Annotated in this window: 53 protein-coding genes and 1 riboswitch (1 of these 54 running past the window's edge); of the genes, 34 read left to right on the forward strand and 19 right to left on the reverse strand. The window is 68.1% G+C overall.

Annotated elements, in window-relative coordinates; translation table 11 throughout:
* Positions 1–306: 306 nt before the first annotated feature.
* The 4 genes from ehuB to ehuA are packed head-to-tail and all read left to right on the forward strand — an operon-like array spanning position 307 to position 3,364.
* Positions 307–1,191 (forward strand): ectoine/hydroxyectoine ABC transporter substrate-binding protein EhuB, encoded by an 885-nt coding sequence (ehuB, locus tag ACFTWF_RS18465; protein WP_378462643.1) that lies wholly within the window; start codon positions 307–309, stop codon positions 1,189–1,191.
* 19 nt (positions 1,192–1,210) lie between these two features.
* Positions 1,211–1,942, forward strand: a complete 732-nt coding sequence (gene ehuC / locus ACFTWF_RS18470) for an ectoine/hydroxyectoine ABC transporter permease subunit EhuC (RefSeq protein ID WP_378462644.1) — start codon at positions 1,211–1,213, stop codon at positions 1,940–1,942.
* The gene (gene ehuD, locus ACFTWF_RS18475; RefSeq protein WP_378462645.1) at positions 1,939–2,583 is read left to right on the forward strand and encodes an ectoine/hydroxyectoine ABC transporter permease subunit EhuD; all 645 of its coding nucleotides are present in this window, start codon (positions 1,939–1,941) and stop codon (positions 2,581–2,583) included. Before ehuC ends, ehuD begins: the two co-directional genes overlap by 4 nt.
* A gap of 19 nt (positions 2,584–2,602) precedes the next feature.
* Positions 2,603–3,364 carry an ectoine/hydroxyectoine ABC transporter ATP-binding protein EhuA gene (ehuA, locus tag ACFTWF_RS18480; protein WP_378462893.1) on the forward strand — a complete coding sequence of 254 codons (762 nt, stop codon included), beginning with the start codon at positions 2,603–2,605 and terminating at the stop codon, positions 3,362–3,364.
* Between the two features lie 7 nt (positions 3,365–3,371).
* On the opposite strand, the gene ACFTWF_RS18485 is transcribed toward ehuA, so the two are convergent.
* Positions 3,372–4,376 (reverse strand): bile acid:sodium symporter family protein, encoded by a 1,005-nt coding sequence (locus ACFTWF_RS18485; protein WP_378462646.1) that lies wholly within the window; start codon positions 4,374–4,376, stop codon positions 3,372–3,374.
* An 84-nt stretch (positions 4,377–4,460) separates the two neighbouring features.
* Between ACFTWF_RS18485 and ACFTWF_RS18490 the strand changes: the two genes are divergently transcribed.
* Entirely contained in the window at positions 4,461–5,321 is an 861-nt protein-coding gene (locus ACFTWF_RS18490; RefSeq protein WP_378462647.1) for a LysR family transcriptional regulator, read from the forward strand.
* Positions 5,322–5,360: 39 nt separating this feature from the next.
* Here ACFTWF_RS18490 and ACFTWF_RS18495 read toward each other — a convergent pair whose 3' ends face one another.
* Positions 5,361–6,932, reverse strand: a complete 1,572-nt coding sequence (locus tag ACFTWF_RS18495; protein WP_378462648.1) for a hypothetical protein — start codon at positions 6,930–6,932, stop codon at positions 5,361–5,363.
* Positions 6,933–7,245: 313 nt separating this feature from the next.
* Here ACFTWF_RS18495 and ACFTWF_RS18500 point away from each other — a divergent pair, with 313 nt between their 5' ends.
* Positions 7,246–8,628, forward strand: coding sequence for an MFS transporter (locus ACFTWF_RS18500; protein ID WP_378462649.1), 1,383 nt, complete (start codon positions 7,246–7,248; stop codon positions 8,626–8,628).
* Here the strand turns inward: ACFTWF_RS18500 and ACFTWF_RS18505 are convergent.
* A complete protein-coding gene (locus ACFTWF_RS18505; protein ID WP_378462650.1) occupies positions 8,625–10,316 on the reverse strand; it encodes a PucR family transcriptional regulator in 1,692 nt (563 codons plus the stop codon). The genes ACFTWF_RS18500 and ACFTWF_RS18505 overlap by 4 nt on opposite strands.
* Positions 10,317–10,493: 177 nt before the next feature.
* On the opposite strand from ACFTWF_RS18505, the gene ACFTWF_RS18510 reads away from it, so the two are divergent.
* The 10 genes from ACFTWF_RS18510 (at position 10,494) to ACFTWF_RS18555 (ending at position 19,363) form a co-directional block, all read left to right on the forward strand.
* Positions 10,494–10,940 carry a heme-binding protein gene (locus ACFTWF_RS18510; RefSeq protein ID WP_378462651.1) on the forward strand — a complete coding sequence of 149 codons (447 nt, stop codon included), beginning with the start codon at positions 10,494–10,496 and terminating at the stop codon, positions 10,938–10,940.
* Between the two features lie 154 nt (positions 10,941–11,094).
* Positions 11,095–11,814, forward strand: coding sequence for a TenA family transcriptional regulator (locus ACFTWF_RS18515; RefSeq protein ID WP_378462652.1), 720 nt, complete (start codon positions 11,095–11,097; stop codon positions 11,812–11,814).
* 68 nt (positions 11,815–11,882) lie between these two features.
* Positions 11,883–12,239 (forward strand): Rieske (2Fe-2S) protein, encoded by a 357-nt coding sequence (locus ACFTWF_RS18520; RefSeq protein WP_378462653.1) that lies wholly within the window; start codon positions 11,883–11,885, stop codon positions 12,237–12,239.
* Positions 12,240–12,255: 16 nt separating this feature from the next.
* Entirely contained in the window at positions 12,256–13,494 is a 1,239-nt protein-coding gene (locus ACFTWF_RS18525) for an NAD(P)/FAD-dependent oxidoreductase (RefSeq protein ID WP_378462654.1), read from the forward strand.
* Positions 13,491–14,933 (forward strand): aldehyde dehydrogenase family protein, encoded by a 1,443-nt coding sequence (locus tag ACFTWF_RS18530; RefSeq protein ID WP_378462655.1) that lies wholly within the window; start codon positions 13,491–13,493, stop codon positions 14,931–14,933. Before ACFTWF_RS18525 ends, ACFTWF_RS18530 begins: the two co-directional genes overlap by 4 nt.
* 29 nt (positions 14,934–14,962) lie before the next feature.
* Positions 14,963–15,325, forward strand: coding sequence for a Rieske (2Fe-2S) protein (locus ACFTWF_RS18535; protein ID WP_378462656.1), 363 nt, complete (start codon positions 14,963–14,965; stop codon positions 15,323–15,325).
* Positions 15,322–16,914 (forward strand): gamma-glutamyltransferase family protein, encoded by a 1,593-nt coding sequence (locus ACFTWF_RS18540; protein WP_378462657.1) that lies wholly within the window; start codon positions 15,322–15,324, stop codon positions 16,912–16,914. The genes ACFTWF_RS18535 and ACFTWF_RS18540 overlap by 4 nt, the downstream gene beginning before the upstream one ends.
* Positions 16,907–17,347: a RidA family protein gene (locus ACFTWF_RS18545; RefSeq protein ID WP_378462658.1), complete on the forward strand. Its 441-nt coding sequence runs from the start codon at positions 16,907–16,909 to the stop codon at positions 17,345–17,347. The genes ACFTWF_RS18540 and ACFTWF_RS18545 overlap by 8 nt, the downstream gene beginning before the upstream one ends.
* A gap of 40 nt (positions 17,348–17,387) precedes the next feature.
* Entirely contained in the window at positions 17,388–18,035 is a 648-nt protein-coding gene (locus tag ACFTWF_RS18550) for a GntR family transcriptional regulator (protein WP_378462659.1), read from the forward strand.
* Positions 18,032–19,363 carry an MFS transporter gene (locus ACFTWF_RS18555; RefSeq protein ID WP_378462660.1) on the forward strand — a complete coding sequence of 444 codons (1,332 nt, stop codon included), beginning with the start codon at positions 18,032–18,034 and terminating at the stop codon, positions 19,361–19,363. The genes ACFTWF_RS18550 and ACFTWF_RS18555 overlap by 4 nt, the downstream gene beginning before the upstream one ends.
* Here ACFTWF_RS18555 and ACFTWF_RS18560 read toward each other — a convergent pair.
* Both ACFTWF_RS18560 and ACFTWF_RS18565 read right to left on the reverse strand, forming a co-directional pair.
* Positions 19,294–20,649: a M1 family metallopeptidase gene (locus ACFTWF_RS18560; RefSeq protein ID WP_378462661.1), complete on the reverse strand. Its 1,356-nt coding sequence runs from the start codon at positions 20,647–20,649 to the stop codon at positions 19,294–19,296. The two genes, ACFTWF_RS18555 and ACFTWF_RS18560, sit on opposite strands and share 70 nt — an antisense overlap.
* Positions 20,607–24,500, reverse strand: a complete 3,894-nt coding sequence (locus ACFTWF_RS18565; protein WP_378462662.1) for a Pls/PosA family non-ribosomal peptide synthetase — start codon at positions 24,498–24,500, stop codon at positions 20,607–20,609. The genes ACFTWF_RS18560 and ACFTWF_RS18565 overlap by 43 nt, the downstream gene beginning before the upstream one ends.
* Positions 24,501–24,719: 219 nt before the next feature.
* On the opposite strand from ACFTWF_RS18565, the gene ACFTWF_RS18570 reads away from it, so the two are divergent.
* The gene (locus ACFTWF_RS18570; RefSeq protein ID WP_378462663.1) at positions 24,720–25,430 is read left to right on the forward strand and encodes a YciI family protein; all 711 of its coding nucleotides are present in this window, start codon (positions 24,720–24,722) and stop codon (positions 25,428–25,430) included.
* Positions 25,430–26,656 carry an RNA polymerase sigma factor gene (locus ACFTWF_RS18575; protein WP_378462664.1) on the forward strand — a complete coding sequence of 409 codons (1,227 nt, stop codon included), beginning with the start codon at positions 25,430–25,432 and terminating at the stop codon, positions 26,654–26,656. The genes ACFTWF_RS18570 and ACFTWF_RS18575 overlap by 1 nt, the downstream gene beginning before the upstream one ends.
* Here ACFTWF_RS18575 and ACFTWF_RS18580 read toward each other — a convergent pair.
* From ACFTWF_RS18580 to ACFTWF_RS18595, 4 genes are read right to left on the reverse strand one after another with little or no spacing between them, the layout of a single operon-like run.
* Positions 26,653–27,678, reverse strand: coding sequence for an agmatine/peptidylarginine deiminase (locus ACFTWF_RS18580; protein ID WP_378462665.1), 1,026 nt, complete (start codon positions 27,676–27,678; stop codon positions 26,653–26,655). The two genes, ACFTWF_RS18575 and ACFTWF_RS18580, sit on opposite strands and share 4 nt — an antisense overlap.
* Positions 27,675–28,673, reverse strand: coding sequence for a nitrilase-related carbon-nitrogen hydrolase (locus ACFTWF_RS18585; RefSeq protein WP_378462666.1), 999 nt, complete (start codon positions 28,671–28,673; stop codon positions 27,675–27,677). Before ACFTWF_RS18585 ends, ACFTWF_RS18580 begins: the two co-directional genes overlap by 4 nt.
* Positions 28,670–29,293, reverse strand: coding sequence for a TetR/AcrR family transcriptional regulator (locus ACFTWF_RS18590; RefSeq protein WP_378462667.1), 624 nt, complete (start codon positions 29,291–29,293; stop codon positions 28,670–28,672). Before ACFTWF_RS18590 ends, ACFTWF_RS18585 begins: the two co-directional genes overlap by 4 nt.
* Before the next feature lie 28 nt (positions 29,294–29,321).
* Positions 29,322–30,803: a purine-cytosine permease family protein gene (locus ACFTWF_RS18595; protein ID WP_378462668.1), complete on the reverse strand. Its 1,482-nt coding sequence runs from the start codon at positions 30,801–30,803 to the stop codon at positions 29,322–29,324.
* Between the two features lie 729 nt (positions 30,804–31,532).
* Positions 31,533–31,647, forward strand: a riboswitch (SAM riboswitch).
* A gap of 51 nt (positions 31,648–31,698) precedes the next feature.
* Between ACFTWF_RS18595 and ACFTWF_RS18600 the strand changes: the two genes are divergently transcribed.
* The 3 genes from ACFTWF_RS18600 to ACFTWF_RS18610 are packed head-to-tail and all read left to right on the forward strand — an operon-like array spanning position 31,699 to position 33,767.
* Positions 31,699–32,994, forward strand: a complete 1,296-nt coding sequence (locus ACFTWF_RS18600; RefSeq protein WP_378462669.1) for an aminotransferase class V-fold PLP-dependent enzyme — start codon at positions 31,699–31,701, stop codon at positions 32,992–32,994.
* 28 nt (positions 32,995–33,022) lie between these two features.
* On the forward strand, positions 33,023–33,091 hold the full coding sequence (locus tag ACFTWF_RS18605; RefSeq protein WP_369325290.1) for a putative leader peptide: 69 nt from the start codon (positions 33,023–33,025) through the stop codon (positions 33,089–33,091).
* Between the two features lie 49 nt (positions 33,092–33,140).
* Positions 33,141–33,767 (forward strand): hypothetical protein, encoded by a 627-nt coding sequence (locus ACFTWF_RS18610; RefSeq protein WP_378462670.1) that lies wholly within the window; start codon positions 33,141–33,143, stop codon positions 33,765–33,767.
* A 5-nt stretch (positions 33,768–33,772) separates the two neighbouring features.
* Here the strand turns inward: ACFTWF_RS18610 and ACFTWF_RS18615 are convergent, their stop codons facing one another.
* From ACFTWF_RS18615 to ACFTWF_RS18625, 3 genes are all read right to left on the reverse strand, one after another.
* Positions 33,773–34,282, reverse strand: a complete 510-nt coding sequence (locus ACFTWF_RS18615) for a flavin reductase family protein (RefSeq protein WP_378462894.1) — start codon at positions 34,280–34,282, stop codon at positions 33,773–33,775.
* 164 nt (positions 34,283–34,446) lie between these two features.
* On the reverse strand, positions 34,447–34,920 hold the full coding sequence (locus ACFTWF_RS18620; protein WP_378462671.1) for a YbaK/EbsC family protein: 474 nt from the start codon (positions 34,918–34,920) through the stop codon (positions 34,447–34,449).
* A gap of 34 nt (positions 34,921–34,954) precedes the next feature.
* Positions 34,955–36,046 (reverse strand): hypothetical protein, encoded by a 1,092-nt coding sequence (locus tag ACFTWF_RS18625; RefSeq protein WP_378462672.1) that lies wholly within the window; start codon positions 36,044–36,046, stop codon positions 34,955–34,957.
* Positions 36,047–36,098: 52 nt separating this feature from the next.
* On the opposite strand from ACFTWF_RS18625, the gene ACFTWF_RS18630 reads away from it, so the two are divergent.
* Entirely contained in the window at positions 36,099–36,749 is a 651-nt protein-coding gene (locus tag ACFTWF_RS18630) for a TetR/AcrR family transcriptional regulator (protein WP_378462673.1), read from the forward strand.
* Here ACFTWF_RS18630 and ACFTWF_RS18635 read toward each other — a convergent pair.
* Both ACFTWF_RS18635 and ACFTWF_RS18640 read right to left on the reverse strand, forming a co-directional pair.
* Positions 36,680–37,819: an alpha/beta fold hydrolase gene (locus ACFTWF_RS18635; RefSeq protein WP_378462674.1), complete on the reverse strand. Its 1,140-nt coding sequence runs from the start codon at positions 37,817–37,819 to the stop codon at positions 36,680–36,682. The two genes, ACFTWF_RS18630 and ACFTWF_RS18635, sit on opposite strands and share 70 nt — an antisense overlap.
* Before the next feature lie 75 nt (positions 37,820–37,894).
* The gene (locus tag ACFTWF_RS18640) at positions 37,895–39,211 is read right to left on the reverse strand and encodes a monooxygenase (protein WP_378462675.1); all 1,317 of its coding nucleotides are present in this window, start codon (positions 39,209–39,211) and stop codon (positions 37,895–37,897) included.
* Positions 39,212–39,293: 82 nt separating this feature from the next.
* On the opposite strand from ACFTWF_RS18640, the gene ACFTWF_RS18645 reads away from it, so the two are divergent.
* Complete coding sequence (locus ACFTWF_RS18645; protein ID WP_378462676.1) at positions 39,294–40,124, forward strand: crotonase/enoyl-CoA hydratase family protein; 831 nt, start codon at positions 39,294–39,296, stop codon at positions 40,122–40,124.
* Positions 40,125–40,249: 125 nt separating this feature from the next.
* On the forward strand, positions 40,250–41,908 hold the full coding sequence (locus ACFTWF_RS18650; RefSeq protein ID WP_378462677.1) for an MDR family MFS transporter: 1,659 nt from the start codon (positions 40,250–40,252) through the stop codon (positions 41,906–41,908).
* 8 nt (positions 41,909–41,916) lie between these two features.
* Here the strand turns inward: ACFTWF_RS18650 and ACFTWF_RS18655 are convergent, their stop codons facing one another.
* From ACFTWF_RS18655 to ACFTWF_RS18675, 5 genes are all read right to left on the reverse strand, one after another.
* On the reverse strand, positions 41,917–42,912 hold the full coding sequence (locus ACFTWF_RS18655) for a LysR family transcriptional regulator (protein WP_378462678.1): 996 nt from the start codon (positions 42,910–42,912) through the stop codon (positions 41,917–41,919).
* Between the two features lie 23 nt (positions 42,913–42,935).
* Complete coding sequence (locus ACFTWF_RS18660; protein WP_378462679.1) at positions 42,936–44,129, reverse strand: acyl-CoA dehydrogenase family protein; 1,194 nt, start codon at positions 44,127–44,129, stop codon at positions 42,936–42,938.
* Positions 44,130–44,147: 18 nt separating this feature from the next.
* Positions 44,148–45,350 carry a CaiB/BaiF CoA transferase family protein gene (locus ACFTWF_RS18665; RefSeq protein ID WP_378462680.1) on the reverse strand — a complete coding sequence of 401 codons (1,203 nt, stop codon included), beginning with the start codon at positions 45,348–45,350 and terminating at the stop codon, positions 44,148–44,150.
* Complete coding sequence (locus ACFTWF_RS18670) at positions 45,347–46,696, reverse strand: MFS transporter (RefSeq protein WP_378462681.1); 1,350 nt, start codon at positions 46,694–46,696, stop codon at positions 45,347–45,349. The genes ACFTWF_RS18665 and ACFTWF_RS18670 overlap by 4 nt, the downstream gene beginning before the upstream one ends.
* A gap of 194 nt (positions 46,697–46,890) precedes the next feature.
* On the reverse strand, positions 46,891–47,370 hold the full coding sequence (locus ACFTWF_RS18675; RefSeq protein ID WP_378462682.1) for a MarR family winged helix-turn-helix transcriptional regulator: 480 nt from the start codon (positions 47,368–47,370) through the stop codon (positions 46,891–46,893).
* 83 nt (positions 47,371–47,453) lie between these two features.
* Here ACFTWF_RS18675 and ACFTWF_RS18680 point away from each other — a divergent pair, with 83 nt between their 5' ends.
* The 10 genes from ACFTWF_RS18680 to ACFTWF_RS18725 form a co-directional block, all read left to right on the forward strand.
* Positions 47,454–47,846 carry a YidH family protein gene (locus ACFTWF_RS18680; RefSeq protein WP_378462683.1) on the forward strand — a complete coding sequence of 131 codons (393 nt, stop codon included), beginning with the start codon at positions 47,454–47,456 and terminating at the stop codon, positions 47,844–47,846.
* Positions 47,847–47,848: 2 nt separating this feature from the next.
* The gene (locus ACFTWF_RS18685; protein WP_378462895.1) at positions 47,849–48,157 is read left to right on the forward strand and encodes a DUF202 domain-containing protein; all 309 of its coding nucleotides are present in this window, start codon (positions 47,849–47,851) and stop codon (positions 48,155–48,157) included.
* A gap of 68 nt (positions 48,158–48,225) precedes the next feature.
* The gene (locus tag ACFTWF_RS18690) at positions 48,226–49,239 is read left to right on the forward strand and encodes a LysR family transcriptional regulator (protein ID WP_378462684.1); all 1,014 of its coding nucleotides are present in this window, start codon (positions 48,226–48,228) and stop codon (positions 49,237–49,239) included.
* Between the two features lie 109 nt (positions 49,240–49,348).
* Complete coding sequence (locus ACFTWF_RS18695; protein ID WP_378462685.1) at positions 49,349–50,143, forward strand: enoyl-CoA hydratase/isomerase family protein; 795 nt, start codon at positions 49,349–49,351, stop codon at positions 50,141–50,143.
* 47 nt (positions 50,144–50,190) lie between these two features.
* A complete protein-coding gene (locus ACFTWF_RS18700; protein WP_378462686.1) occupies positions 50,191–51,498 on the forward strand; it encodes an MFS transporter in 1,308 nt (435 codons plus the stop codon).
* Positions 51,495–52,682 (forward strand): CaiB/BaiF CoA transferase family protein, encoded by a 1,188-nt coding sequence (locus tag ACFTWF_RS18705; protein ID WP_378462687.1) that lies wholly within the window; start codon positions 51,495–51,497, stop codon positions 52,680–52,682. The genes ACFTWF_RS18700 and ACFTWF_RS18705 overlap by 4 nt, the downstream gene beginning before the upstream one ends.
* Before the next feature lie 62 nt (positions 52,683–52,744).
* A complete protein-coding gene (locus ACFTWF_RS18710) occupies positions 52,745–53,893 on the forward strand; it encodes an acyl-CoA dehydrogenase family protein (RefSeq protein ID WP_378462688.1) in 1,149 nt (382 codons plus the stop codon).
* 12 nt (positions 53,894–53,905) lie between these two features.
* Positions 53,906–54,670 carry an SDR family NAD(P)-dependent oxidoreductase gene (locus ACFTWF_RS18715; protein ID WP_378462689.1) on the forward strand — a complete coding sequence of 255 codons (765 nt, stop codon included), beginning with the start codon at positions 53,906–53,908 and terminating at the stop codon, positions 54,668–54,670.
* Positions 54,671–54,724: 54 nt separating this feature from the next.
* Positions 54,725–55,882, forward strand: a complete 1,158-nt coding sequence (locus ACFTWF_RS18720; protein ID WP_378462690.1) for a thiolase family protein — start codon at positions 54,725–54,727, stop codon at positions 55,880–55,882.
* Between the two features lie 78 nt (positions 55,883–55,960).
* Positions 55,961–56,462 carry the 5' portion of an NAD(P)H-dependent flavin oxidoreductase gene (locus ACFTWF_RS18725; RefSeq protein ID WP_378462691.1) on the forward strand. Its footprint extends 482 nt past the window's final position, so only the first 502 of its 984 coding nucleotides appear in the window; its start codon is at positions 55,961–55,963; its stop codon lies beyond the right edge, outside the window.

Genomic DNA, 56,462 nt, shown 5'->3' on the forward strand with positions numbered 1-56,462 from the left:
TTCCGAACCCGGAAGCTAAGCCCTCCAGCGCCGATGGTACTGCACCCGACAGGGTGTGGGAGAGTAGGACACCGCCGAACATCCGTTACCGAAAGCCCCCCAACACCGTTGGGGGGCTTTCGGCATTTCTATAGACCCTAATCGGACCTCTGCTTGATAACGCTGAGGTAACGTCCCCACGGTTCGCCTATGGCGAGTCGTTCGCCTGCGTAACGTGACCCGGGCAGATCCGGTGGGATCGTGCCGTGCATGCGCACCCTCCCGGATCACCCGAGGTGACGAAGGGAATCTGTGGTGACGAGCGCGATGTCGAAACAAGGTCCGACGGTTAGAGCCGCTGTCGCCCTCGCCGGCCTGGTGATGGCGGCCGGTTCCCTGGCGGGGTGCACGAAGACCGACACGTCCAGCGGCGGATCTCTCCTTCAGCAGCTGCAGGACAGCGGAACGGTGACCGTGGGTTTCGCCGGCGAAGCGCCGTACAGCTTCGAGCAGGACGGACAGCTGACCGGCGCCACCGTGGCGCTGCACCGGGAAATCTTCAAGAACCTGGGCATCGACAATGTCGAAGGCGTCAGCACCGACTTCGGCGCGCTCATCCCCGGACTGCAGGCTCGGCGCTTCGACGTCGTCAGTGCCGGCATGTCGATCCTCCCTCAACGATGCGAACAGGCAGCGTTCAGTGAGCCGGAGTTCAACTACACGACCGCGCTGATGGTCCCCAAGGGCAATCCCGCGAACCTCACGGACATGCAGTCGGTGCAGCAGAGCGGAGTGCGCATGGCCGCGATGACCGGGGCGATCGAATCGGACTACGCGCAGGAACTCGGGATCGACGCGATGCAGGTGGCGTCACCGCAGGACGGAATGGACGCCGTCGCAAACGGACGAGCGGATGTCTTCGCGCTCACCGGAATCTCGCTGAACTGGCTGGCGCAGAACAACCCGCAGGTCCCGGTGGAGGTCACCAACTCGTTCGTCGCCGTGATCGACGGGGTGCCCCAGGTGGGTGCGGGAGGCACCGTCTTCCGTAAGGAGGACACGGAGTTGAGGGACGCCTACAACGCCGAACTCGCGAAGATCACCTCCGACAAGGACAAGTACCTGTCCATCGTCGGACCGTTCGGATTCACCGCGGAGGAACTGCCCGACCCGAATCTGACGACGGCCAAACTCTGCGGCGGGGCCGGCTGAGCACTTTGGTCCGCTGCCTGTGAGGGAGAACATCGACGCTCTGCTGGATGCGTGGCCGAGCATCCAGGGGGGCATCGTCGTCACGCTCGAACTGACGGCGGGCGGTGCCCTCCTGGCCTTCGTCCTTGCGCTGGCCCTCGGGCTGGCGGCACGTGCGCACAACATCGTGATCCGGGGCTCGGCGCGCGCATTCATCGAATTCTTCCGAGGCACTTCGCTGTTGGTGCAGCTGTTCTGGTTGTTCTACGTGGTCCCTCTCTTCGGCTATCTCCTCGATCCGGTGCTGTGCGGGATCCTCGCGCTCGGATTGAACTACGGCGCCTACGGAGCCGAGGTGGTGCGCGGCGCCATCAACTCTGTGCCGCAGTCGCAGTGGGAGGCAGCGACGGCGCTGGACTTCAGCCACTGGCAGCGGCTGCGCCGGGTGGTCCTCCCGCAAGCGTGGGCGGAGATGATTCCCCCACTGACGAACCTCCTGATCCAGCTCCTCAAGGGAACCGCGCTCGCGAGCTACATTCTTCTGCAGGACTTGACCTTCGAGATCGACCAGCTCCGGCAGACGACCGGGAACACCCTCTTCGCGTTCGGCGTCGGGCTCGTCATCTACTTCGTCATCGGCTACGTCCTGACATTGCTGATGAACGCGTTGGAAGTGCGCGCCAAGAATCGCCTCGGCACCGGACCGTCGCTGCGTGAGATCTTCAGCCTCGCCCCCTCCGATCCCCGGGGACTGGAGGTCGCGAAGCGATGAGCGTGCAATGGAGTTGGGATCGTGCGTTCGAGGCTCTGCCCGTGCTGCTCGACGGTTTCAAGATCACCTTGATCGCCACCGTTCTCGGGTTTCTGATCTCCGTCGTCCTCGGACTGGTGATCGCGCTGATCCGGCAGGCCGCACCGCGGTGGGTCGGCATGCCGGTCCGTGCGATCAGTGAGTTCATCCGGCTCACCCCGCTCGTCGTGCAATTGCTGTTCGTGTACTACACGTTCACCGGACTGTCGCCGCTGCAGATCGGTGTCGTGGTACTCGGAATCCACTACTCGACGTACATGGCGGAGGTGTACCGGGCAGGGATCGAAGCGGTGCCCGTCGGGCAGTGGGAGGCGGCGCGGGCGTTGTCGATTGCGCCCACCCGGACGTGGCGGGCGATCATCCTGCCGCAGGCCATCCGACGCGTCGTCCCGGCGCTGGGCAACTACGCGGTGTCGATGTTCAAGGACACGCCGTTCCTGTTCGCGATCACGGTGGTGGAGATGGTGACGGCAGCGCAGCAGTTCGGCGCCCGGCATTTCCAGTACCTCGAACCACTGACCCTGGCAGGTGTGATCTTCCTGCTGGCCAGCTACCCGACGTCCCTGCTCATACGGCGATTGGAGAGACGTCTTGCCCGATGATGCGAGCGCAGCAACCCCGATGATCCGATTCGACGACGTCGTCAAGCAATTCGGCGACCACGTCGTGCTCGACCATTTGGACTTCCAGGTCGCACGCGGCGACCGGGTGACCCTGATCGGTCCGAGCGGATCGGGCAAGACGACCATCCTGCGACTGGTGATGACGCTCGAGAAGGTGAACGACGGAGTCATCTGGGTCGACGGAGACCGCCTGACGCACGAGGAGAAGGGACACAAACTCGTCCCGGCGTCGGAGAAGTACACCCGTCGGATACGTCGCCGGATCGGCATGGTCTTCCAGCAGTTCAACCTGTTTCCCAACATGAACGTGATCGAGAACATCACCGAAGCGCCGATCCACGTCCTCGGACTCGACAAGGCCGCTGCGGTGAAGCGCGCACGTGAGTTGCTCGAAATGGTCGGGCTCTCGGACAAGGAGACCGCGCATCCGACGCAACTGTCCGGTGGTCAGCAACAGCGGGTCGCGATCGCGCGAGCCTTGGCGATGGACCCCGACATCCTGCTGCTCGACGAGGTCACGTCGGCGTTGGATCCGGAACTGGTGGCCGACGTCCTCGACGTACTGCGGAATGTCGCCCGCACCACCGACATCACGATGCTGATCGTCACGCACGAGATGCAATTCGCTCGGGACGTCTCGAACCGGGTGATGATGTTCGACGCCGGCCGGATCGTCGAGGAAGGCGACCCGGCGACGATCTTCACCGCACCAAAACACGAGCGCACCAAGACCTTCCTGAAGGCGGTGCTGGCCAACTGAGTCCCGGCTAGCGCGACGTCGTCGCGAGTTCCGATTCTTCGGACGCGGCGCGCCGTGCCAGCCTGCCCGCCATCCATGCACACACCAGCAACTGCAATTGGTGGAACAGCATGAGTGGCAACACGATCAGACCGATCGGCTGACCGGCGAACAGGACGGTGGCCATCGGAAGCCCGGTGGCGAGGCTCTTCTTCGATCCGCAGAACGTGATCGTGATCTGGTCGGCCCGGTCGAAACCGAGCCGCTTCGACCCGAACCAGGTGAGGGACAGGACGAGCGCGAGCAACACCGCGCACACCGCCAGCAGTGCGAGCAACCGGCCGACGGAGAGCGTGCCCCAAATGCCCTCGTTCATGCCTTCGCTGAACGCGACGTAGACGACCAGCAGAATGGACCCTCGGTCGACGAGTTTGAGCGGCGCGCCGTGCGCCTTCACCCAGGGCCCGATCCACCGTCGCAGGGCCTGGCCGGCGATGAACGGGAGCAGGAGCATGACGAGAATGCCGATCGCGGAGGACGCGTCGAAACCCGCCCCCTCGCTCGTCATCAGCAACGCGACGAGCAGCGGGGTGACGACGATGCCGAGGATGTTGGAGAACGAGGCGCTGACGATGGCGCCGGGCACGTTGCCGCGGGCGATGGACACGAACGCGATGGACGACTGGACCGTCGACGGCAACAGGCAGACGTACAGGAGGCCGAGGTACAGGGGTTGCGTCAGGACCGTCGGCACCAGGACGCGCGCGGCGATTCCGAGCAGGGGAAAGATCACGAACGTCGCCGCGAGGATGGTGACGTGCAGACGCCAGTGCCGCAGGCCGTGCAGCGCCTCTCGAGTCGACAGTCTGGCGCCGTAGAGGAAGAACAGAATTCCGACGGCCACCTTCGTGGCCCAGGTGAACCCCGTCAGGGCAGCGCCGTCCGCGGGGACCAGGCTGGCGATCCCGACAGAGATCAGGATGCCGATGATGAAGGGATCGAGTCGTCCGAGGAGCGGGATCTTCGTCAGCATGTGATAAACCCTAGGCACGCTGCCGATATTCCGAAAGACGATAGTCGCGTTTACTGTAATGCCAAATCGTGATAGCAATGGGTAATGTTCGATCCGGTGCACCTTCGGAGCTTTCTGGCGGTGGCGCGCACCCGCAGTTTCACCGCCGCGGCCCGGCGTCTGAATTTGCGGCAATCGACGGTCAGCCAGCACGTGGCAAAGCTGGAGATCGCTGCCGGTCGGCGCCTGTTTCTGCGCGACACACACTCGGTCGAATTGACCGCGGACGGCTCCGTGATGGTGGGTTTCGCGACCTCGATACTCGAACGGCATTCGGACGCCGAGCGCTACTTCACGCAATCCGGTGTGCGCGGACGCGTCCGGTTCGGGGCGTCCGAGGATCTGGTCCTGCACGAACTCCCTCGGATCCTGGGGGAGTTCCGCCGCAGCCACCCGCTCGTCGATCTCGAGCTCACCGTCGCATTGAGCGAAGTGCTGTTCCGGCAACTGCACGAGGGCAGCCTGGATCTGGTCTTCGGGAAGCGTCGCCGCGGAGATCGGCACGGAGAGCTCGTGTGGACCGACCGGCTGGCCTTCTTCGCCGCACCCGATTTCGTTCTGGACACCGAGGGGCCGGTGCCTCTGGTGGCGTATCCGCCGCCGTCGATCACGAGGCAAGCGGCGCTCGACGTTCTGGAGAAGTCCGGGCGCGGTGCGCGCATGGCCTGTGTGACCGACAGTTTGAACGGGCTCCGCGCCGCGTGCCTCGCCGGTCTCGGCGTCGTATTCCACGCCGAGACCCTGCCCCCTGCCGGGTTGGTCCCGGTGCGGATGCGTTTGCGCGAGGACTGGGGGCCCGCGGTCGACGTCGAATTCGTGCTGCAGGCCCGACGCAGTGTTCTCAGCGAACCGGAGCAGGCTCTCCGCGCCGCGATCCTCGAGAATGCGGATCGCCTGCGCGCATGACCCCGGCGGGACACACCACCCGCCGAGGCCGGCGTGGGATCAGAAGATCAGCACGGACAGCGCGGTGGACAGGACGAGGCCGGACACCACGGGAACGAAGCATTTCCGGGCCAGTTCGAGTACGGGAACCCGGGCGAAACCGGCCACCGCGATCAACGACGACCAGGCGACGAGCGTTCCACCGCCGGACCAGATGTTCCCCATCTGGCCGATCGCAGCCAGGGTTGCGGGGTCCATCCCGACTGCAGGGCCGAGCGCTCCCGACAGCGAACCGGTGAGTGGGAGCCCGGTGAATCCGGAGCCCTCGAGGCCCGCGATCATCCCGATGCCGAGGATTCCGAACGACGTGACGAGCGAGTTCTGCGGCAGGTGGGACTGTGCGGCGTTCACCAGGTCGAAGAGCAACGTCGGACCGGTCGCGTCCGCGGGAAGTCCCAGAATGGCCGCTGAGAAGTCACCGTTGCCGATGAAGAAGAATCCGGCGATCGGGATCACGATGCCCATTGCCTTGAACGCGAAGACGAGGCCGTCGATCAGATGCTCGGACGTCGTTTCGAGGAAGCCCTTTTTGTCGTTGGTCGCGGCAGCGGCGAACAGGATGAGCGCGGCGATGCCGCCCACCATGGCCGCCGCGTCGCCGCCCTTGAGGTCGGGAACCAGGTCGGTGAACTTGCCGACCAGGAGATAGACGATGAACGCCAGATACGCGGTGGGAACGAGCACGGCGAAAGTCTTGGCCGCACGAATGCTCTTGAACGTCTCGTCGATGACCTGCCGCGCCGACGCCGTGACGGGTGCGGCCAGAACGGTCGTGGGGGACGCGGGGGACGTCGGGGATCCGGTCGCGACTGCGCCGGAACCGACGGTTGTCGTGGTGTCGGCCGGTCGTGGGTCGCTCGCGCCGCCGCCGGGCTTGCCGAAGTCGCTCTCTGCGCGGGATTCCCAATCGGTGAGCAGTTCCGGGGCGGGGCGGCGCATGTGCCTGCGCTGCGTGAAGTAGGCGATGAGGAGGGCCGTGACGCCGACGATCAGGGACATCACGAGGGCACGGTCCGCGACGACGTCCGGATCGACTCCCGCGGACTTCGCCGACAGTCCCGGCGCCACCTTGATGATGTAGTCCGAGGACAGCGCCATGCCCTGCCCGCAGATGGCGATCGCCATGCCGACGGCCATCGGCGGAAGGCCGGCGCGAATGGCGACGGGGATGAGGACGGCACCGATCAACGGAACCGCGGGGGTGGGCCAGAAGAACAGCGAGATCGTGTAGGTGACGACAGCCAGGACGATGAAGCTGCTGGTGCCGCCGCGCATGACGCGCCGGAACGGGGCGACCATCAACCGGTCGGCACCCATCTGCCGAAGGGCGCCGAGCATCGCGGTCACCAACGAGATGATGAGGAAGATGTTGAACAGCTCGCGGGCGGCGACGAGGCTCGCGTTGAAGATCGACGCGAGACCGGTGACGAGGCTGTCTGAGAACACGAAGGCGGTCAGGAACGTGCCGATGACGGCGGGGACGACGATGTTCTTCCGCATGAGCATCGTCCCGAGGATGACGATGATTCCTCCGAGATACACCCAATGTGCGGCGGTGAGACTTACATCCACAGTGCGCCCCTTCGAAATAGGTACAGACTAGTGGCACTAGTCACAGTGCAGTGATACTGCGCGGGGCGTTTTCCAGGGTCAACGTCCAGAGTGCACATCGACAACCAGCGTATTTGGGCATTGTGCCCGGCATTTTTCGCTGGGATTGCTTGTTGTCACGCGCAAGTAAAGGAATGCTCGTCACAAGCCGTCTCACGGAATCCTGTGTTCATAATTAGGCTTGCCTAACCATATTTCGCGAGCGAGGTGCGGCAAGGTTTCCGGCGAGAATCGGCATCGCCGGAACGCGAATTCTCGGATGAAAGCGGGCTCTATGAACACGGCGGTCGGTCAGGCTCGGAGTGCAACCGCGGGTGACGAACGCGGACCCGGCACGTCGCCCGCGCTGGCGGCACTGCTCGCCGGAACGTTCGTCGGCACGGTCAGCAACAACATCGTCAACGTCCCCTTGAATGCGATCCTCACGGACTTCGACGCCGGCCTCGGCAGCGGCATCTTCGTCGTCGTCGGATTTCTCCTGACCTTCGCGGCGACGATGCCGCTGGCCGGGTGGGTCGGCGACCGGTTCGGCCGCCGACGCGTGTACTGCGCCGCCCTGCTGGGAACGGCGGTCTGTTCACTCGGCGCGGCGCTCGCGCCTGCTCTGCCCGTGCTCGTGATCTGGCGGTCGCTCGGCGGGATCGCCGCCGCCGCGTTCGCGCCCGCGGTCATGGGCCTGATCGCGTGGCTGTTCGGCCCCGCGCGGCGAGCGCGCGCCGTCGGCGCCTGGGCGGCGGTGAACGGAATCGGTCAGGCTGTCGGGCCGTCCATGGGTGGAATCGTCAGCGACTGGTGGGGCTGGCGGTGGGCATTCGTGCCGCTGGTGCCGGTCGCCCTGCTCGGGTTCGCCGCGACCCTCCGCTACATCCCGCGATACCCCGGCAAGAAGATGCGCCTCGACGTGATCGGAGCGTTCAGCGTCACACTCGGCGCGATACTGCTGATCCTCGGCCTCACAACCGTCTCACAGGAGCAGGTTCCCGTCTGGGTCAGTATCGCGACCATCGGCGGCGGAGTCGTCGTGACCGCTGGGTTCGTGGTCCATTGTCGACGGGCGGTGAACCCATTCGTGCCCATCGACCTGGTGATCGAATCACGTTTCCTGCGTAGCGCTCTCGCTGCGTTCACCCAGATGTTCGCGCTGGGGGCTCTGCTACTGGCGCTTCCGCTCTATCTGACGGGCTCGGGCAGTTCGACCACGCAGGCCGGGCTGATGCTCTTCGTGCTGCCGGTCGTCATGACGTGCGTGGCACCCGTCGTCGGTCGTCTCGTCGACAGGATTGGGGCACGGGTGGTGATGCGATCCGGTCTGGCGGTGTTGATCGGTAGCCAAGTGGCACTGGCGATCACGTTGTCTGCCGACGTCCGGAACCCGATCGCGGTCGGCGCCGTGCTCGTCGTCGCGGGACTGGGGATCGGTATGGTCCAGACGCCCGCCGCGGCCGGCTCGACCCGATCGCCCGCGGGGGCCGTGGGTACGGGTCTGGGATTGTTCAACCTCATCCGTTTCGGCGGCTCCGCCGTGGGCGCCGCCTGGGTGGGCGTGGCCGCGCACCTGGCGGCCGATCCGTACGGGCTGCTGTTCGGGGTGGCGGCCCTCGTCGTGCTCGCCGGATTGGCCGCGACCTTCATCGGTGAGGACCCGGTGACCGTCTAGCGGGGCACGATCTCGTGGTTGACGGTGTCCTGAACCTGGGAGAGCAGATCGAGACGGAGCGCCAGCCACAGCGTGAACTGATTCTCCGGTTCCCGGATGTCCATGCCGACGAGCCGCGATGTGCGATCGAGCTTGGCGATCATCGTGTTCCGGTGGATCCGGAGGCGGCGCGCGGCGGCGTTGATGTTGCCGCCTTCTTCGAGGTAGGCGAACAGCAACTCCTCGGTGTCGGCGTGTGCACTCGACGCCCGGAGGGGGCCGAGAACGTCGCGGATGAGCCGCCGGCTCTCGTCGGTGTCGGTCGCGCGGGCGAGCACACTGAACCCACGCAGGTCGTTGTAGGCCACCGAACCGGACAGCCCGAGCCGCTGGGCGATGCCCAGCGTGATGCGGGCCTCGCGGTAGCTCTCCCCGATGTCGCGGGCGCCCGCCGCAGGGCGTCCGTGGGCCACGGGAATCCGCTGGCCCAAACGGGTTTCGAGATCGAGCGCCATGGCGTGCGCATACTCGCCGATCTCCGATTCGACGCCGGGGGTGTCGGCGGAACTGAGGGATCGGATCACCACGAGCACGTCGCCGATGACGGTGACGTGGGAACGTATGCCCGGACGCGGGAGTACGCCGGCGGCGTACCGGGCCAGCCGGACCATGCTCGCGCCGGGCCGTCCCGCCGCCCGGTCGACGAGACCGGGCGCGACGAACACGATGTAGTGCAGGTCCAGATCGATCTCGTGCAGTGCTGCCCGGGTGCGCAGGTCGTGGTCGTTGGCGAAGTTGCCGTGCACCAAGGCTTGCACGAAGTCGCCCCGGGCCCGCTCCTCGGCCTCGTCGACGCTGCGCTGCCGGAGCATCTCGGTGCCGATGATCGTCCCGGCCTGCTCGACGACCACCCGGTGCTGAGCGAGGTCGTGCCTGCGCGGGTTCGCCCCGGGCACGATCACCACGACCCAGCCCTCGTAGCGGCCGGCCAGTTGCATCGCACCGGCGACCGCCGTGGTGGGGGCGAACAGTCCGTCCGGATGCTCCAGGCGGATCACGTGAACGTTGTGCATCCGTGCCGGCGGTGATTCCTCCAACCGCGGCAGGGCGTGGGCGAGCGCTTCGAGCAGGGCGACGGTGCCCGCGTCCTCGGTGTCCGGAAGTCCGGCGTGCGCGAGGAGGCGCCCCCGGACGTCCAGCGCGACCGCGACGTCCGAGGTCAGCGCCGCGACCTCGCGAATCAGCATCGGCAGGCCCGCCCCACGGTGCAGCAACCCCGCGAGCGACTGATGCACGGTGAGCGCATAACGCATCACGTGCGCTTCCTGGGTGAGTGCGCGCTCGGCGAGCAGCCGGTTGAGGGCGGTGAACCCGACGGGAAATCCCAGTTCCACGACCGTCAGTCCCGCCGGCCAGATGGTGCCGGCGGGCGCCGACCCGTCGACGAGGAGGACGCCGGCACCCCGCGCCACCAGCGACTCCAGCTCACGACCGGGTGCGGACAGGGTTTCGGGCCGGGTGTACACGGCGACCTCGGCGAGGGAGTCGGGTCGGCTCATCACCTCGTCCCACGGCAGGCACCACGTCACCGGACCACGCCGGGCATCCGTGCCGGACAGCAGCCGGGCCGACGCGAGCAGGGGTTCTTCCAGCAGGCCGCGCAGCGACAGCCGCTCGTCGTCCGCGTCCGGTGTCGTGGTGTCGTCCACTACCGACCCTCCTCGGGTGTGTCGGATGTGCAGTATGGCGGTCCGCCTTCCCGCACTGCCTATGCACTATGCCCCGATTTCCTCCAAATTGCCGGATAGTTTGACCATGTTCTGCCGGTGATGCCGGTGATAGAAATCGGTGCATCACTTCCTCCCGAATACGCAACGGAGAAGACCATGCATCAGGTTCACCGCATCACCCTCGACGACGCACTCCCACTGCTCGCCGCGGGACGCGCGAAGGCCGAGGAAATCGGCGTCAAACAGACCCTGTGCGTCTGCGACGACGGCGGCAACGTGCTGGCCCTGCACCGGTTGCCCGGTGCACGCCTCACCGGCGTCGACATCGCGATCGCCAAGGCATTCACAGCGGCCGGCCACGAGCGGGCCACGCACCTGTTCAACGAGGCCCCCGACGGTCCCGCGCTGCCCGGGAACGAGGCATTCGGTATCAGCCACATGCTGCCGGGCAAGTTCGCGGTGTTCGTCGGCGGATTTCCGCTGGTCTTCGACGGCCAGATCGTCGGCGGCATCGGCATCAGTGGTGGAAACGGCAAGCAGGACAAAGCAGTCGGGGCGGCGATGCTGGCCGAGTTCGACGCGCTCGCGGTAGTGCCCAGCTGAGATCTCCACGATGTGCCGACAATGTGCACATCGAAACCCCACCGGCGCAGTCACTTCGACCGTGGTCGCGCCGATCACGAGTCGATACCGTCGAATTCACTCCAGTCGGAGCATCCCCCAATCATTCTCAACTCAGAGGAAGACGAGGCACATCATGACCGAACTACTGGGCAGGGACGAATTCCGCACAGCTCTGGAGAACGCCATCAAGGGCCGCGAGGCGAAGAACGCGTCGTTCAGTAAGGCGTGGGCCGAGGGCAAGCTCGAGAAGCACCATTTCGCGCGGTGGGCCGAGAACCACTACCACTACGTCGGACCCTTCGCCGACTACCTCGCGAACATCTACTCGAACACGCCCGACAACTTCACCAATGCAAAGGACTTCACCCTTCAGAACATGTACGAGGAGGAACTCGCCGACATCCGGCACACCGACCTCCTCATCAAGTTCGCCGAGGCGTGCGGCACCACGAAGGAGCGCGTCGAGGATCCCTCGAACATGAACGCGATCACCCGCGGACTGCAGTCGTGGTGCTATGCAGTGTCTCAGCGCGAGCACTTCGTCGTGGCCACCGCAGCACTCGTCGTCGGACTCGAGTCGCAGGTTCCGAGCATCTACAAGAAGCAGATCATCCCGCTGCGTGAGGTGTACGGATTCACCGAGGACGAGATCGAGTTCTTCGACCTGCACATCACATCGGACGTCGTGCACGGTGAGCGCGGATACCAGATCGTGCTCGACCACGCGGACACCCCGCAGTTGCAGCAGCGTTGCCTGCAACTCGTGCAGTGGGGAGCCGAGATGCGCTTCTCGTACACGAAGGGTCTCTACGACACGTACGTCGCACCGGACCTCACGCTCGCGACCGCCTGACCGTGCGAAGGGAGGGGCCCGGACCGGGCCCCTCCGGACGCAGGCATCTCGCCCGACAGGAGAGAACGATGGAGACGAACTGGACCCGGCTGGTCACCGTGCGCGAACTCGGCCGCCGCCGGAAGCTTCGAGTCGAGGCCGGGGACACCGCGATTGCCCTGTTCCAGACCGACGACCGGATCTACGCCTTCCGTGATCTGTGCGTCCATCAGGATCGGTCGCTGGCGAAAGGCACACTGCTGCACGGGCGCGTCATCTGCCCGGGCCACCAGTGGGCGTTCGACCTCGACACCGGCTACGAGGAAGACCAGGACCTGTGCCAGCCGATCTACGCGGTGAAGGTCGAGGACGACGTCGTCTACGTGGATCTCACCCGCAGCCCCGATTACGCCGAGACCGCGACTTCGCAGGCCGAAGTCGACTGAGAGAGCGAGTGACACCATGACGCTGAACACCATCGTCACCATCGGTGCCGGCCAGACCGCTGCCGTCGCGGCGCGCACCCTGCGGCGCCGAGGGTTCGACGGCAGGATCCTCCTCGTCGGCGACGAACCGCACGCGCCGTATCAGCGCCCACCGTTGTCCAAGGAATTCCTCGCCGGGCGAGGGGATCGCGAATCGTTGATGCTCCTGCCCGAACTGTGGCGAGACCAGCAGAACGTCGAACTCCTCACCGGGACGGCGGTGACGCGGATCGATGCGAGTGGCGGGTCGGTCGAGTTGTCCGACGGGCGGAGCATCGCGGCCGACGCCGTGCTCGTCGCGACCGGCGGCAGGCCGCGCACGATGCCGGTGACCGGCCCCGCGCCGGAACGGGTGCATTACCTGAGGACGATCGACGACGCCGAACGGCTCGCCGCCCAGCTTCACCCCGGCGTCGGGCTGGTGCTGATCGGCGGCGGGTTCGTCGGACTCGAAATTGCCGCCACCGCACGCACTCTCGGTGTGGAAGTGACCGTCCTCGAAGCGGACGCGGTGCCTCTCGCCCGGATTCTCGGACCCGAGATGGGTGACGTCTGCACCCGGTTGCAGCGGGAGAACGGCGTCACCGTCCGCGGCGGCGTCCGCGTCGACGCCGTGACCACCCGGCCGGACGGCGTGCTCATCGCCCTCGCCGACGGGGAGGTGCTGCAGGCCGACGTGGTGGTGGTCGGGATCGGGATCGTCCCCAACGTCGAGGTCGCGCAGGCCTCCGGGCTGGCCGTCGACAGCGGGATTCTCGTGGATGCGCAGGGGCGGACGTCGATTCCGCACGTGTACGCCGCCGGCGACGTGGCGGCCCGATTCTCCGACGCAGCAGGCAGGCACGTTCGCGTCGAACACTTCGACAACGCGAGCAAGCAGGGGGCCGCGACCGCGAACCTGATGCTCGGACGCGCCGGGGTCGTGGACCCCGCGCACTGGTTCTGGTCCGATCAGTTCGGCAAGAACATCCAGTTCGCCGGTGCCGCCACCTACACGGACCTGGTATTCCGCGGCAGCGCCGAGAACGGCGAGTTCACTGCCTTCTATCTGGACCGCGGCGTGGTGCGCGGCGCCTTCACACTCGACCGCGGCGAAGAGATCGGCGCAGCGAGGGAACTGATCGGCCGGGCGATCGCACCGGCCCGGTTGGCGGACGAGAGCGTCGACCTGTTCGACCTGATGGACGACGACGAGGAATTGGTGACGGTGTCATGATCGAGGGACTGAATTTCATCGACGGGCAATGGGTTCCGTCGTCCTCGGGCGAGGTGTTCGAGCGGCGTAATCCCGCCGACCACGACGACGTGATTGGCGTGTTCCCGGATTCCACCGAGGCGGACGTCGATGCCGCCGTCAGCGCGCTGGCCAAGGCGGCGCCGCAGTGGGCCGCGACGCCCCCGGAGCGCCGCGCCGCGATTCTGGAAGGCGCGGCCGCGCACCTCGAGGAGCGGGCAGCCGAACTCGTCGCCGAACTCGTCCGGGAGGAGGGCAAGACCCGGGCGGAGGCGACCATGGAAGTCGGTCGCACGCCGATGAACCTGCGCTTCTACGCGGGTGAGGCCCTCCGGACCACCGGCAGCACCTATCCCACCCCGGGCGAGGGACTGGTCATCACCCTGCGTGAACCCGTCGGAATCGTCGGGGCCATCACCCCGTGGAACTTCCCGCTCAACATTCCGTCACGCAAGCTCGGACCGGCCCTCGCCGCGGGAAATGTCGTGGTGTTCAAACCGTCCGAGCTGACGCCGCTGATGGGACAGCGACTGGTCGAGGCACTGCTGGCCGGGGGACTTCCGGCCGGGGCCCTCGCGCTGGTCCAGGGATCCGGTCGCGCCGGCGCCGCGGTCGCGGCGGACGAGCGCATCGGCGCCGTGACGTTCACGGGCTCCACCGGGGTGGGGCGCGCGATCCACGCGGCGGTCGGTCCGTCTCGCCGGAGCCAACTCGAGATGGGCGGCAAGAACCCCGTCGTGGTCCTCGACGACGCCGACGTGGACAAGGCGGCCGCGCTGATCGTCAAGGGCGCCTTCGGATTGTCCGGGCAGGCGTGCACGGGCACAAGCCGGGTGATCGCGGTGGACGCGATCCACGACCGGTTGCTGGACCGCGTGGTGGAACTCGCCGGAGAGATCACCGTCGGCCCGGGCGCGGACCCGGGGACGGGCATGGGTGCTCTTGCAAGCGCGGGGCAGCTCGCGAAGTTCCTCGACTACGTCCGGATCGGCCGCGAGGAGGGCGCCGAAATGGTCTGTGGCGGAATGAGTTTCGCCGAAGGCCGCGGCTACTTCGCCGCCCCGACCGTGTTCGCCGGTGGCAGCCCGGACATGCGGGTGGTCACGGAAGAAGTGTTCGGGCCTCTGCTGGTCTTCCTGCGGGCCGCCGGCTTCGACGAGGCGGTCGCACTCGCGAACGACACGGAATTCGGGCTCAGCGCCGGAATCGTCACCAACGACGTGACCCGGGCGCTCGCCTTCGCCGGCCGTTCCGAATCGGGTCTGGTGAAGATCAATCAGCCCACCACCGGCATGAGCATGAACGCGCCGTTCGGCGGATACAAGGCCTCGAGCACCCAGACCCACAAGGAACAGGCGGGGGACTCGATGATGCAGTTCTACCAAGCCGAAAAAACCGTCTACCTCAGCCCTTCGGCCTGAGACCTACCTGTCGACAGAGGGAGAAGACCATGGAATTCACTCGCGTTGCGCGCTCGGGACAGGTTTCCGAGGGCATCGTGCGCCGGTTTTTCGCCGGTGACCACGAGTTCGCCGTGGCCCGCCTCAACGGGAAGGCCTACGCCACGTCCAACTACTGCACGCACCTGGACTGCCTGCTCTCGTCCGGGAAACTCGTGGACGACGGCATCGGATGTTCTTGCCACGGAAGCGTGTTCGATCTGGAAACCGGTGAACCCGTATGTCCGCCGGCGACGGTGGCCATCAAGACGTACCCGGTCGAGGAACGTGACGGTGAGATCTTCGTCGGCATCGACCCCGAAGACACCAACTCCATTCCGCGCAGGCGGGCCGCGCGGGGGTGCATGAAGTGAACCCTCGACCGCCCACTCTCTCCGCCGACGGCATTGTCTCCTCCAGTCATCCCGCGGCGAGCACGGTCGGTGCGCGCGTGCTCGCCGACGGCGGCAACGCGATCGACGCGACACTGGCCATGGCCGCAATGACCTGGTTGACGTTGCCGGGCCAGTGCGGAATCGGCGGCGACGCATTCGCCGTCGTCCGTGAACCGGACGGATCGGTGTGGACGGTCGGGGGAAGCGGCTTCGGTCCCGACGGCGGCGGACTGGGGTTCTACGCCGAACGCGGGTTGCGGTCGATTCCCCTCGACGGAGCGCTGGCGGTCGCCGTTCCGGGTGCCCCCGCCGCCCTCGGTGCGCTGCATGCCGGTGGCGCGACACGCTCGCTCGACGATCTCTGGGCGCCGGCGATCCGCGCGGCGGAGACGGGACTGCCCTGCTCGGCCAAGACCCGGGACGACGTGCGCGAGGCGCGGACCGCGATCGCCACCGACCCGGGGCTACGTGCGGTGTATCTCCCGGACGGGCGGTTACCGCAGGTGGGGGAGTTGCTGCCGCAGCTGGACCTGGCCCGGTCGATCCGGGCACTGGCGCGCGACGTGGCCGGCTTCTACACCGGTGCGTTTGCGGAGCAGGCCGTCGACGCACTCCGGGCAGGCGGGGCGCCGTTCAGCGGAGAGGAGTGGGCGGCCGGCGCCGACGTGCGACCGGAGGCCGCGATCAGCGGGCACTACGCCGGCGCGGTCGTTTACCAGACACCCCTGCCCACACCCGGGTGGATGGTGCTGCAGCAGGCGGCGCTGAACGACGGCGTCGTCGGCTTCTCCCCCTGGCTCACGGCTCCGGCGATCGATCGCATGGCGAGAGCCGCGCGACTCGCGTTCGAGGACCGGTATGCGACCTGCGGCGCCGGCAACAACGGGTGGAGAAGGGTGCTCGAGCCGGCCGCGGTCGGAGCGGCGCGAGACCGGCTGGCCCTCCGGCGGGCGTCGTCGGGCGCTTTCAGCGTGAACGCGGGAGACACCACCTCGACCGTCGCGGTGGATTCCGACGGCCGCGCCGTCAGTTTCATTCACTCACTCGCCTTCACATTCGGCGCCAAGATGACCGTCCCCGGCACCGGCGTGGCGCTGAACAACCGATACGGCCGCGGGGCGTATCTGATTCCGGGACATCCCAACGCGGCGGCGCCCCGGCGTAAACCGCTGCACACCCTCAATGCGTGGGTGATCACCGATACGTCCGGGAGTCTCCTGCACGTCGGCAACACCCCGGGCGGCGACGGCCAGGTGCAATGGAACATGCAACTGATCTCGCACCTGCTCGACCACGGACTCGACCCGGCGGAGGCCGTCGCGGCGCCGCGCTTCACCGTCTTCCCCGGCAGCGACGCCGATGTCGTCGGCCGCCCGGCGGAACTGCGGTGCGAATCGCGAGTTCCCGACACCGTGCGCTGTGAACTCCGCGCCCTCGGGCACGACATCGCACTGCAAGGACCATGGGCCGCGGGCGGAAGCGCTCAGATCATCTCCGTCGACCCCGGGCGCGGCCTGCTGTCCGGCGCCGCCGACCCGCGACAGGAAGGAATCGCACTCGGTGTCTGAGCAGCAACTAGCCGGGGTGGCCCCACGACCCCAGGGCCGCTACGTTCCCGCGGTCGTGCACGACGGAATCGCCTACAGCGCCGGGATGACGCCCCGCCGCGACGGGGTGCTGACCGTCGCCGGCGTGGTCGGACGGGACCTGGACCTCCCGCAGGCCCGGGAGGCGGCCGGGCTGGCGGCGCGAAATGCGATGGCCGCTGTCGCCGCCGCGGTCGGCGGCACGGCGGCCATCTCCCGGTGTCTGCGCATGACGGTCTTCGTCGCGTGTACCCGGGACTTCCGGGATCTCTCCGCGGTGGCCGACGGTGCGTCCGACGTGCTGGTCGAAAGCCTGGGACAGGATGCGTTGCCGGTGCGCAGTGCGATCGGCGTGTACGCCCTGCCGTCCGGAGCACCTGTGGAGATTGAGCTCACAGTGGCCGTCGCGCCATAGACCCGACAGCGGTGCGCGGGTATAAATACATCTTGTGTCTATGTTGTATTCCGCCGCGGAGCAGGCCTATCGCGAGGTCAAGGAGCTCATCCTGTCGGGTGGTCTGCCCGGCGGTGAACTGATCAGCGAGGGCGAGATCGCCGGACGCATGGGCCTGAGCCGCACCCCCGTGCGCGAAGCGTTCCTCCGGCTCGAGGCCGAGGGCTGGATGCGGCTGTACCCGAAGCGGGGCGCGCTCGTCGTACCCGTCGCGGACGGCGAGGCGGAACACGTGGTCGACGCCCGCCAACTCGTCGAGACGCACAGCGTCCGACTGCTCGCCGACCAGCCCCGCACGCGGGAACTCCTCGTCGCCCGGCTCCGCGAGAACCTGGTCGAGCAGCGGGAGATCGCCGGGCGCGGCGACGTCGCCGCCTTCAGCGCCGCGGACGCTGACTTCCACCGGATGATCGTCGAGGCCGGGGAAAACCCGCTGCTGGCCACGTTCTACTCCAGCATCCGTGAGCGGCAGCGCCGGATGACGGCCCACTCGATCGCGCGCGATCCGGGACAGTTGCCCAAGATCATTGCCGACCACGAGCGTCTGACCGAACTCGTCGAGACCGGGGACGTCGCCGGGTTCGACGCCGCCGTGCTGATCCACATGCGCCAGGTCCACGCCCTCAATCCGAGAGGAGTTGCGCGATGACCGTCGTCCGCGACTCCCCGGCGGAGGTGCCCGAGGCCCTCTCGTCGCCGCGCGTCTGGCTGCTGGTGGCCGCGACCATGTTCGCCGTGGCGTGGGGCGGCAACGAGTTCACGCCCCTCCTCGGCATGTACCGCGCCGATCACGGTTTCACACCGGTGACGGTCGATCTCTTCCTGTTCGCCTACGTCGTCGGGATCGTGCCGGCCCTGCTCCTCGGCGGGCCACTCTCCGACCGGCTGGGCCGCCGGCCGATCCTGCTGCCGGCCCCGTTCCTCACCGTGGCCGGCTCCGCGCTCCTGGCCCTCGGCGCCGACTCGGCGGCGATGCTCATCGTCGGGCGGGTCCTGTGCGGCGTCGCGCTCGGCCTCGGCATGGCCGTCGGCGGCAGCTGGGTGAAGGAACTGTCGACCGCGCCGTGGGACCCGGCGGCCACGGACGGCGCCGGGGCGCGGCGGGCCGCGATGAGTCTGACCGGTGGATTCGGTCTCGGCGCGGGTGTCGCCGGTGTTCTCGCGCAGTGGGCACCGATGCCGAGCGTGCTGTCCTACGTCGTGCACAGCGCGATCGCCGTCGTCGCCGCCGTCGCGCTGTGGCGGGCGCCCGAAACCCGCGCGGCGCAACCCGTCTCCGAACGGGTTTCGCTCGTCCGCGACCTCGCGATCCCGTCCGCCGCGCACAAGCGATTCCTGTTCGTGATCGCCCCGCTCGCACCCTGGGTGTTCGGGACGGCAGCCGCCGCCTACGCCGTGCTCCCGTCGCTGATGTCCGGGCACACCGGTGGGTTGCCGCTCGCGTTCTCCGCGCTGATGTGCATGCTCGGCCTCGGGGCGGGCTTCGCCATCCAGGCGCTCGGCCGCAGGATCGACACTCCCCGCAGCGCGCGCGCCGTCGTCGTGTCGCTCGTCGTCGTCCTCGCGGGCATGGTCGCTGCCGTCGTCGCCGCGTCCGCGCTGACCGTTCCGCTCGCGCTCGCGGCCGCCGTCGTGCTCGGCTGCGGATACGGCATGGCCATGGTGTCGGGACTGCAGGAGATCCAGCGGATAGCGGGACCGGACGACCTCGCCGGACTGACCGCCGTCTTCTACTCGCTGACGTACCTGGGATTCGGGACGCCCGCCGTGATGGCCTACCTGTCCGAGACGTTCCCGGCGGTGACGTATCCGCGAATGTTCGTGTTCGGCGCCGTCGCGGCCGCGGGATGCCTTGCGCTCGCAGTTGCGAAGTGGCGGTCGCACCTCCCGAATCAGGAGGGGACGGATCACATCGGCGGCAGCGTCTTCTCCCCGAGCCAGGAGTCCCACAGCCGGCGCAGCGGCTCGTCCGTGTAGTGGGTTGCCAGATCGGTGAACTGCTCACTCGTGACCGTGGAGTGGCGGTGAGCCAGAGTCCACTCCCGGAGCAACGCGAAGAACTTGTCGTCGCCGAGCCGGCGTCGTAAAGCATGGAGCGTCAGCGCGCCCCGCTTGTAGACGCGGTCGTCGAACATCAACTGCGGTCCCGGGTCGGCGATCACCAGATCCTGTGGTTTCCGGGCCAGACCCTGATGTGCCTGCACAGCGAGACGGTGAGCCGACGGCCCACCCGAGTTCTCCGACCAGATCCACTCCGCGTAACAGGCGAATCCCTCGTGCAACCAGATGTCCCGCCACTGGCGGAGCGTCAGGCTGTTGCCGAACCACTGATGGGCGAGTTCGTGCGCCACCAGACGTTCGGACCAGCGCCGGCCGGTGCAATGGTTGGCGCCGAAGATCGACAGTCCCTGCGCCTCGAGCGGGATTTCCAACTCGTCGTCGGTCACGACCACCGTGTAGTCGGCGAACGGATATGGTCCGAACAACCGGCCGAACAGGTCCATCATCTGTGGCTGCCTGCCGAAGTCCACGTCGAACGACGCACGCAGTCGTGGTGGGTGGACGGCGAACATCGGAACAGCACCGGATCCGAAGCTGCGTCGCTCGTACGGCCCGATCTGGATGGTGGCCAGATAGCTCGACATCGGCTCGGTCTGCTCGTACACCCACGTGGTCTGACTGGCCCGGGTCTGCTTGCTGACCAGGGTCCCGTTGGCGACGGTGTAGTACGGCGAATCGGTCGAGATCGAGATTCGGTAACTGGCCTTCGAACTCGGATGGTCGTCGCAGGGAAACCAGGATGCCGCCCCGTTGGGCTGGCTGGCGACGAGCGCTCCCTCGGACAGTTCCTCCCAGCCGACCTCACCCCACGCACTGCGGATCGGTTTCGGGGAACCCCCGTACTGGACGGTGAGCACCAGAGCGGCACCAGCCGGAATCTCCCGGGCCGGAGTGATGATCAGCTTCCCGTTCCGGTGCAGCCATTTCGTGCTGCGGGACCCGTTGGCCGCGACCTTGGTGACGTGCAGGCCGGCCGCGAGGTCGAGGGCGAACCGGGACCGTGTCTCGGTGGCGACCGCCGTGATCGTGGCCTTGCCCGTCAACCGGTTGCTGTGGACCTTGTACGTGAGTTCGAGGTCGTACCGCGACACCCGGTATCCGCGGTTGCCGTTCTGGGGGAGGTACGGGTCGACCGGCTCGTCGATCCCCTTGGCGGGCTTCACTTGCCCGCCGGCCACGGGGCGATCGGGTTGCCCTGCCACCGCGTGGACGGCGGCACCGTGTCGCCGCGCATGACCAGGGAGGCCGGGCCGACCGTGCCGCCCTCCCCGATCCGGGCGGCGGGCAGCGCGACGCAGTGCGGGCCGAGGGTGGCGCCGGCCCCGAGGATGACGGTGTCCATGGACATGATCCGATCATGGAACAGGTGAGTCTGCACGACGCACCCCCGTTCCACGGTCGCGCCGTCGCCCAGCGTCACGAGATCGGCCTCGGGAAGCCAGTAGGTTTCACACCACACGCCCTTGCCGATGGTGGCGCCGAGGCCACGCAACCAGACGTTCAGCACGGGGGTGCCGGTGGCGGCGCGGGCGAACCACGGCGCGGCGACGGTCTCGACGAACGCGTCCGACACCTCGTTCCGCCACACGAACGAACTCCACAGCGGGTGCTCGATCTTCCCGATGCGACCGACGACAAGCCATTTCGCGATCACGGAGATCAGCCCGGCGACCGCACCCGCGACGAGGAGGACGATGCCGCCGGTCAGCGCCGCGAGCCAGAAACCGACGCGGTGGGCCATGGCCTGCAGTGCGAACAACACGCCGAGCCCGATCCCGAACGTCACCATCACCGGAATGAGGCGGCACGTCTCGACGACGGCCCGCGCCACCTTGAGGCGGTACGGCGGGCGGAACGTGCGGCTGGCGTCGGTGTCGCCGGGCGCCCTCCGGAGGCGGACCGGGGGACTGCCCAGCCAGGACGAACCCGATTTCGCCTTCGACGGCGTCGCCGACAGCACCGCGACGAGCCCGTTCTTGGGAACCCGCCGACCGGGACCGGTCATCCCGGAATTGCCGAGGAACGCGCGCTTGCCGACCTTGGCGTGTTCGATGTGCATCCAGCCGCCGCCGAGTTCGTAGCTCGCGATCATCGTGTCGTCGGCGAGAAACGCGCCGTCGGCGACGGTCGTGAACTTCGGCAGCATGAGAACGGTCGACGCCTCCACGTTCTTGCCGATCCGGGCGCCGAGCAACCGCAGCCATCCCGGCGTCAGCAGGCTCGCGTACAGCGGGAACAGGAAGGTGCGGGCGGAGTCCATGAGTCGTTCGGTGGCCCACACCTGCCAGCCGATGCGACTGCGGACCGGGTGATACCCCTCCCGCAGTCCGATCGACAGCAACCGGACGGACACGATCGTGAGGACGGCGAACACGGCGAGGCTGACGAGCGTCGCGGCGGGCAGGATCACCAGGGACTGGAGCACCGCGTTCCGGAGCGTGCCCGTGTCGCGGATCCACCACCCGATGAGCACGATTCCGGCGACGAGCGCGAAGATCGGCAGCCCGGCGATGAGCATCGACGTCCCACCGAACACGGGAACCCAGTACGACGCACGCCGCGGCGTCTCCTCGGGCCACGGGTGGACGGCCTTGCCCACCTTGACCGCGGGTGAACCGGCCCAGTGCTGATTGGCCTTGACGCGCCCGAACACGGCGGAGCCGGCCTCGACCTCGGCGCCCCGCCCGATGACGGCGCCGGGCAGCAGTGTCGATCGCGCGCCCACCGACGCGCCGGGACCGATCTTGATACCGCCGATGTGGACGACGTCGCCGTCGACCCAGTGCCCGGACAGGTCGACCTCGGGTTCGACCGAGCAGCCGTCGCCGAGTTCGAGCATGCCGGTGACCGGTGGCAGCGTGTGCAGGTCGACGCCCCGGCCGACCGTGGCGCCGAGCGCCCGCGCGTAATAGAGCATCCAGGGGGCGCCGGACAGGTTCGCGGCGCCGCTGGCCTCGGTGAGGCGCAGGGCCACCCACAGTCTCAGGTGTTCGCTGCCCCCTCGGGGATAGGTTCCCGGCTCGAGTCCGCGCAGCAGGATCCGTGAGCCGAGCACCGAGATCGCCATCCGACCCACCGGGCTGATGAACGCGAGGAAGGCGATCAGAATCCACCACCACGACACGGTCGGCGCCCAGGACACGGTCGTGAACCACGAGAAGACGTTGTTCGCGATCGCCAGCCAGGTGACCCACTGCAGACCGGTCAGCGTGGTGAGCGGAACGGTTGCCGCGATCTGGACGAGCTGGCTTCGACGCGGGGTCGGGATCACCTCGCGGGGTTCGGCGGCGTCGATCGGCGCCAGCTCGTCGAGGTATTCGGCTAGTGAACCGAGCCGCGGATGGTCGTAGAGTTGCGCGACCGTCACCTCGGGGAACCGTTCGCGCAGCGCCGTGACCAGTTGGGCGGCGGAGAGGGATCCGCCGCCGAGTTCGAAGAAGTCGTCGTCGGGCCCCGTGATCTCGGCGCCGAGAATCGACGCCCACAACCCGGCGACCCACGCCGGCGTGCCCTCGAGACCCAATTTCTCCGCGGCGTCGTCGACGCCAGGCGGAGGCCAGGGGAGGGCGTTCCGGTCGACCTTGCCCGACGTTCGGGTGGGCAGTTCCTCGACCAGCACCAGCCGGGGGACCAGCGCCGCCGGGAGCTGCTCGATGAGCGTGGCGTGCGCGGCCTTGAGGTCGAAGTCGGGGTTGGTGCTGGCCAGGTAGCCGACGAGGATCTGGTGACCGGCACCGGTCCTGCGCACCGCCGCGGCCGCCCCGCCGACGCCGGGAAGATTCTGCAGGGCGTTGTCGACCTCGCCCAGCTCGATGCGCCTGCCACCGAGTTTCACCTGATCGTCCGCGCGACCCTGGAATAGCAGCCCGCTGCGGTCGAGTCGGACGAGGTCGCCGCTGCGGTAGGCGCGCTCCCAGCCGAGCGTCGGCATCGGGGCGTACTTCTCGGCGTCCTTCGCCGGGTCGAGGTACCGGGCCAGGCCGACACCGCCGATGACCAGTTCGCCCACCTCGCCCTCGGGCACGGGTTCGCCTGCCGCATCGACGACGGCGAGATCCCAGCCGTCCAGCGGGAGGCCGATGCTGACCGGACTCTTGCCGTCCATCAGCGCGCCGCAGGCCACGACCGTCGCCTCGGTGGGGCCGTACGTGTTCCACACCTCCCGTCCGTCGACGGCGAGCCGCTCCGCCAGTTCGGGTGGGCAGGCCTCGCCGCCGAAGATCAGCAGGCGCACGGCCTCGAGGGCCTCGGCGGGCCACAGCGATGCCAGCGTCGGCACCGTCGAGACGATGCTGACGTCGCGTGCGACGAGCCACGGGCCGAGGTCCATGCCGCTGCGCACCAGGGACCGGGGCGCGGGAACGAGGCAGGCGCCGTGACGCCACGCGAGCCACATCTCCTCGCAGGACGCGTCGAACGCCACCGACAGTCCGGCCAGCACCCGGTCTCCGGGCCGGATCGGGTCTTCCTGCAGGAACATCAGGGCCTCGGCGTCCACGAAGGCCGCTGCGTTGCGATGGTTCACCGCGACGCCCTTGGGGGTGCCGGTGGATCCGGAGGTGAAAATGATCCAGGCGTCGTCGTCGACGGTCGGCGGACGGGCGCTCGGCGACTCTTGCCTGTCGGGGGCGGTGCCTGCGGTGATGCCGGCGCCGGTCACCACACACCGCACCTGCGCCTCACCGAACACGAGTTCGGCGCGTTCCTCGGGGTCGTCCGCGTCGACCGGAACGTAGGCGGCACCGACGGCGAGCGTCGCGAGGATCGCGACGTACAACGAGCAGGACCCGGACGGCATGCGGATACCGACACGATCGCCGGCCCCGACGCCCGAATCGGCGAGGGTCTCGGCGGTCTGCCGGATCTCTTCGAGCAGTTCGCGGTACGTCAGCGACGTCGTGCCGTCGTCGATCGCCGGGGCTTCGGGGTTCGCCTCGGCTGTCGCGACCAGGATGTCGACGAGGGTGCGCGGCGCCGGAGCGAATTCGCGGCGGAGGAATTCCCGGGGTATACGGAGCGACAGGTCCGAATCCGTCGGCGACTGGAGAGACAATCCAGGATTCCTTCTCTGAGCGGTGGTGGTGCGTACGGCTCGTTATCTCACGATCAGGTGGCCAGATGGTGAACAGTTGGTGGTTCGTAGGGCTTCGTCGACCATTCTTCACCTGTCGTTGGCAGGTTTCTCGTCACACATGTAGAAGTTCCCCCGACTTCTTCGTCGTCTGGTCAGAAGGAGCACCCGAGTTCCTTCGAATCGCGGAAGGATGACGTCATGTACTACCTGGCATTGCTGGCGGGCGAGACGAACGCCACCGAATGGGGTCCGGACAGCCCGGAGTTCGCCGTGGCACTGGGGCGCCATCGGGCGTTCTGGGAGCGCGCCGGTTCCGCGCTCGTGGGCGGCGGGGCCCTGTACCCGAGCGCGGAGGCGGCGACCGTCAGGAACGAGGACGGGCGTGCGCTGATCACGGACGGCCCGTTCGCGGAGACGGCGGAGGTGATCGGTGGCTTTTACGTGCTCCAGGGATCGGACCTCGACGAGGTGCTGGAGGTCGCGCGGCACATTCCCGAGGCCGCCGAAGGGTCCGTCGAACTGTGGCCGATGGTCGAGTGGATGCCGGTGACCGATCAGAAGGGCTGCTGGTTGGCGCTGCTGCGGGAACCGGTGGCGGCGGTGGTGTCGCCGGGCACGCCCCAGTGGGACGAGGGCATGGCCGAGCACGAGAAGTTCGGCCGACTCGCCGGGTCCGCGATCCGCGGCGGCGGAGCCCTGCACACGCCGGACTCCGCGACCACGATCCGCGTCCGGGACGGGGAACTCCTGCTCACCGACGGACCCTTCGCCGAGACCGCGGAAGTCCCGAACGGCCTGTACGTGCTGGCCGCCGACGACCGTGACGCGGCGATCGCGTGGGCGGCGAAGATTCCGGTGTCGCCGAAAGGATGCATCGAACTCCGGCAGATCGTCGCCGACGGCGAGTAATGGACGACGACACTCTGAGCCGCATCTTCCGGGAGGAGTCCGGCCGGGCACTGGCGACGGTGGCACGCATGGTCGGCGACCTGTCCCTCGCGGAGGATGCGGTGCAGGACGCCTTCGCCGAGGCGCTCCGCAGCTGGCCGGATACGGGTCTGCCGAGGAATCCGGGCGCCTGGATCACGACCGTCGCCCGCCACCGGGCGCTGGACCGGCTGCGCCGGGAGTCGCTGCGCGGCGACAAGGAGCACGATGCGGCGCGGCTCGTTCCGGCTCCGGACGAGGAAGAGGTGTGGCCGGTGCGTGACGACCAGTTGCGGCTCATGTTCACGTGCTGCCACCCGGCTCTGTCCCCGGAGTCGCAGGTCGCGTTGACTCTCCGGCTGGTGGCAGGACTGCGACCGGCGGAGATCGCCCGGTTGCTTCTCGCCCCGGAACCGACCGTGTCCCAGCGACTCACCCGCGCCAAGTCGAAGATCCGGACCGCCGGTATCCCGTTCCGGGTTCCGCCCGACCATCTGCTGCCGGAGCGCACCCCACAGGTGCTGGCCTGCATCTACCTGGTATTTACCGAGGGCTATTCGGCCACGGCCGGCGACACCGCGATCCGGGACGAACTCTGCGACGAGGCATTGCGGCTCGGCCGGCTGCTGTGCGAGCTGATGCCGGACGAGGGGGAGGCGTGGGCGCTGCTGGCGCTCATGCTGTTCCACGACAGCAGGCGGTCCCAGCGCACCGACGACGCCGGCGATCTCGTCTCCCTCGAGGACCAGGACCGCGGGAGGTGGGACCGCGCGAAGATAGGCGAAGGTGTCGTGTGCCTGCGGGCCGCGCGGCGCCGGGGAGGCGGTCCGTACGGCGCGCAGGCCGCGATCGCCGCCGCCCACGCCACCGCCCCGAATTGGGCGGCCACCGAGTGGAACGCCGTCGTCGCCGGATACGACGAACTCTGCGCGTACGGGAACTCGCCCGCCGTCCGTCTCAACCGTGCTGTCGCGGTGGGATTCCGGGACGGCCCCGACGCCGGTCTCGCCGCGTTGGACACGCTCGCCGGGAATCCGCGGCTGGCGCGGACGCACGCCCTGCACGCCACCCGTGCCGACCTGCTGCGCAGGGCAGGCCGGCACGCCGAATCGAGCGAGGAGTACCGCACCGCGATCGGGCTGGCGGCGAACGAACCGACCCGTCGTTTCCTCGCCAGGCGACTGGCGGAGGTGGACGGTGCCCGTTAGATCCGCCCGCGCGGCTGGTGCTGGGTGATGCAGTGGATGCCGCCGCCCCGGGCGAAGATCTGCCGTGCGTCCACCGTGACGACGCGGCGTCCGGGATAGACGCTCGACAGGATGTCGCGGGCGACGGCGTCCCCGGGGTCGTCGAAGCCGCACGCGATGACGCCGCCGTTGACGACGAGGTGGTTGATGTAGCTGTAATCGACCCAGCCGTCCTCGTCGCGCAGGACGGTCGGGGCGGGCACGTCGACGATCTTCCACGGCGCACCGGAACGGTCACGACTGTCGGCGAGCGCCTTCCGGATCTCGGCGGTCACCTCGTGGTCGGGATGGGACCGGTCGCGCTGGGAGTGCAGCAGCACCACCCCGGGCGCGGGCAGCGCCGCGACGATGTCGACGTGCCCCTTGGTGCCGAATTTCTCGGAATCCCGCGTCAGACCACGCGGCAGCCAGACGACGTGTTCGGCGCCGATCGTGCGCGCGAGTTCCGCCTCGACACCGGCCGCGTCCAGTTCCGGGTTGCGCAACGGGTCGAGTTGCACCGTCTCGGTGACGAGCACGGTTCCGCGCCCGTCCACCTGGATACCGCCGCCCTCGTTGACCATCGACGACGGGACCGGGCAGGCCCCGGACCACGCCGTGACGGCCGCACCGATCGACCGGTCGTGGTCCCAGGCGGCCCAGTCCTGTTGCCCCCAGCCGTTGAACGTCCAGTCCACGGCACCGAGACAGTTCTCCTCGTCGAGGACGAACGTGGGACCGATGTCGCGCATCCAGGCGTCGTCGAGGGGAGCCTCGACCACGTCGATGTCCGAGGACAGGTACTTCCGGGCGACGTCGCGGTCGGCCGGATCGACAACCATGGTGACCGGTTCGAATTCGGCGACGGCGTGGGCGACGGCGGCCCACGCGGTCCGCGCCTCGTGGGCGCCCGCCTCCGTCGCGGTCATCGACGCCCCGAGGGGCGGGAACGCCATCCACACCCGCTCCTGCGGTTCGGTCTCGCTGGGCATCCGCCAGGTCATGACCGGGTCTCCGCGGCCGCCACCGCCGACGGCAGTCCGTAGGGGTGCTCGTGGTCCACCGGGTCCGTGAGCCGGGTGTACGTGTCGGGCCTGCGGGTGGTGAGGAACGGGAAGAGGTCGAGCCAGTCCTTGCGCTGATCCAGGTCGAGGTCGGCCACCAGGACCGCCTCCTCGTCGCGGGGAGCGGACACGAGCACGCGGCCGTAGGGGTCGGAGATGAACGAGGAACCGTAGAAGTCGATGCCGCCCTCGTTGCCGCAGCGGTTGGGGACCACCATGAATGTGCCACTGGTGATGCCGTTTCCGACGATCACGTGCTGCCAGATCGGCTGGGTGTCGAATGCCGGGAAGCTCGGCTCCGACCCGATGGCGGTGGGGTAGACGAGGATTTCGGCGCCGCCGAGCGAGTACATGCGGGACACCTCGGGGAACCACTCGTCCCAGCACGTCGGCAGTCCGATGGCGGCGCCGTCCAATTCGGCAGGCCGGTAGACGGGGTAGGAGTCGTCGGCGGGACCGCCGCGGAAGTAGGTGTCCTCGTAGTAGCCGGCGCTGACGGGGATGTGCAGCTTGCGGGTCCGGGAGAGCAGTTCGCCGGACGGGGCCACGAGGATGGCGGTGTTGAAGCCGAGACCGTCCGGGCCGTCGGCCTTCTCGTAGAGCGAGGCGTGGACGCAGACCTGGTGGCGGGCGGCAGCGGCGGCCGCGAAACTGTAGGTGGGTCCGGTCGTCAGGTCCTCGGCGTCGCGACCGGGTGTCCCGGTTGCGCGGACGTCGGCGGGGTACTTCGACAGCGTGAGTTCGGGCAGGAACACCACCGCCGCGCCGAGTGCCGCCGCTTCGCCGATCGCGTCGGTCAACGCGGTGCGCAGTGCGTCCGGATCGGCCTGCCAGCGGTGCTGCACCAACCCGACGCGCAGCGGAGTGCGTGTGGATTCCGTGGAGCGTGCGGGGGAGGAGGGTGCGGACGGGGCGGTGATCGTGCGGATGGTCATTGTTCTTCCTTCGGTCTGGTGACGGGGGTGTCGGTGGTGCGGTCGGTGGGCTCGGACATCACGATGTCGATCGCGCCGAGCAGGTGGGAGTGGGCGTCCGCGGTGGTGATCTCCTTGCAGAGCCACCGCCCGGACAGTCCCTCGACGAGGGCGGTCATCGTGACCGCGGTGGGCTGGGGGTCGAGTGAGCGGGAGATCTCGCCGGTGAGTTGCGCCTGCGTGATCGCGTCGGCGATCTCCGCGACCCAGGCCGCGGTGGTCCGTGCGAGTGGCTCCCGCAGGGCCTCCTCGTACACGGCGGAGGCGCGTAATTCGTTCCAGGCCAACGAGTTCTCCACCACCTCCGGGCGGTCCTGGATCTCACCGAGGAGGGAGCGGGTGAGCCGGTCGCGGGCGGAGTCGCCGGACTCCTCGCCTTCGCTGCGGTAGGCGCGGGCGCGGTCGTTGATGTAGTTCAGGGCGGCCTCGAGGAGGCCGATGCGATCCTTGAAGTGGTAGTACAGCAGGCCCGGCGACACGCCTGCGACTTCCGCGACATCGTTGACGCGAAGCCCGCGGATGCCTCGTTGGGCGATGGCCGTTGCGCTGGCCTTCAGAATCGCGTCGCGTCGCTCGCTCATCGGGAAATCTCCTTCGATTCGTGCCGTCTCAGGGTGTCGGCGCCTCGACCGGGGCCACGTGTTCGGGCCACAGTCGCAGCGCGACGAGGTAGCCGGCCACGGCGATGGCCGACGATCCGACAAGACTGACATCGACACCGTGCGCGATGTCGGCAAGGGGCCCCGAGTACAGCGACGTGTCGACGGCGAGAACGCCGAACAGGGATCCGGCCGCCCAGGGGATGACGGCGCGCAGGTTCCATCCGCCGGTGAACCAGTACCGCCCACCCCTATGGCCGAGGTTGAAGACCTGGAGGTCGACGGGGTCGTACCGACCTCGCCGCGCCACCAGGAACCCGGCTACGTTGATCGCCACCCAGGGTGCGGCGAAACCGTTGAGCACCAACGTCATCGCGGTGATGGAATCCACGGCGTCGACCACGAAGACGCCGATGTAGAGCAGTGCGACGGCGAGCGCCGACGTGATCAGGGTGGTGTGCACGCGTCGCAACCGGGGGATCAGCGCTTCCAGGTCGAGCCCGCTGGCGTAGACGTTGAGGACGCCCTGCCCGAGGCCGCCCGCCAGGGCGACGAGGACGATCGGCAGCACGTACCAGCCGGGCGCCTCCGCGACGAGGTCGGCGACGTAGGAGTCGCTGAGGGTGGTGAACGTCGAGGCGGTGAACGACCCGAACGCCGCGGTGAGGAACAGTCCGAAGAAGATGCCGGCCATGGTCGCCGCGACAATGGAACGGTCGGAGAACCGGACGCGGGAGATCCGCCTGCTGTAATCGCCCAGGGTGGGGGCATACGACAGCGGGCCGCCGACGGCCAGCACCACGGCCAGGATCCAGGTGGGCCAGAATCCGCCGAGCAGATAGTCGCCGCCCCCGCCCGCGCCGTGGAAGTGCCCACCGAAGGCGAACACGCCGAGGAGCAGGAGCGCGGCGACGACGGGCAGCACGAACTTCTGGAGCGCGACCACCGTGCCGTGGCCGAACAGCGCGACGGCGACGATTTCGGCGGCGATGATGCCGTAGCCGAGCGCGAGCATGCCGTTGTCGATCGGGGTGCCGAGCAGCCGGTGCGCGGCGGCGATCAGCGCGTCACCCGAGGTCCACACGGCGATCGCCGCGTAGGCGAGGGCGAACAGCAGGGTGAGGCCGGAGCCGATCATCCGCCCGCTGACTCCGAAGTGCGCGCCACTGGACACGGTGTTGTTCGTGCCGGTGCGCGGGCCCAGGAGCGACAGCGGGGCGATGAGGAGGGTGCCGAGCCCGATGCCGACCGCGCTGGCCGCGACCGCGCTGCCGAAACCGAGACCGAATGTGATGGGGAGCCAGCCGAACACGATCACCGAGAACGCCAGATTGCCGCCGAAGAACACGGCGAGCATGTTGAGCGGTCGCGAATCGCGTTCCGATTCGGGGATGTACTCCACGCCGATCGTCTCGACGTGTCCGAAACGGTCCTCCGGTGGGGAGGGGGCGGTGTCGTCGAGGGGCGTCGTCGGGTCGAGATTCGTGGACACTGCGGACCTCACTTTCGGTGGCGGAGGTGACCGTCATCACGTCCTGATGGGTATCGAAGATATTCCAAACTGAAAATTCAGTCAAGACCGGCGAATGGCGTGCGACATCGGCGACGGTGCGGAGTTTGCGCAGCTGACGAGTTCGGGCTGGATATGAGTGTGACCATTCATCTCATGTATTTCTTCGTCATCGGAGTGCCCGTGTCTGCCGCCGACGTCAACCGTCGTTCCGCGAACCGGTCCCGGCTCGCCGCAGCCGGGAGGGCGCCCGGTTCATCTGGCACGGAGGGTGGGCGGTGCGCCGCACAACGTCGTGACGGAACTCGGCGCAGCGTTCGACGGCAGGGGGCAGGACCTCCGGCCGCTCGCGGTCGCGCTGTCTGGGCTGTCGGAGTCCGGTGCCGAATTACTCTACCGGGCAGTGGCTTTGGTGCACGACAGCCGGACGGTACTGGCGACGCGGTCCGAACAGTGTTCGGCGATCGAGGATTTCGGCGCCGACCTGGACGTGCTCGCGGATCGGCTCCGCAGCAGCGACCCCTCCGCCGTCCAGCCGTGGGATTCGAAACCGAAGGCGGACCCGAACAATCTGGACCTCAACCCGATTGCGAATCGGCTGGCCCCGCTCCTCGGGGTGACGCCTCGCCGACGCGAGTTCACCTCTGCGGCCCCGGGCCCTCCCGGCTTTCGGGTTGACAACTGCGCGCCGATCCTGCAATCTTCGAAACAGGTCACGAGTACCAGCGTCAAGCCCCGGCTAGCTGGTCGGCAACCCTCCACCGCGGCGGGGTGCTCCGGGTGACGACCAGGCTGAGGTTCACACCGAACCCGGCAAGCGCGGACTCTGAGAGGGCACCGACCCTGCGACGAGTCCCTGACTACGAGGGATGTCGTGATGACTGCTGTATTGACCGCCGACGTGTGTGTTGCCCCGCTGGCCCAGGTTTCGGGCTCCGACCTGCGGGTTCCGCTGGTGCAGGGGGGCGACTGCACCTACGTCAACTTCGACTACGCCGCCAGCGCCCCTGCCCTGGCGCAGGTCACCGACCGCATCGCGGCGCTGCTGCCCACCTATTCGAGCGTGCACCGCGGCGCCGGCTACGCGTCGCGGATCTCGACCGACTGCTACGAGAAGTCCCGCGACTCCGTTGCCCGGTTCGTCGGTGCGACCGACGACCAGGTGGTGGTGTTCACCCGCAACACGACCGACTCGCTGAATCTGCTCGCCGGATGCGTTCCCGGCAGCACCGTGGTCCTCGACATCGAACACCACGCGAATCTGTTGCCGTGGAAGGGCTCTCGCGTCGTGCGGGCTGCGGACACACTGACCGAGACCGTCCGGCTGCTCGTCGCGGAACTGTGCTCGAAGCCCACCGCCCTGCTCGCGGTGACGGGCGCTTCCAACGTCACCGGTGAAGTGCTGCCGATCGCGGCGCTCGCCGAGGTTGCACATCGTTGCGGTGCAAGGATTCTCGTCGACGCCGCGCAACTCGCGCCGCACCGCCGCATCGACCTCGCGGAATGCGGTGTCGACTATCTCGCGTTCTCCGGGCACAAGCTGTACGCCCCGTTCGGCGCGGGTGTGCTGGTGGGCCGCCGGGACTGGCTCGACGCCGCCGACCCCTACCTCGCGGGCGGCGGAGCGGTGCGCAACGTGACCGTCGAATCCACCCAGTGGGCGCCCGCCCCTGCCCGGCACGAGGCAGGCACCCCCAACGTGCTCGGTGCCGCGGCCCTCGCTGCCGCGTGCGACGCGCTGTCCGCGCTGGACTTCGGCACCGTGGCCGAACACGAGGCCGCGCTCACCGCCCGGCTCCACGACGGACTGGGCTGCGTCGACGGACTGGAGTTCCTGCGGCTGTGGTCGGACGCCCCCGACACGGTCGGAATCGTGACGTTCACGATCGACGGCTTCGAGCCGGGGGAGATCGCCGCCTACCTGTCCGCCGAGCACGGCATCGGAGTGCGCGACGGCCGCTTCTGCGCGCATCCGCTGCTGGGACGCCTCGGGCGGCCCGGCGGCGCCGTCCGGGTGAGTGTCGGGCTCGGCAGTTGCTCGGCAGACGTGGATCGGCTGGTCGAGGCCGTGCGCACCCTGGTCGCCGGTCGTCGGAACTGGGACTACGCCAAGGAGAGCGGACAGTGGAATCCGGTGCCGGAGACCCGGTTTTCGCGGGACGCGCTAGTATGACCCCATGGCATCGCAGGCTGGGAGCACAATGATTGCTCACTGGTGCCGTCGGCATGTCGATCTGTGCCGAACCGCCTCGGGTATGTGTTCGAGCTGACCGTTCTGCCGGCTCCGTTTCATTCACACGTCATTCCCGAGGAACCCCAATGTCTCGAGACAATGCCTTCGTTTCCCGTCCCCTTCGCGTCGCCGTCGAACTGACCGGATCGGGTCACCACCCGGCGGCCGAGGGCGCCGTGGGCACGCGGCCCGTCAACGGCGCCGACTACTGGGTGGACCTGACCGCCGATTCGACGGATCAGCTCGACCTCACATCGTTCCCGCCGAACGTCGTCCGGATCCGGGCGTCCGATCTGCGTGAGGCGCAGCAGCAACGCGCACGGATCCGCGCCGAACTCGTCGCGGACGGCCGGAACCCCGACGGCGTCACCGTCCTGGTGGACCTCGAGGTGCTCATCGCCACCGAAGCCCGTGCGGCGCGCAAGGAACTCGCCCTCCTCGACAGCGCGCTGGAGACCCCGCGTGAACCAGTGTCGCTGCAGTACATCGGAACTCCGGTGGGTCTGGCCGGGCTCATCGCCGACATCCAGGCGGCTGGCGTCGCCGACGGTGTGACGCTGCTGCCGCTGTCGCTGCCGAGGGTTCTGGAACAGCTCGTCGACGGCACCCTTCCGTGGCTGGAGGAACGTGGCCTCGTCACGTCCGCCGACGCCGTCGACGAAGCGCTGCGTCGCTTCGACCTGCCCCGCCGCGAGCGGGTGCTCGCTTCCTGATCCGGTCAGTTGCCGTTGTTCGTCGAACTCAGCGGCGTGGGCCGGTAGTACCGGCCCTCGTGGTAGAGCAGGGGAGCGGACGCGGAATCGTCGTCGGCCTCGGCGTGGACGCGGGTGACGAGGCCGATCACGAGCGTGTGGTCGCCGACGGGAAGCAACTGGTCCACGACGACCCGCAACCAGCTGGGAGTTCCGTGGAGGACCGGTTCGCCGGTGCCGAGCCGCGCCCAGAGCGACTCGTCGCTGAACCGTTGGTCGGCGCTGCGCGAGAATCGCTGAGCCAGGTGCTGCTGGTGCTCCCCGAGAAGGTGGATCACCAGCGACTCCGCTGAATGCAGCGCCTCGATGCTCGACGACGTGTTCGCGATGTTGAACGACACCAGCGGCGGATCCAGGGACACGGAGGAGAACGAGGACGCGGTGAAGCCGACGGGGCCGGATCCGGCGTCGAGGGTCACGATGGTGACCCCCGCGGGGTGACGACGCAGGGCTGCGCGGTAGTCGTCCGCGCTGATTCCGGGCGCGGGTCGGGGATCGCGGGGGAGACGCGAACCATCGACGGTCTCGGCGTGCTCGGCTCTGTCGGACACATCATTCTCCGGGTCGGCCCGTGCGGGTCACTGTGCCACTCGCGGTCACGAGATGTGCCGTCAACTATAGGGGCGCTGCAGACAGGGGTTCAGTCGACGTCGATCGCGAGGCCGGCGGTGATCCGCACCAACTCCGAGAACGACGTGCGGAACACGGTGTCCGGGTGCCCGGCGGCCGCCCACAGTTCCGCGTGCTCCGACAAGGCGTTGTCGACATAGGTCGGGAGATTGGTGGGATGGCCGAGCGGGGCGATACCGCCGATCGGCTGGCCGGTGGCTATCCGCACCATGTCGAGAGGTGCCTGGGTCAGATTTCCCTGCAGCCGTTTGCCGGTGTTCGCCAGATCCACCTCGTGCGCCCCCGACACGAGAAGGAGGATCGGATCGTCGTCGAGAAGGAACACCAGCGACTTGGTGATGGCCCCGATGTCGACGCCCAGGGATTCCGCTGCCTCGGCCGCGGAGTGGGTGGAGTCGGGCTGGGTCACGATCACCCCATGGTGTCCTCGCGCGATCAGTGTCTCGGCGACATGCGCGGCGTGGGGGTGCAGGGGCGTCGGCATGAACCAAGAGTAGGTCCATTCCTCCGGAACGACATCAAGAAGCGTCGTCCGACACGACATCGGAACGGGGCGTAGTCGATTCCGCCTTCCGGAGACGTCTGGCGGTGAACCCGAACAGCAGTCCCAGACCGACCGCAGAGTACAGCGCGAGGGCGAGTGCGGGCTGTCCCAGCCCGACGCCGTCGAAGTACACGATGCTGCGAATTCCCTCGGTACCGGCGCCGGGGGTGATCCAGCGGCCGATGGCCGAATAGAAGGCGGGGATGACGTTGGAACCGAACGCCCCGCCGGCGCTGGGGTTGCCCAGAATCACGAAGACGGCGATCGCGAGCGGCACCGCGAGGACGCCGACGGCGGCCCGCAGTCCGAGGGTGAACACGGCAGTGCCGAAGACGACGCCGGTGCCGAGCAGCCACAGTGGGAACCAGTGGCCTGCGAACGTGCCGAGCACATGGGTGGTGATCAGGGCGCCGAGGGCACCCGAGACGACGGCGTAGCCGAGGAGGACCGCCGTGTGCGCGGCGGCCTGACGCAGCGTCCGCGGAGCACCGATGAACAGACCGATCGCCGCTGCGAGCAGGTAGCCGCCGACCACCCACCCGACCGCCAGATAGAAACCGGACAGGCCGCGGTTGTCGTGGACGCCGACGGGAATCTCGTCGCGGACCGTGAACTGGCGGCCCTGACTGTTCTCCACCTGGGCGAACACCGACTCCAGCGCGCTGGAGATGGAACTGCCGCCCGCGCTCGCCGTGATCAGGGTGTCGGGTCCGGCCGGATTCACGACGAACGCGCCCTGGATCTCGCGGTCGTGGAGGAGCCGCCGCGCTTCCGCGGTGTCCGCGATGACACGTGCCCGGAGCGGGCGGCCGTCGATCGCATCGAGCCGGTCGGCGACCTGCTGATCCGTGCCGGCGGGCAATCCCGCCGACGCGACGACGGCGATCTCGATGTCGCGCGGGGTGGGCTGATGGAACGCCGCGACGTAGCTGAGGACGAATCCGAGCTGCAACAGGAGGACGCCGAAGACCAGCGCGACCATCACCTTCGGTGCCCCGTATTTCGACACCGGACTGTCGTGGTGCGGTTGGGTGCGACTGGTTGTGTCGCTGGCGGTCGTGGTCATCTGACGTCCTCGATCCTTGTCGATACCGTGGGTATTGAATACCCTAGGTATCGTGACTGAAGATCGTCAACCGGACCGTCGTCACACCGAATGGACGCCCGCGACGCGTCCCGGTCGTGACGTCGTACGTCAACGCCTCCTGGACGCTGCGGCGGAGGAATTCGCCGAACGCGGTTTCAGCGCGGCCAGGCTCGCCGAGGTCGCGCGCCGCGCCGGGTTCACCAAGGGTGCGGTCTACTCGAACTTCGACTCGAAGCAGGACCTGTTCGCCGAACTCTTCGCTGCGCGCTCACTCGAACTGGCGGGACGGGTGCTCGCCGAGATCTCCGGCATGAACCCGTCGGACGCCGCGGGCACGGGCGGCGAGGCCATCGCGTCGTGGATGGTGCGCGAGCCGGGATGGTCGTTGCTGGTCCTCGAATTCGGCGTGCTCGCCGCCCGCGACCCGCAGGTCGCGCAGGCTTATCTGCGGGAGAGGCGGCAGTTGCGGGGCAAACTCGTCGAATTGATCGGCGAGCGGGCCCGGGAGTGGGGAGTGAACGAGGGCTTCGACGTCCGCACCACCGCCATCTCGCTGATGGCTCTCATTTCGGGACTCGTCCTGGAGCATTCCGTCGACCCCGAGGAAGTGGATCAGCCGACGATGGGCGCGGCGGTCACCGCACTGTTCGCGGGCGCAGTAGCCCGGGCCGGGCTGATCTGAACTGCCCGGGCCGCGCTGACCTGATCACTGCCCAGGAAACTGTCGATGTACGCCCAGGTGGAGTCTTTCGCCTTCGGGCCCGCGACGAGACCCAGATGACTGCCCGGCGCGGACTCGAACCGCACCGACGGGGAACCGGTGAGCACGTCGGTCGCCGCCCGCACCGAGGCAATCGGGGCGATGACGTCCTCGGTGCCGCCGATCGCGAGGACCGGCACCGTGAGGTCGGCCAGGGCGATCGCGCGGTTCCGGGTCTCGAAGCTCCCCGCGGCGAGCGCGTTCCCGAGGATCAGCTGAGTGCAGACCTGGCGGAAGAAGCGTGCCGGGTAACCGGGCATGTCGGCCATGAACCGGTCGATGGACTCCATGCGGGCCAGGGTCTCGGTGTCGTGGAGATTCCGCGCGATGAACCACGGCTTCGTGAGCTCGCGCTGGAGTGCGGTGAACCGGTAACTGGCCTGGACCAGCGGAGCGGGCAGTCCGCCCATCGCTCGCGTGGCGGTGGTCAGGGGGCGATCACCGGTGAACCGGCCGACCACGCGGAGCGGCGCGATCATGGTCACCGACTCGTAGTCGATGGGCGTGCCGATCGCCGTCACCGAATTGATCGGCAGATCGGTCCGGCCTGCGGCCGTCAGCAGCGACATCGTTCCGCCGAGGCTCCAGCCGATCAGGTCGACGGCCGATCCGTCGTGGAGGCGGGACACGCGGTCGACGGCCGCCGGGATGATGTCGTCGATCCAGTCCTCGAAGCCGAGACCGCGGTCGGAGTACCCCATCGTGCCGTAGTCGACGAGATACGTCGCCTTCCCGGTACCGGCGAGATGCGCGGCCAGGCTCTGGCCCGGACGCAGGTCGAAGCACTGCGCGGGCGCCGCGAGCGGAGGCACGAGAAGGATGGGCCTGCCACCGTCGGCCTCGCCGTCGAACCGGTGCAGGTCCTGATGGGGTGCCTCGTGGATGAGCGTCGACGGGGTCCGCTGGACCGGCGCGATCCCGCCGCCGAACGACAGTCGCCAGGCGTTGCGGGTCAGCGTGTTCAGCGTGGGGTTCCAGGCGATGTCGAGCACGGATTTCCTCTCGGGGCGGCACAGATCCTGCATGTATCTGTTACGACAACATACAGGTAATCCGGTGGTCGCTCGTCAGCGGGACGCGAGCAGAACGCGCAACACCGTCGACGGCCGCAGCAACGCTCCGGGACGGTCGAGGAGATGCGTCACCCGCAGGAATGCGGACCCGACCGCCGGGTCGACGGCCGCCGCCCGGTCGATCCGGGACGCGTACGCGTTCGCCATCCGCACCCGCGCCGAGCGCCGTCCGGGCACCGCCGGAATCCGGAGGTCGTTGTCGACGGTGAGGTTCCATGCCGCGTCGATGCACCGATTCGCCCCGCGCAGGAACCGGCGGGCGAGCCGCGTCCGTCCCGACCGCAGGCAGTCCCGCAGGACGGTCGCCTCCACCGCGGCGACGCTCATCCCCTGGCCGTAGATGGGATTGAACGAGCAGATCGCGTCCGCGAACGGCAGATAGTTCGACGGCAGATCGTCCGCGGAATAGCGCCGGCGGACGGTGGTCGGGATCCGGTAGCGCACGCCGTCGTCCACCGGCGCGGCGGTGCGCAGCGCGTCGTACATGTCCGGGGCGGGAAACGACTTCACGAAGTCGAGGAAACCGTCCGCGTCCAGCGGCGGCACGTCGTCGCCGTATCCGGCGAGGGTGACGATCCAGGTGCCGTCCTCCTGCACACCCATGAATCCACTGCGCGGATGCGACGGTCCCGGTGCCATCCCGATCCCGGAATCCCCGTCGAGGTGGGGTGGCTCGAGCCGGAAGTGCCGCGTCGCGTACGTGACGTCGACGGCCACCCGCGACTCGGGCGGGGGCGCGAACCCCAGCGCGGCGAGCCGGGCGACGCTCTGGGAACTCCGGCCCGACGAGTCCACCACGAGATCGGCCGCGACGACCTCCGGCGGGACGCCATCCCGGTGCTGCACGGACACGCCGGTCATCCGCCCGTCCTCGACGGTGAGGGTCGTGACGTCCGACCGGTCGACGATCCGGACATTCGGCAGGGCCCGCACCCGTCGGCGCATGTGCCACTCGACGAGCGCCCGGCTCGCGAGAATGCCGGGAACCCCGCTGGTCTCGCGGGCCATCCGGTGCCCGTCGACGACCCACCGGATGTCGCCGAGTGCGTCGCCTCCGGTGGCGCCGAGAGCGAGGAGTTCGGCCACGAACCCCGGCAGGAGATCCTCCATCGCGGCCTGCCCGCCGGCGAGAAGAGCGTGCACGTGCCGGGCCTGCGGCACGCACCTGCGCGGGGTGGCCGTCTCGGGCAGGATGTCGCGATCGAGGACGGTGACGTTCCGGCAGATGCCGGCGAGAGCGGCCGCGGCCAGCAATCCGCCCATCCCGGCGCCGATGACGACGGCGCCGTCGGGGCTCGTCGGGTGAGTCATCGACGCGGTCCGTTCGCACGGCGGTGCAGAGACCTCCAGGGTATTTCGCCGGGCCTGTTCGAGCGGTGGTTACTCTTGAGTAATGACCGAACAGAAGACCTGGAATGCGTTCACCGTCGAGCGCAAGGATCACGTCGCGCAGGTGACGCTCGTCGGGCCCGGGAAGGGCAACGCGATGGGCCCGGATTTCTGGAGCGAGCTCCCCGAGATCTTCGGTGAACTCGACGCCGATCCGGAGGTGCGGGCCGTCGTCATCGCCGGTTCCGGGAAGAACTTCTCCTTCGGTCTCGACCTGCCCGCCATGAGCGGCAGCTTCGGCTCCGTCCTCGCAGACAAGGCACAGGCCGGTCCCCGCACCACGTTCCACGACATGATCAAGCGGATGCAGTCGGGCATCAACGCGGTCGCCGACTGCCGCAAGCCGGTGATCGCGGCCGTCCAGGGCTGGTGCATCGGCGGCGGCGTCGATCTGATCTCCGCCGCCGACATCCGGTACGCGAGCACCGACGCGAAGTTCAGCATCCGGGAAGTCAAGGTCGCCATCGTCGCCGACATGGGCAGCTTCGCGCGGCTGCCCGCCATCATCGGTGACGGTCACCTGCGGGAACTGGCGCTCACCGGCAAGGACATCGACGCCGCCCGCGCGGAGAAGATCGGCCTCGTCAACGACGTCGTCGAGGACGCCGACGCGGTCCTCGCCGCCGCGCACGCGACCGCAGCCGAGATCGCGGCGAACCCGCCGCTCGTCGTGCACGGCATCAAGGACGTCCTCGACCACTCCCGCGCCGCCGCCGTCGACGACAGCCTGCGCTACGTCGCCGCGTGGAATGCGGCATTCCTGCCGTCGCAGGACCTGACCGAGGCGATCACCGCCGTCTTCGAGAGGCGCACCCCCGAGTTCAAGGGGGAGTGATCCGTCCGCACTGTCGCGACCGGACGCTCATCCGCAGGTAAAGCCCAGTCCAACAGTTGCCCGAATCCTCGCTGCGCTCGCATACTTGCCGACTACAAGTAAACGAAGAGTGCAGCGAGGACACAGTGGCGAATTCGGTCGAAACGCCGGTGGCATACACCCACCGGCAAATCCTGGCTGTGCTGAGCGGGTTGATGCTCGGCATGTTCCTCGCCGCGCTCGACCAGACGATCGTGGCGACGGCGATCCGCACCATCGCCGACGACCTCGATGGGTACTCGCTGCAGGCGTGGGCCACCACCGCCTACCTCGTCACCGCGACGCTGGCGACGCCGCTCTACGGCAAATTGTCCGACATCTACGGCCGCAAGCCGTTCTTCATGTTCGCGATCTCGGTGTTCGTGATCGGGTCGGTGCTGTGCACGTTCTCGACGTCGATGTACGTCCTCGCCGCGTTCCGGGCGATCCAGGGACTCGGTGCCGGCGGCCTGTTCTCGTTGGCGCTCACCATCATCGGCGACATCGTCTCCCCCCGTGAGCGAGCCAAGTACCAGGGGTACTTCCTCGCGGTGTTCGGGACGTCCAGTGTTCTCGGTCCCGTCCTCGGCGGCGTGTTCGCGGGGCAGGACGTCATCCTCGGAATCGATGGCTGGCGTTGGGTTTTCCTCGTCAACGTGCCCGTCGGGCTGGTCGCGCTCACGGTCGTCTCCCGCGTGCTGCATCTCCCGAAACGCCCGATCGGAAATCAGCGGATCGACTGGTGGGGCGCCCTCGCTCTCGCGATCGGCGTGGTGCCGTTGCTGGTGGTGGCCGAACAGGGCCACAGCTGGGGATGGGGCAGCTCGAAGTCGTTGGTGTGCTACGTCATCGGAGTGATCGGGGTGCTCGCCTTCATCCTCGTCGAATTGGCGATGAAGGACGCCGCACTCATCCCGATGCGCTTCTTCCGCAACAGCACGTTCGCGCTCGGCGTCGTGATCAGTCTCGTCGTCGGTGCCGTCATGTTCGGCGGCATCACCCTCCTTCCCCAGTACCTGCAGGTGGTGAAGGGCTCGAGTCCCACCCTCGCCGGCTTCCAGATCCTGCCCATGGTCCTCGGGCTGATGGCCGGATCGGTGGTCAGCGGTCAGATGATCTCGCGCACCGGGCACTACCGGTACTTCCCGATCCTCGGGACCGCGCTGATCGTGATCGGCGCCTTCCTGCTGCACACCGTGGCCGCCGGCACCCCGATGCCCGTCGTCATGGCATTCATGCTGATCCTCGGGCTCGGACTCGGAAACCTGATGCAGCCACTGACCCTGGCCATTCAGAACGCGCTACCCCCGCAGGACATGGGAGTCTCGACCGGCGCGGCCACGTTCTTCCGCCAGATCGGCGGCACCGCAGGCGTCGCGATCTTCCTGTCGATCCTCTTCTCGCGCCTCACCCCTGCCATCGGCGAACGCGTGACAGCAGCGGCAGGCACACCCGAATTCCGCCGGGCCGTGGTGGCCGCCACCCAGAGCAACGACCCCGCCGAGGCCGCCATGGGCCAGGGCATGCTCAGCCCCGATCACGCCGGGGTCAGCGGTGTCCTCACGGACAGCTCCGTGATCGGCCGACTCGACGACGTCCTGGCCCTGCCGTTCAAGCAAGGATTCGCCGACGCCATCGGCTCCGTCTTCCTCACCGTCTCGATGCTCGCCGTCGTCGCCTTCGTCCTCACCGTGCTCTGGAAGGAAGTCCCCCTCCGCAGCGAGTCCGGACTCCAGGCAGCGGCGCGGGGAGAAGCGGAGGAATGAAAGGCAGACTACGGACGGGGCCGGTCTCCGACGATCCGGGCGTGTAGTTCGTCGTCGGCGAGCAGCGCGGCGCGAAGGAGCGAGGCACCGGATTGTCGATGCGCGTCGATCAGGCTGTTCCAGCGCGCCAGGTCTGCATGGGTTTGGATCACGAAGCTCTTGGCTGCCGGATTGAGGGCGCCCGGCCGGTGCACGATCCCGAACGGAGTGCGTATCGCCGGCCTGGTCTCGGTCACCCGCGCACCCAGCCGGTGAGCGGCCGTGGCCATCCGCAACGGGAGAAATGCGCTGGCCGCGCCGTTGAGGACGAGCGTCAACTGCGCGTGCCGGTTGGGGACCCGTGCGCTGATCCGGGGAACCACCGATGCGCGGCGCAGCGCGGTCGCGACGATATCGTTCTCCCGCACCGCCGAACTGCTCGTCACCAGCGGGACCTCGGCGAGGTGCGCGAGATCGAAGGGTGCACCCGCGTCGTCTGCTGGGGTTCCCGGCGGTCTCACCAGCAGCAGTCGCTGGACACCGAGCTGGACCGTTTCGAGATTGTCGGTCGGGACGGGGAAGGTCGTGAATCCCAGTTCGTACTGGCCGGCGAGTACTTCGTCGCACAGGTCCGCGGCACTCGCGAACTCCGACAGATCGATGCGGATGTCGGGATGGAGACGGGTGAACGACCCACTCCACGCCGCCACCGCCTCGCTCGACATCTCGGGCATCGTTCCGATGGTGATGGACCCGACCTGGAGTTCGCGGGCGCCGCGCATGATGTCCTGCGCCGCAAGAAGGTCGTCGAGCACCTTGCGGGCGGGCTCGACCAGCAGCTGCCCGGCCGGGTTGAGGACCAGATTGCGGCCCGTCCGGTGGAACAGGCTCAGTTTCAGTTCACGCTCGAGTTGACGGATTCCTTGCGACAACGATGCCTGCGCCACGTGGAGATGCCCGGCCGCGCGGTTGACTCCGCCGTGCTCGACCACAGCGAGGAAGTACTCGAGTTGGCGGATGTCCATGTACCCATCATTCCGCGGTGGGGTCAGGCGCGATACGAGTTGGGCAGCGTGCCGTCGGTAGCCACCTGCCGGATCATCGCCTTGGCGAGGTTCCGCTGATGCACCGGTGAGGAGCCCTCATAGATTCGCAGCGCGCGCACATCACGCCACATCCGCGGGACGGGGTGTGGGCCGACGATGCCCTCGCCGCCGAGCAATTGGACGCACCGGTCGGCGACGCGGCTGGCCATCTCGGAGTTGTACAGCTTGGCGGCGGCAATGCGGTGTCGGGGGATCTCGCCGCAGTCGAAGGCGCGCGCGCTCTCGACGGCCAGGGCGCGTCCCGCCTCGAGTTCCGCATAACTTTCCCCCAGCGTGGCCTGCACGGCACCGAGGTCGGCGAGCGGGGATCCGAACTGACTGCGGCCGTTGACATGTGCGGTCGTCTCCTCGAGCATCCGGGTCGCCTGCCCGACGCACGTCGCGGCGACGTGCAGACGCGCGTGGTTGATACCGCGCAGCGCCATCGTCAGCCCCTGGCCCTCGACGCCGCCGAGCAGATTCTCCGCGGGGACCGTCACGTCGTCGAAGTAGATTTCTCCGACCGGTGCCTCCGCGTGTCCGTTCATGACGGTCGGCAAGACGGTGCGCACGCCGGGCGATGTGGCGTTCACGAGCAGCGCCGAGACCCCGCCGGCACCCGGGTCCGAGGTATCCGTGCGAGCGAATACGAGGAAGGCGTCGGCCCAGGCCGCGTTCGTGATGTACCGCTTGCTGCCGTTGAGGACGTAGGTGTCGCCGCGACGTTCCGCGGTGGTGCGCAGGTGCGCCGCGTCCGAACCGGCCTGTTCCTCGGTGAGTGCGAATGCGGTGACCAGTTCGCCTGCCGCCATGGCCGGCAGCATCCGCAGGCGCTGCTTCTCGGTGCCGTGGTCCAGAATCGCTTGCGAGCACAGGCCGATCACCGTCGAGAATCGTGAACGGTAGACGCAGGACGCGCGCGTGAATTCGAGGGTGAGCTGCACCTGCTGCTCCATCGTCCACTCGAGGCCGCCGTACGCGCGCGGGATCGAGATGCCGAACAGGCCGAGGGCCGCCATGCGTTCGACGAGGCGAGGAGGGACCTCGCCGGCCCCGACCATCTCGTTCTCCGCCGGGACGAGTTCGTTCTCGGTGAAGTCGGCGATGGTCTTCAGGTAGGTCGGGAAGTCGTAGGTCAGGATGGCCGGGTCGATCATGAGGGAGCCCTTTCCGGGTCAGTGTGGCGCGGCGGCGGTGACGACGCGGCTGTCGATCAGTTCGGTGATGTCACCGTCGGTGAAGCCGAGGTCGCGGAGCACGGTGACGGTGTCCCGGCCTACCTCGGGTGCGGACGTGGAGACGGTGCGGCGGTGGCCGTCGAGGGTGAATGCCAGTCCGGGACTGGTGAACGAGGCGCCACCGGGCTCGGCGACGTCGACGAGGATCTCGGACGCCAAAACGTCCTTGTCCTCGGCGATCTCGTCGAAGGATCGGATCGCACCGCACACGATGTTCGCGGACTGCAACCGGGCGACGGCCTGGTCTCGGGTCATTCCGCCGAGGGCGTCGCCGAGAGCGGTCAGCATCTCGGCCCGGTGCGACACCCGTGCGGGGTTGTCGACGAACCGCGGGTCGTCGATCATGTCCGGACGATCCACGAGATGGCAGAGTGCGGACCACTTTTCGGCCGTGTACGCGGAGAGCACGATCATCCCGTCCACGACCTGAATGACATCGGCCGCAGGGGCGGCCAGCGCCTGTCCGTTTCCCTTGCGCCGCGGCGCACGACCGGTGAGGGTGTATTCGCCCCAGGACGCGGCCTGCATCGACAGCACCGCTTCCATCAGCGAGGTCTCCACGTGCGCGCCCCGACCGGTCGATTCCCGCTCGTAGAGCGCTGCCAGGATTCCGGTCGCGAGGGCATTGGCCGCGGTGACATCCGCGGCGGGCAACCCGAGCCGCTGCGGCTCACCGTCGACCTCGCCGGTGGCGTGCATCAACCCGAATTCCGCCTGGGCGGCGATATCGAGGCCGGGGCGGTGTCGTGAGGGTCCGCGGGACCCGAATCCGGTGACGTTGGCGTAGATCAGGCGCGGATACCGTGCACGCAGTTGGTCGGGTCCGAGGCCGAGCCTTTCGGCGGACCCGGTGCGGAAGTTCTGTACCAGGACATCGGTCCGGGCCAGCAACCGATGCAGGATCGCCTCGGCCTCGGGCCGGGCGAGATCGAGGCCGATGCTGCTCTTGTCCCGGTTGTAGGCGCGCACCATCGCCTCGCCGAACGTGCCGATCCCGCGCGCCTGATCGCCGCGCAAGCTCTCGACCTTGAGCACGTCCGCGCCGAGGTCGGCGAGGGTCTGGCCGGCGCTGGGTCCGGCGATGTACTGGCCGAGGTCGAGGACCCGGATGCCGGAAAGCGGTCCGCCCATGGTGATCACTCGGCCTCTCGTGCCGCGTACCGGGCGGTCATCTGCTCGAGTTGGGTTCGGGCCTTCTCGGGATCGAGCATGATGGCGCCGAGGACACCAAGCACGCACACCACGCCGCCGACGAACAGGAAGCCCGTCGAGTACCCGGCGGCGGCAGTGGTCGCACGCTCGACGATGAGCCCGAGCGCATACGGTGCGACGATCCCCGCGACGCTGTACGCGGCGATGATGCAGCCGAAGAACGCCACCCGCTGGTGTGCGGGCAGGAAGTCTGACGCCCCGGCGAAAGCGACCGAGAAGGCCACGCTGTTGACGGCGAACGCGCAGATCACGAACACCAGCTGCAGCGGTCCCGGGTCGAGCTGGCTGAAAATCATCATCGAGACCCCGCCGAACAGTAGGTACGCCCCGGTGAGGTAGCCGCGGGCCACCCGCGAGGAGTGACCGCCGCGCAGGAGCCGACCCGACAGCATGCCCGCGGACAGCAGGACGACCACCGCGACGACATAGGGAATCGTCACCAACGAACCCACGGTGCTCGCGGAGTACCCGAGCCCTTCGTTCATGTAGGCGGGCAGCCAGGCGACCTTCAGGGACGAGATCAGATACCCGGCGAACGACAGCAGCACCAGTCCCCAGAAGCTCCGCAGCATCAACAAGCGGTGGAACGGAACGACGATGTCTCCGTTGGGATCAGCGGCGTCCTCGGCGCTGTCACCGGTGCCTGGGCCGGCCTTGCGGAAGGGCAACCGCTCCGAGAACCAGAGCCAGCCGATCAGCCACATCGCCCCCGCCACGACGAGGACAGCAAACGCGGCATGCCACGACCAGGTGAGGATCACCCAGGTCAGGGTGGGCGCCGCAATGAGGGGCCCGATGGACGAACCCGCGTTGACGATCGCGCCGGCCGTCGCTCGCTTGTCGGGGGAGAAACGATCCGCGACGATCGACTGGCACAGGGCGTGCGCCGGGCCTTCGAAGAATCCCAACGCAATGCGGCAGGCGATCAGCACACCGAACGACGTCGGGACCGTCAGTGGCGCCATGCTCGCAATCCACGTCACCATCAGCAGGGCCGCGCCCCAGGTATAGGAGATCTTCCGAAGAACCGCTGCCAAGGTGACCGCGCCGATCGCGAACAGCCAGAAGAACGCGCTGCTGAGCAACCCGTATTGCCCGGCGGTCAGACCGAGGTCGTGGCGGATCTGCTGGCTCGACAACCCGACAGCGGCCTTGTCGGCGAAATTCAGGGTGAAGAAGAGGAACAGGAACAGGACGATGCCCCAGGCCCGCCGGTCGACGGCCCCGGCAGGGCGATGGTCGACGTCGCGTCCATCGGACTGCGTGGTCACCATGACGACCTCCGGGGATGTTTCGGCTGAGTGAGGGGCACCGCGGGTAGTGACTCGAACCACAGGTGCATGTCCTCATCAGACCGCCTCGCCCAGGGCCGATCAACCAGCAGAACGCGGTCGGACCGTACGGAATTGCCTATATCCGCTGGTCGCCGGGGTGTCGATGGTGCCGGGCGCGGACGTTGCCTCGGATGTCACTCGGTGTCGAGAAGCTCCGCCAGCTGCGCGAGCGCAGGAATAGCCGCGCCGATCGCGGCGCGATGGTTCGCATCGAGTCGATCGAAGGCCTCCGAGATGCGCCGCTCGTTCGCCCCCATCCAGGCGTTCAGACGTGTCCGACCGGCGTCGGTGACGTCCACTCGCACCGCCCGGCGATCTCGTGGATCGGGAGAGCGCACGACCAGACCGGTCTCGACCATCTGCTGAATCAAGGCGCTCACGGTGTTGGTGGCCATCCGGTGCTTGCGTGCCAACTCGACGATCCGGAGACCCGACTCGGCCGAGAGTCGCTGGAGGAATTCGACCTGGGCCATCGGCAACGACTCCCAGGCGAAGTCTTCGCGGACGCTCGACCTCAATGCCCGTCGCAGCCGGGTGATGACCGCGGTCAGGGCCCATCCCTCCCCGCTCCCGGCAGCGCCGTCGGGAAGGGGAATCGCTCCGGTGTCGTCCATCCGTTAACCTGCTTCTGTTACAGAACTATCTGGTGTCAGAACAATTATTTCATCGACACCGACCCGAGCATGCAGGGACACTCATGAACAGTGAAGTAGACCTTCCCCCGCGCCGACCTGCCGCCGTGTACTCCGTGGGCGAGGAACCCGATGTCCGTTTCTCGCTGGCCAACGAACGCACCGCACTGGCCTGGGTTCGGACGGCACTGGCCCTGGTGGCCGGCGGGGTCACCCTGACCACCTTGGCCTCGGTCACCGGTGCCGGCCTGGTCGTCCACGTCGTCGCGATCCTCGCCTGCTGCACCGGGGGAATGCTGGCGGTGGTGGCCCTGTGGTCGTGGCGACGCAACGAGCGGGCCCTGCGACTGCAGGAGCCGCTCCCTGCGCCGATTCCCCTCGCCTGGCTCGCGGGAGGGCTCGTTCTCCTGTCGGCGGGATTGGCCGTGTTCGCCGTGGTCACCACCGTCAACTCGTGACGATGCCCGATCCGGGTCTGCAGCCCCAGCGCACCGCACTGGCGTGGCAACGCACCGGCCTGTCGGTGCTCGCGACGTCCGCGGCGATCGGCTTCGCCGCGTTCCGGCTGGGTGCACCGCTGCTCGCGCTGAGCGCCCTGGTCGCCGGCTCGATCGTCGCCTATCTCGGTATCCGCCATTTCCCGAAAGGAGCCGCACGGGCGAACACGGACACCGGCGCCTGGCCCCCACTGCTGCGTACCGTCTCGCTCGTGGCGTTGATCGCCCTCCTGGGGGTGGGTGTCTCGGTCGCCGGGATGCTGCACACGTAACAGACCTGCTGCCGCACCACATGGATTCCGCACATTCCTCGTTCACGCCGGGCCGATAGTTTTGCTCCATGGATCTGCGTCAGATGGAGTACTTCCTTGCCGTGGTCGATCACGGCGGCGTCAACCGCGCGGCGGCCGCTCTGCGGGTGGCCCAGCCTTCCCTGTCCCAGGCAGTGCGCAAACTGGAGAAGGACCTGGGCACCGAATTGTTCCACCGAGTCGGCCGCGGCCTCGTCCTCGCGCCCGCCGGCGAGGCGCTCATCGGACCGGCTCGCATGATCCTGAGGGAAACGGAAGCCGCCGAGAACGCCGTGCGCAGTGCCGGACAGGTCCGCGGCGGCCGCGTCGACATCGCCACCCTGTCGGACATGTCGATGGACCCGCTGTCGGTGTGGGTGGCGAGGTTTCGTATCCGATTCCCCGACGTGCGGTTCCGGATCGAGGAACGCGACAACGCATCCGAAGTGGTCGACCTCGTCCGATCCGGCTCCTGCGAGCTCGGATTCCTGGCGTCACCACCGCCGGGCGCCGATCTGATCAGCGAGCATCTGGTCGAGCAGAAGTTCGTCCTGATCTGCCCACCCGGAACGGAGGACTACTGGCCGGATCCCGTACCGATCGAGACCCTGTCCGGAGTTCCGTTCGTGATGGGGGAGAACGGCACTGCGACCCGCGACTACATCGAGAAGTCGCTGCGCGCACACGGAGTCGAACCCCGGATCGTCGTGGAAGTGCCGCAGCGCGGCGCGGTCCTGCCCATCGTGCTGTCCGGCGGCGCAGCGGCCATCGTTCCGTTGCGGATCGGTCTCGACGCCCGTCACCGCGGCGGCATCGTGCGCGAGCTGGCACCGGCTCTGGCCCGCCCGCTGGAGGTGGTGCACCGACCGGGTCGAATCACCCCGGCGACCACCGAATTCCTCACCTACTCGAAACGATCCCTCCAGGCCTGGGTCCGTGCCATCGCCGAGAACCAGGACAGTGGCCACGCCCTGGTCGAAGCCGCAGCGATGGCCGCGCTGGCGGCCGATCACCGGGTCCGCGATCGCAGCCGCGAGAACACTGAGGTCAGGCCGCACCTATAGGCAATTACACTCAATCCAGGTGATTTCCGGACTTTGACGTAGTCATTCCCCGACCCCTTCAATGGACGTGCGCCACTTCACAGGCGACATCCCATTCGAGGAGGACTCCATGACCGGTCGTGTCCACGTCACCGTCGACAACGCCGTTGCACACGTGGCGATCGACAACCGCGGCCGACGCAACGCGGTGTCTCACAAGGTCTTCGGCGAACTCGGCTCGGCGATTACCGAACTGTCGTGCTCACCTGACGTGCGCGCGGTAATCCTGTCGGGGCACGGCGATGATTTCAGTGTCGGCGCCGACCTGGCCGCGACCGCCGACTCGCGCACCCTGCGTGGCGACTCGGTCGTGGCCGACACCGCACGCCTGCGGCAGGTCAGCGACACCCTGCACCGTTTCCACCACCTGCCGCAGGTCACCGTTGCGGCAATCGACGGCGCCTGCGCCGGAGCGGGTTTGTCACTCGCGGCCGCCGCCGACTTCCGGATCGCCTCCGACCGTGCGGTTTTCAACACCGCCTTCGTCAATGCCGGCCTGTCCGGCGATCTCGGAGGTGTCTGGCTGATCACCAGCATGCTGGGCGGTGCGCGGGCTCGTGAATTGTTCTTGACACCAAGGAAATTCACGGCCCGCAAGGCGCTGGATCACGGGTTGGTCACCGCGGTGACGAGCGCGGAGTCGCTGCACACGGACGCCCGGGACCTGGCAGATCGGCTCGCGGCGTCCGCGCCGCTCGCGCTGCGTGCGATGAAGCAGAACCTCCTCCAGGCGTCCACGACATCACTCGGTGACTATCTGCTCGCCGAGGTGGACCGGATGGTGCAGTGCTCCCATTCCGGCGATGCCCGCGAAGCCGCGGACGCGTTCGTCACCAAACGCGTGCCCTCGTTCACCGGCCGCTGACCGACACCTCCTTCTCCCCCTCCATCCGCCAGTACGGAGTCCGTCCCATGTCTGACACCCTCACACAGAAGGCCGCCGTCGGCGCATCGCTGTCACGGTCGCGCGCCTGGCTCGTCACCGGGTTGCTGTTCGCCTTCCTACTGCTCAACTTCGCCGACAAGGCCGTTCTCGGCTTCGCCGGAATCCACATCCAGCAGGATCTCGACATCAGCCCGCAGCAATTCGGACTCGTGCAGAGCGCCTTTTTCTGGCTGTTCGCGGCCGGCGCGATCGTGCTCGGAGCGCTCTCCACGCGCATTGGGGTGCGGTGGCTGCTGGCCGCGCTCATGCTGATCTGGATCGTGACCATGGTTCCTCTGCTCGGCCCGGTCAGTTTCGGTGTCCTGCTCGCCTGCCGGATCGTCCTCGGCTTCGCGGAGGGGCCGGCCTACGCGCTGGCCACGCACTCGGTGCACTCCTGGTTCCCGCCGGAACGGCGGGCGTTGCCGGGCGGAATCGTCACCGCCGGCGCCTCGGTAGGACCCCTGCTCGCCGCGCCGATCCTCACCTGGGTCATCGTGACCTGGTCCTGGCACTCGGCGTTCGGTGTCCTCATCGTCCTCGGCGGCCTGTGGGCGGTGGTCTGGCTGATCTTCGGAAAGAACGCACCCGCACCCATCCAGCCCGCGGCCGCCACCGGCACCGTCGAACTGAGCGATGCACCCTACCGAACGTTGCTGACCACCGGAACCGTCGTCGGCATCGCGCTACTCACCTTCTTTTCCTACTGGTCGACGACTCTGAAGGTGGCCTGGCTTCCGGTCTACCTGTCCGACGGACTGGGCTACGACACGATCACCGCGGGCCGGTTGATCATGCTGCCGTACGCATTCGCCGCCGCCGGGGCGATCGCCGCGGGATGGCTGTCGAACTCGATGACCGCACGAGGCATATCGCGGCGCATTTCCCGGGGATACCTGACCGGCGGGTTGATCGTCGGATCCGGGGTGTCGATGGTTGCGTTCACACTGCTGTCGGCAGGCCTGCCCCAAATGGTGTTCATCACACTGGCGTTCTCCCTCAACTCCGCCGCATACGCGGTGGCGTTCACCGCCATCGCCGATGTCGTCCATCCCCGCAAGCGCGGACCGATCCTCGGGTTCCTGGTGGCGTTCTACAGCATGGCCGGAGTGCTCGCACCCCTGCTGCTCGGCTACTTCGTCGGCAACGCCACCGACAAGGCCACCGGCTACGGCCACGGCTTCGCGCTCACCGGAGTGCTCATGACCCTCGGCGGCGCCGCCGCCACCTTCCTGGTGCGTCCCGAACGCGACGCCGCCAAACTCAGCACACGGACACAGGAGAACGCAGCATGACCCGACCCTTGGACGGCGTCCGCGTCGTCGACTTCGGACAGTTCATCGCCGCCCCCGCCGCCACCCAGATCCTGGTCGATCTCGGCGCCGACGTGATCAAGGTCGAACCCGTGCACGGCGAATCGTCCCGGTTGATCGGCGTCTACGGCGAAGCGATCCTGCGGAACTACAACCGCAACAAACGCTGCATCGCCCTCGATCTCAAAGACGAACGCGGACAGAAGATCGCACACGAGCTGATCGCGGAAGCCGACATCGTCGTGCAGAACCTGCGCCCCGGCGTGATGGAGTCCTTCGGGCTCGGCGCCGACCGCGTCCGCACCGCGCACCCGGGCATCATCTACGCCACCGTCAGCGGATTCGGACTACAGGGCCCGTCGCGGAACCGTGCGGGGCTGGACATCGCCGCGCAGGCCGAAAGCGGCATCATGTGGGTCACCGGCGAGGCCGACGGAGAACCCCAACGAGTGGGCTTCCCCGTCGTCGACGCCGCCGCCGCACACGTGTTCGCCCAAGCCATCCTCGGCGCCTACGTCCGTCGACTCCGCACCGGCGACGGCGATACCGTGGAGACCTCGCTGCTCGAGGTCGCGGTCCACCTGCAGGGGCCGAACTGGGGCGAATACCTGCTCACCGGCAATGAACCGATCCGCAAGGGCAACGGACAGCCCACCGTCGCACCCGCCGCGGACGTGATGCCCACCCGGGACGGCGCCATCGTCGTGTCGGCCTATTCGGTAGTGCATTTCGACCGGCTATGCACCCTGCTCGACCGGCCCGACCTCACCTCCGATCCGCGATTCGTCACCAACGAGTCCCGAGTTGCGCACCGCCCCGCGCTCCTGACGGAGCTGCGCGCCGAGTTCGCGAAGTTGACCAGCGACGACGCGATGGAGCTGCTGACCCCGAACGGGGTGGTCGCCGGTCGCATCAGTTCCTACGGCGAGGTCCGCAAGAACCCGGACGTCGAGGCCGCAGGCATCTTCATCGACGTCACCGACCCGGACGGGGTCGAGCGCACCACGCTCGGCTCACCCTGGCATCTCGCCAGTATCCCCGAATTCTCCACGGTCGGCGCCCCTGAACTGGGACAGCACACCACCGAGGTGCTCACCGAACTCGGCTACCCCGCCTGCGCGATCGACGACCTCGCCGCCGCGGGTGTCGTCCGCTCGCACCGATAACCCACACCTCTCGCGGGCGCGACCGGCGCGCCCACCCGATCACCGTTAGGACCGACAGAACCATGCAACGCAACATCTTCGATTCCGACCACGACGCCTTCCGGCAGACCGTGCGACAGTTCCTCGGCAAGGAAGTCGTGCCCCACATCGCGGACTGGGAGGCGGACGGACGCGTCCCACGCGAGCTGTTCACCAAGACCGCCGAGATCGGAATCAACGGCCTCCAGGTTCCCGAAGAGTTCGGGGGAGGCGGGATCGACAGCTTCCTGTTCAACGCCATCGTCATCGAGGAAATCGGATACGCCGCAGCCACTCTCGGAGGTCTGCAAGTTCACCTGAGTACTGTGCTCCCCTACTTCTTCGAATACGCCGATACCGAGCAGAAGTCCAGATGGTTCCCGGGATTCGCGGACGGTTCCCTGGTCTCGTCGATCGCGATGACCGAACCCGGCACCGGATCAGATCTGGCCGGCATGGCCACCCACGCCGTCCGCGACGGCGACGACTGGATTCTCAACGGAGCCAAGACGTTCATCACCGGCGGCATCAACGCCGACCTGATCGTCGTCGCCGCCCGCACGAACCGCGACGTCACCAACCGGCGCGACGGACTGTCCCTGTTCGTGGTCGAGGCCGGCATGGACGGTTTCCTCCGTGGCCGCAACCTCGACAAGCTCGGCCTCAAAGCCCAGGACACCGCCGAGTTGCTCTTCGACAACGTCCGGGTCCCCGCCCGCAACCTGCTGGGCGAGGAAGGCGCCGCCTTCTCGATGCTCACCAACAACCTCCCCCAGGAGCGGCTCACCATCGCGGTGTCCGCGCAGGCCACCGCGACGGCGGCACTGCGCCTGGCCACCGACTACGTCAAGGACCGCAAGGTCTTCGGGCAGCGGGTCGCCGACTTCCAGAACACCAAGTTCGTCCTCGCCGACTGCGCAACCGAACTCGAAGCCGGCCAGGCCCTCGTCGACCGGGCGCTCGTCGCTCTCGACTCCGGCACATTGTCGGTAGCGGACGCGGCGAAGGTGAAGCTGTTCACCACCGAAATGCAGGCCCGGGTGATCGACCGCTGCCTGCAACTGCACGGCGGCTACGGCTTCATGCGGGAATACCCCATCGCCCGCCTCTACGCCGACGCCCGCGTCACCCGGATCTTCGGTGGCACCAGCGAAGTGATGAAGAGCGTCATCTCCCGATCCCTGGAACTGTGAGGATTCACCACCGTGCACATCAAGGACATCAATGCCGTCGTCACCGGCGGGGCATCCGGTCTCGGACTTGCCGCAGCGACGCGTCTGATCGAGGACGGCGCCACCGTCACACTCGTCGATCTGCCCACCTCTGACGGCGCCGCCCGAGCCGAGGCCCTCGGTCCCGCAGCCCGCTTCGTCGCGGCTGATGTCACCGACGCCGAGAACGTGGCGGCAGCCTTCACCGCCGCGACAGAACAGGGACCGTTGCGTGCGGTGATCCACTGCGCCGGACGTGGCCGACCCATGCGAGTGCTGGACAAGAGCGGCGTCGCCGCCGACCTCGAGCCGTTCGAATCGGTGATCCGGCTGAACGCGGTCGGCAGCTTCAACGTGCTGCGGTTCGCCGCCCAGGCCATGGCCGGCAACGCGCCGCTCGACGGCGACCGGGGCGTGTGCGTGCTCACCGCGTCCGTCGCTGCGTTCGAAGGGCAGATCGGCCAGATCAACTACGCCGCCGCCAAGGCCGCCATCGTGGGGATGACCCTGCCCGCGGCACGAGACCTCGCCGGCGTCGGCATTCGCGTCTGCACCATCGCCCCCGGCACGTTCGACACCCCGTTGCTGGCGAGAGCACGACACGACGTGCGGGAGTCGCTCGCGGCCTCGGTGCCGCACCCCCGCCGACTCGGTGACCCCGCCGAGTTCGCGGCCCTGGCCGCACACATCGTCGAGAACGGCATGCTCAACGGCGAAACCATTCGCCTCGACGGCGCCATCCGGATGGCGCCGCGATGACCGTCCCGGGCCGGACGGATCCACCACCCCGACAATCGAGTAGAGGCAATTCTCATGCGTGACGCAGTCATCGTCGAAGCGGTACGAACACCCGTCGGCCGCCGCAACGGAGCCCTGAAGGACATCCATCCCGTCGACCTGTCGGCGGTGGTGCTCACCGCCCTGATCGAACGGACCGGACTCGACGTCGACGTGGTCGACGACGCCGTGTGGGGATGTGTGGGCCAGGTCGGGGAACAATCGGCCAACATCGCCCGCAGCGCCGTCCTCGCCGCCGGATGGCCCGAACACATCCCCGGCACCACCGTCGACCGTCAATGCGGCTCGAGCCAGCAGGCGATCCACTTCGCCGCCGCCTCGGTCATCGCCGGCCACGCCGACGTCGTCGTCGCCGGTGGTGTCGAGTCGATGACCCGGGTGCCGATGGGCTCGGCCCGCAGGGCGGGACCAGGTGTCCCCTTCGGCCCCACCGTCTCCCACCGGTACGGCAACGTCGATTTCAATCAGGTCACCGGCGCCGAAATCCTGGCCACGCGGTACGACCTCAGCCGCACCCGACTCGACGAGTACAGCCTCGAATCACACCGTCGCGCAGCGCAGGCCGCCGACGACGGCCGATTCGTCAAACAGATCGCCCCGGTCGAGTTACCCGACGGCACCACCCTCACCGCCGACGAGGGCATCCGCCGTAACTCCACACTCGACGCACTCGGAGCCCTCAAACCTGCCTTCGACGACGAGGGCCGGGTCACCGCGGGCAACGCATCCCAGATTTCCGACGGTGCCGCCGCGCTGCTGGTCACCACCAGCGAATGGGCGCGGCAACTCGGTCTGACACCCCTCGCGCGGGTGCACACCGCCACCGTGGTGGGCGACGACCCGGTCACCATGCTGGCCGGACCGATCCCGGCAACGAGGAAGGCACTCGGGATGGCCGGGCTGGACCTCGACGACATCGACGCCTTCGAGGTCAACGAGGCGTTCGCGAGCGTGGTCGAGGCCTGGCTCACCGACACCGGCGCGCGCCGCGAACGAGTCAACCCGCTCGGCGGCGCCATCGCCCTGGGCCACCCCCTCGGCGGTTCCGGAGCCCGGCTGGCCACCACCCTCGTGCACCACCTGCAGACCGAGGGGATGCGGTACGGGCTGCAGACCATGTGCGAGGCCGGTGGCATGGCCAACGCGACCATCTTCGAAAATCTCACGGCGTAACCGGCCACCGAACCGGGGCAGCGCCGGTGCACAACCGCGGCGCTGCCCCTCGACGTCCTGAATCCTGGAGAAACGCTCGTGAGCCTGCCCCCCATCCTGCAAGACCGGCTTCGCCTGCCCGTGGTCGCGTCGCCGATGTTCATCGTCTCCGGACCCGACCTGGTGATCGCCCAGTCGACCGCCGGCATCGTCGGGTCGTTCCCCTCCCTCAACGCGCGACCGCAGCCCGTCCTGCGCGAGTGGCTCACCCGGATCACCGAGGAACTCGCCAAGCACGACGCCAACAACCCCGAGACCCCTTCCGCCCCTTACGCGGTCAACCTGATCGTCCACAAGAGCAACGACCGCCTCGACGAGGACCTCGCCACCATCGTCGAATTCCAGGTCCCGATCGTCATCACCTCCCTCGGCGCCCGCGCCGACGTCAACGACGCCGTCCACTCCTACGGCGGCATCGTCCTCCACGACGTCATCAACAACAAGTTCGCGAAGAAGGCCGTCGACAAGGGCGCCGACGGGCTCATCGCCGTCGCCGCCGGTGCGGGCGGGCACGCGGGCACCCTGTCCCCGTTCGCGCTGC

It is taken from the genome of Rhodococcus sp. NPDC056960 (assembly GCF_042674125.1).
GTDB lineage: Bacteria > Actinomycetota > Actinomycetes > Mycobacteriales > Mycobacteriaceae > Rhodococcus_F.

Excerpts from the sequence above, each read along its gene's own strand:
- ehuB (WP_378462643.1), top strand. The coding sequence starts at position 307 with ATGTCGAAACAAGGTCCGACGGTTAGAGCCGCTGTCGCCCTCGCCGGC.
- ehuD (WP_378462645.1), top strand. The coding sequence starts at position 1,939 with ATGAGCGTGCAATGGAGTTGGGATCGTGCGTTCGAGGCTCTGCCCGTG.
- ehuA (WP_378462893.1), top strand. The coding sequence starts at position 2,603 with ATGATCCGATTCGACGACGTCGTCAAGCAATTCGGCGACCACGTCGTG.
- ACFTWF_RS18485 (WP_378462646.1), bottom strand. The coding sequence starts at position 4,376 with ATGCTGACGAAGATCCCGCTCCTCGGACGACTCGATCCCTTCATCATC.
- ACFTWF_RS18490 (WP_378462647.1), top strand. The coding sequence starts at position 4,461 with ATGTTCGATCCGGTGCACCTTCGGAGCTTTCTGGCGGTGGCGCGCACC.
- ACFTWF_RS18500 (WP_378462649.1), top strand. The coding sequence starts at position 7,246 with ATGAACACGGCGGTCGGTCAGGCTCGGAGTGCAACCGCGGGTGACGAA.
- ACFTWF_RS18510 (WP_378462651.1), top strand. The coding sequence starts at position 10,494 with ATGCATCAGGTTCACCGCATCACCCTCGACGACGCACTCCCACTGCTC.
- ACFTWF_RS18515 (WP_378462652.1), top strand. The coding sequence starts at position 11,095 with ATGACCGAACTACTGGGCAGGGACGAATTCCGCACAGCTCTGGAGAAC.
- ACFTWF_RS18520 (WP_378462653.1), top strand. The coding sequence starts at position 11,883 with ATGGAGACGAACTGGACCCGGCTGGTCACCGTGCGCGAACTCGGCCGC.
- ACFTWF_RS18525 (WP_378462654.1), top strand. The coding sequence starts at position 12,256 with ATGACGCTGAACACCATCGTCACCATCGGTGCCGGCCAGACCGCTGCC.
- ACFTWF_RS18530 (WP_378462655.1), top strand. The coding sequence starts at position 13,491 with ATGATCGAGGGACTGAATTTCATCGACGGGCAATGGGTTCCGTCGTCC.
- ACFTWF_RS18535 (WP_378462656.1), top strand. The coding sequence starts at position 14,963 with ATGGAATTCACTCGCGTTGCGCGCTCGGGACAGGTTTCCGAGGGCATC.
- ACFTWF_RS18550 (WP_378462659.1), top strand. The coding sequence starts at position 17,388 with ATGTTGTATTCCGCCGCGGAGCAGGCCTATCGCGAGGTCAAGGAGCTC.
- ACFTWF_RS18555 (WP_378462660.1), top strand. The coding sequence starts at position 18,032 with ATGACCGTCGTCCGCGACTCCCCGGCGGAGGTGCCCGAGGCCCTCTCG.
- ACFTWF_RS18570 (WP_378462663.1), top strand. The coding sequence starts at position 24,720 with ATGTACTACCTGGCATTGCTGGCGGGCGAGACGAACGCCACCGAATGG.
- ACFTWF_RS18575 (WP_378462664.1), top strand. The coding sequence starts at position 25,430 with ATGGACGACGACACTCTGAGCCGCATCTTCCGGGAGGAGTCCGGCCGG.
- ACFTWF_RS18580 (WP_378462665.1), bottom strand. The coding sequence starts at position 27,678 with ATGACCTGGCGGATGCCCAGCGAGACCGAACCGCAGGAGCGGGTGTGG.
- ACFTWF_RS18585 (WP_378462666.1), bottom strand. The coding sequence starts at position 28,673 with ATGACCATCCGCACGATCACCGCCCCGTCCGCACCCTCCTCCCCCGCA.
- ACFTWF_RS18590 (WP_378462667.1), bottom strand. The coding sequence starts at position 29,293 with ATGAGCGAGCGACGCGACGCGATTCTGAAGGCCAGCGCAACGGCCATC.
- ACFTWF_RS18600 (WP_378462669.1), top strand. The coding sequence starts at position 31,699 with ATGACTGCTGTATTGACCGCCGACGTGTGTGTTGCCCCGCTGGCCCAG.
- ACFTWF_RS18610 (WP_378462670.1), top strand. The coding sequence starts at position 33,141 with ATGTCTCGAGACAATGCCTTCGTTTCCCGTCCCCTTCGCGTCGCCGTC.
- ACFTWF_RS18620 (WP_378462671.1), bottom strand. The coding sequence starts at position 34,920 with ATGCCGACGCCCCTGCACCCCCACGCCGCGCATGTCGCCGAGACACTG.
- ACFTWF_RS18625 (WP_378462672.1), bottom strand. The coding sequence starts at position 36,046 with ATGACCACGACCGCCAGCGACACAACCAGTCGCACCCAACCGCACCAC.
- ACFTWF_RS18640 (WP_378462675.1), bottom strand. The coding sequence starts at position 39,211 with ATGACTCACCCGACGAGCCCCGACGGCGCCGTCGTCATCGGCGCCGGG.
- ACFTWF_RS18645 (WP_378462676.1), top strand. The coding sequence starts at position 39,294 with ATGACCGAACAGAAGACCTGGAATGCGTTCACCGTCGAGCGCAAGGAT.
- ACFTWF_RS18655 (WP_378462678.1), bottom strand. The coding sequence starts at position 42,912 with ATGGACATCCGCCAACTCGAGTACTTCCTCGCTGTGGTCGAGCACGGC.
- ACFTWF_RS18660 (WP_378462679.1), bottom strand. The coding sequence starts at position 44,129 with ATGATCGACCCGGCCATCCTGACCTACGACTTCCCGACCTACCTGAAG.
- ACFTWF_RS18670 (WP_378462681.1), bottom strand. The coding sequence starts at position 46,696 with ATGGTGACCACGCAGTCCGATGGACGCGACGTCGACCATCGCCCTGCC.
- ACFTWF_RS18675 (WP_378462682.1), bottom strand. The coding sequence starts at position 47,370 with ATGGACGACACCGGAGCGATTCCCCTTCCCGACGGCGCTGCCGGGAGC.
- ACFTWF_RS18680 (WP_378462683.1), top strand. The coding sequence starts at position 47,454 with ATGAACAGTGAAGTAGACCTTCCCCCGCGCCGACCTGCCGCCGTGTAC.
- ACFTWF_RS18685 (WP_378462895.1), top strand. The coding sequence starts at position 47,849 with ATGCCCGATCCGGGTCTGCAGCCCCAGCGCACCGCACTGGCGTGGCAA.
- ACFTWF_RS18690 (WP_378462684.1), top strand. The coding sequence starts at position 48,226 with ATGGATCTGCGTCAGATGGAGTACTTCCTTGCCGTGGTCGATCACGGC.
- ACFTWF_RS18695 (WP_378462685.1), top strand. The coding sequence starts at position 49,349 with ATGACCGGTCGTGTCCACGTCACCGTCGACAACGCCGTTGCACACGTG.
- ACFTWF_RS18700 (WP_378462686.1), top strand. The coding sequence starts at position 50,191 with ATGTCTGACACCCTCACACAGAAGGCCGCCGTCGGCGCATCGCTGTCA.
- ACFTWF_RS18705 (WP_378462687.1), top strand. The coding sequence starts at position 51,495 with ATGACCCGACCCTTGGACGGCGTCCGCGTCGTCGACTTCGGACAGTTC.
- ACFTWF_RS18710 (WP_378462688.1), top strand. The coding sequence starts at position 52,745 with ATGCAACGCAACATCTTCGATTCCGACCACGACGCCTTCCGGCAGACC.
- ACFTWF_RS18720 (WP_378462690.1), top strand. The coding sequence starts at position 54,725 with ATGCGTGACGCAGTCATCGTCGAAGCGGTACGAACACCCGTCGGCCGC.